The sequence below is a fragment of the Rathayibacter sp. AY1F2 genome (assembly GCF_002930885.1).
GTDB lineage: Bacteria > Actinomycetota > Actinomycetes > Actinomycetales > Microbacteriaceae > Rathayibacter.
The window spans coordinates 56225-110992 of sequence record NZ_PSVG01000005.1; the positions used below are offsets into that span (position 1 = coordinate 56225).

Below are 54768 nucleotides of genomic sequence, written 5' to 3' on the forward strand. Positions count from 1 at the left end.
GCCGGCGTTCGTCGGAGCAGCGGTCCGGTCAGGAATCGAGACGATCCCACGGCAGGGCTTCGCGCCGTGCCGTCGTGTGGAGGGCGTTCGTGCTGGCCACCAGTAGAAGAGCTCCGGGCTGTCGCGACCTGTGCCGCGAGCGGGACGTGCCGCCTGCGACTCGTGCCGCGGCGGCCCGTGCTCTGTCGCACGCTGCCGCTGTCCGGGACTCCACCACCGAGGACCAGCTTCCTGCCGGCCTGCTCCGTGGCTCGAATCCTGGGTCGACCGGCGGTCGCTTTCGGATTCGGAACCGGTTCATGCTATCAGCCGCGGTGCGGTTCCTCCATGGACCGCGCCGACCCGGCCGGCCCTCCGCCCGTCAGCCCCGCGTCTCGTGCATCAGCAGCTCGACGCGCAGCCCGCCCCTCACCGTCACGATGCGGGCCGGCACGCGGGGCGACCTCCCCGCCTCCGAGAGCCGGGCGAGGGCGGCCTCGACCACGTTCTCGAGACCGCGCGGCACCTGGCCGACGAGCCCCGAGGGGCGCTGGGCCGCGAACAGGCGGACCGGCATCGGAGCGTCCACGCGCTCCTCCTCCGCGGTGCGGCGCGGGATCACGGCCGTGACCTCGTCCTCGCCGAGGGCGAGCACCCGCGCGATCTCGTCCTGGTGCGGCCGGGAGTCGGCGAGGCGGAGGAGGGTGTCGCCGCGCCGCGACTTCGGGCGCAGCTCGTAGTCGTAGTCGTCGAGCTTGCCCGAGCCGCGGTCGTCGGAGGGGAGGGGGTTCGCGTCGCCGCGTCCGAACGGGAAGAGCTTCATGCCTCCATTGTCCAGCTCGCGGCCCCTCCCCCCGCTCGCGTCAGGCGGTGCGCCGCATCCGGGCGATCGCCGCGAGCACCAGGACGAGCACGACGGCGACGAAGCCGAGCAGGACCGGGACGGCCGGCAGGAGCGCGAGCGCGGCACCGATCGCCAGGACCGGCACCGCGAGGCCGAGGTAGGCGGCGAGGAACACGGCCGCGAGCACCTCGCCGCGGGTCTCGTCGGTGGCGAGCGAGCCGGCGACTCCGAGCGCCAGGCGGAAGAGCAGGCCCACGCCCGCTCCCGCGAGCACCCCGCCGATGATGAAGGCGGACACCGAGACGATCACGGCGCCGGTCGCGACCAGCAGCAGCCCGGCCGTCAGCGCCACGGCCGCGAGGCGGAGCGCCGTCCGCGAGGACAGCCGGATCGAGACCAGCTGCGCGACGGCTCCGGCGGCGAAGACCCCGAAGGAGATCGCGCCCGCCTCGAGGTGGGAGGTCTCGCCGAAGCGCCCGGCGAGGAAGGTCGGCGCCAGCGAGGTGAAGAGGCCGAATACGGCGAACCCGGCGAACGCGCCGACCGCGGCCGAGAGGAAGACGCCGCGGGAGGCGGCCGGCACGGCCAGGCGCTGCGGACGGTAGGCCGGGAGGACCTCGCGCCGCTCGACCGTCTCGGGGACGAGCGCGACACCGATCCCGAGGACGACCAGGAGGACGAGGAACACGGCGTACGGGACGACCAGAGGCTCGCGCACCGTCACGGCGAACACCCCGCCGACGAGCGGGCCGAGCGCCAGCCCGCCCATGTTCACGAGGGCGGAGACGGCGCGGGAGGTGCCGGGGCCCTCCTCCGGGCGGGCGACGGCGCGCAGCTCCGAGAGGTGGGCGGTGGCCGTCGCGGTGAGCGCGCCGACGCCGAGCCCGGTCAGCAGGCGGGCGAGGATCAGCCCGGGCACGTCCGGCCAGAGCAGGAACACGGCGGCCGCCAGGACCTCGACGAGGATCGACGCGAGCAGGATCCGGCGGCGGCCGAGCCAGTCGCTGACGTGCCCGGCGAGGAAGAGGCTCGCCACGACTCCGACCGCGTACGCGGCGAAGACCACGGTGACGACGAAGGCCGGGAACCCGTCGCGCTGCTGGTAGATCGCGTAGAGCGGTGTCGGCACGGTCGAGAACGCCATCACCGTGAGGAAGGCGACGGCGATCACCCAGAAGCCGTGACGGTGCGGGAGCTCGCGGCGATGGACGGACGGGAGGGAGCGCTCGGTGGTGGTCACAGTGTCCACAGTGCTCCGCCCCATCATCCGTGTCCAACGGAGGATCTCGGTTGGATTGATCGTCCCTGTTGGATAATGTGCGCATGGACGACCGCCAGCTCGCCGCCTTCGTCGCCGTCGCCGAGGAGCTCAGCTTCACCCGGGCGGCCGCGCGCCTGTTCGTCGTGCAGTCGACCCTCTCGGCGAGCATCCGCTCGCTCGAGCAGGAGCTCGGCTCGCCGCTGTTCGCCCGCTCGACCCGGCGGGTGGCGCTCACCGCGGTCGGCGAGGCGCTCCTGCCCTCGGCCCGATCGGCGATCGACAGCCTCGACCGGATGCGCTCGCTCGCGGCCGACGACGCGGCGGGGCTCCGCGGGCGGGTGCGGGTGGGCACCTTCTCCGCCCTCGACCTCGTCGACCTGCCCGGCGCGCTCGGCGTCTTCCGCACTCGGCACCCGCTGGTGGACCTGCTCCTGCGCACCTCGACCACCGGCTCCACCGGTCTCGCCGAGGACCTGCGCCGCGGCCTGCTCGACGCCGCTCTGCTGGCACTGCCGGCGACGCAGCTGCGGGGCCTGGCGGTGACGCGGCTGGTGCGCAGCGACTACGTCCTGCTGGTGGAGAGCGCGCATCCGCTCGCCGCGGCGGGACCGCCCTCCCCGCAGGACCTCGACGGGCTCACCTTCGTGGACACGCCCGCCGGCTTCGGCAACAGGGTCGCCGTCGACCTCGCCTTCCGCGAAGCCGGGGCGTCGCGCCGGGTGGCCACCGAGGTCGCCGATCTGCCGGGGATCCCCCGCTTCGTGCAGGCGGGGCTGGGGCCGGCGATCGTGCCGCGCGCGGGCGTCGAGCCGCTGGAGGGCGTCACGGCCCTCGCGCTCGACTGGCCGGGGCTGGTCTGGGAGCTCTCGGTCTGCACGGCGCCGCGCCCCTCCGCCGCGGTGCAGGCGCTCACGGCCGTGCTGGCGGAGCGGTCGGCCTAGGCCTCAGCCCTCGCGCAGGGGGCCGCGGACGATCGAGTCGCCGGAGTGCTCCGGGTCGTCGTCGAACGGCTCCTGGGAGACGTCCACGAGCGGGTACTCGGCGAGGTCGACGTCGTCGGGCACGGCGAAGACGCCGTCGGTCCCGTCGAGCACGCCGAGCCCGACCAGCCCGGAGGCGTCGGCGGCGAGGAGCCAGACCTCCCGGTACGAGTCGTCCGCGCTCTGCGCATCGAGGTGCACGTGCAGGCGGCGGGTGCCGTCGGCGTCCTCCAGCTCGGCGGTTCCGCTCGCTCCCTGCCAGTCGGGGAGAGCGGCGAGATCAGCGCGCGCCACGACGGCGGCGGTGTCGTCGCTCCGCGAGGCCTGCCACCAGGCTCCGCCCGCGACCCCGATGACGAGCGCGCCGAGAGCGGCCAGCACGGCGCTCAGAGCGCGGGGCCGGCGGCGGCGGGCGGGACGGTGCCGTCCCGGGGGAAGGGCGAGCGGAGGCGGCACGGCAGCGGCCGACGACGGCAGGGCGCCGGGCCCGAGGTCGCCGAGGGCGAGCTCCTCGCGGATGCGGTCCCAGACGATCGCGGGCGGCGCCTCCAGCTCGACAGCACGGCTCGCACGGCCCAGGCCCGCGGCGTGGCCGAGCTCGACCAGCTGCCGGGCGCAGTCGGGGCAGTCGCGCAGGTGGGCCTGCTCGGCGTCGCTCGAGTGCTCGCCGAGGGCGAGCAGGGCGAGCTCGTCGGGATCGAGGTGGGTCATGTGCTGCTCACCTCCAGGCGGGAGCGGAGCCGGTCGAGGCTGCGGCGGATGTGGCTCTTGACGGTACCGAGCGGCAGGCCGGTGCGCTCGGCGATCTCGGTGTGGGTGAGGTCCTCGTAGAAGGCGAGGCCGATCACCCGCCGGGGGACGGGATCCAGGCGGGCCAGCTCGTCGGCGATCAGGATCCGCGCCTCGATGTCGACGGGGGCCTCCCCCTCCTCGACCGGCGTGACGGCGACGAGGGCCTCGGTGAGCCTCCGCTCGCGCGCCCGCGCCTCGTGCGCGTCCGCGATCCTCCTCCGGGAGATCCCGACCAGCCAGGCTCCGAGAGCCGCCCGTCCGGGGTCGAAGCCCGAGCGCGAGGTCCAGGCCGAGACGAACACGCGCTGCACCACGTCCTCCGCGTCGCCGCGGTCGCCGAGCGAGCGCAGCGCCAGCGTGAAGACCAGCGGCGACCAGCGCGAGTACGCCTCGGCGAGCGCCGCCTCCTCCCCTGCGGCGAAGCGGCGGCCGAGCCGGGCCACGAGAGCGCTGTCGGCCTCGGCGCCGTCGGCGGGCTCGATGGTCTCGATCAGGGGGTCCCTCCAGGGCTGCGGGGAGCGCTGCTGCCCGGGGGCGTGCGGCGCTGCGAGGCTCATCGTACGTCGCTGAGGCTCGGGCGGGCGGGTCAGCCGGCCGGGACGGCCGTGACCACCACGTTGCTGAGGTAGTGGCGGGTGTCGTAGTCGAAGTCGCCGCCGCAGGTGATCAGGACCAGCCGCGGCGGTCCGTCGGCGGCGAACACGGCCGAGAGGTCGACCGTGGTCTTCTCCGTGGTCTCCACCGTCGAGACGGTGTACGCGCGCTCCGCGCCGTCCGCGCCGGTGAGGGTCACGGTCTGGCCCGGGACCGCCTTCTTCAGCTCGACGAACGGCCCGAGGCCGTAGGCGAGGGAGTCGACGTGCGCGGCGATCACGACCGTGCCCTCCGGCTCGTCGAGGCCGGCGCCGAAGCGGTACCAGCCGGCGACCTGCGTGTCGGGCACGAGCTCCATCGTGCCGTCGTCCGCGACTCCGACCGGCTCGACGGCCATGTCGACGGGGAGCCCGTTGACGACGAGCCGCTCGGGAGCGAGCGCGGTGGGGGCGGGGGTCGCGCCGAGCCGAGCATCCGCCACCGGGACGGACGGCACCGCTTCCGGCAGGGTCGCCGCGGGCGAGGAGGGGACCGTGGCCGGCACCGGCTGCTGGGGCGCCGAGGAGACGGCGGCGGGAGCGGGCTCCACCCGGGACTCCTGCGCCGCGCATCCGGCGAGACCGGCACCGGCCACGATCAGCCCGACCACGGCGAGGACGCGCAGAGGGAAGGGGCTCCGGCTCATGGCGTCCTCCTGGGTCGTGGTCGGGGGTGCCGGGACGGCCGCGCTCCAGCACGGCCGACCCGGCGGTCGGATCCTCGGGTCAGCGACGCGAGGCGGCGGTGCGGCGGCCGATCAGCACAGCGCCGGCAGCGGCGAGGGCGGCGAGCAGTGCTCCGCCCCACCAGCCCGCGGCGGCGTCGGGGCGGTTGTCCGCCGCGAGGCCGGCCTCACCGGCGGGGACGCCCGACGGCGAGGAGTGCAGTCCATCGATGGTCTGCGTCGCGAGAGCGAGGTTGCCCTTCTCCAGGCTGCCCCAGGCGTAGACGATCGTGTTCACGCCCTCCTGGACCTGCACGTCGGCCGGGCCGATGACCGGCGCGGTGGTCCCGGTCGCGGCGACCACGGTCGAGATAGTGGCCGGGGCGAGGTTCAGCACGCCCTCGTTCGGGTTCGTCACGTTCGTCAGGACGGGCGACCCTCCGGCGAGGATGTCCACGGCCGGAGCGGCGGCGATGTGGCGGACCGTGAGCCGGCCCTCGCCCGCGGCGGTCTTCGAGATGTCATTGGTGAAGAGGGTCGCGGTGGGGGTGTTGTCCGGCGTGAGGTGCGCCGCGACGGTGTAGCTCTTCCCCGCCTCGAGGCTGATGTCGATCGGGCCGATCACGGGGGCGCTGGCGTCCGCGGCGGTGGAGGCCGTGATGGCGACCTTGTAGGTGCCGGTGGGGAGGTCGAGCGGGCCGGCGAGCGAGCCGGGGGTGAAGTCGTCGAGCGTCAGCTTGCCGTCGACGTAGACGTCGACCGGGGTGTCGGGGACGGCGTGCAGGACCGAGAGGTCGGCCGAGTCGGCGTCGGCGGCGGCGGCGGGCGTGGCGGCGATGCCGACGACGGCCAGGGTTCCGATGCAGGCACCGGCGAGCAGGCTGCGGGAGAAGCGGGAGGTGGTCACGGTGTTCCTCTTTCACGATGGGACCCGCGTGGGGTCGGGGGGTGGTCGAGAAGGGCCTTCACCACTACTTCCGGCCGAGGCGCCTCCTCGGATGCACCCAGTCTGAGATTCTTCGAAAGAATTTCTGCCGGACACTTCGCGAGCCCCTCGCAGCGCTGGCCCGAGCGCCCGCGCCGGGCTAGCCTCCGACCAGGAGGTGCGGAGGATGGGCAGGCGCGGCGTGGTCCTCCTCCTCGCCGCCGCGGCGCTCACCACGGCGGCGGTCGCGGGCGTGCAGGGCTCCCTCGCCCCCCGGGCGCCGGTCGCCGACCAGGCCGCCGCCGCCTCCGACGCCCCCGCCCAGTGCGACGACGCCCGGGAGCTGCTGGCCGCCTCGTCCGCCTTCGAGGGCGGAGCGGGCGTGCCGGCCGGCCACCTCGTGGCCTGCCTCGACGAGGACCACCGGCGCCTCACGATCCACAACCGCACCCCCGTCGTCTGGAGTCTCGGCGACTCCTCGGTGCGGGGCGTGACGAGCGGGACGGACGGAGTGACGGGGCTGCTGAGCCTGCACGCGTCGCAGTCCTCCTCCGGGCTGCTCCTCGCACCCGGATCGGCGGCCTCGGTCTCGGCCGGCGACGGGAGGATCCGACCGCGGCCCGACGAGCCCTCGACCCGGCTGCAGCTCGCACTCACCGCGGTGGTCGCGGCTCAGGATCAGGCGATCGGCCCCTCCGCCGGTCCCGACAGCATCATCCGCGGCGCCGCGCTCACCTGCGCGGTCGTGGTCGCGGAGTCGGACACCGGCTGGCGGGTGACCTCGCCGCGGGCTCTCGCCGCGGCGGCCGAGGACCCGGTGTGCGCGCGCGACTGGGCCCGCGCCCAGCGGAGCGCGGCGGCCTGGCGGATCGCCCTGCCCGGGCTCGTCGACGCCGTGGAGGCTCCCGGCCGCCCCGAGGAGGACACGGCGCTCCAGCGGGCCGCGGCCGACTGGTTCTCGGCCTCGAGCGGCTACTCGTGGGGCGGAGTCGACCGCCCCGCTCCCCTGCCCTGACCGGCGCCGCGCGCCTCGTCCGCCCGGGAACGCGAACGGGCCGCCCTCCGCGAGGAGGACGGCCCGTTCGGCAAGAAGTTCGCGGTGTCATCGAGACCGCGCCCTGCTCCGGGAGGAGCTAGCGGCGCAGACCGAGACGCTCGATCAGCGAGCGGTAGCGGTTGATGTCCACATCCGACAGGTAGCCGAGGAGTCGACGACGCTGACCCACGAGCAGCAGCAGACCACGACGCGAGTGGTGGTCGTGCTTGTGCTCCTTGAGGTGCTCGGTGAGGTCCTTGATCCGCTTGGTCAGGACGGCCACCTGCACCTCGGGGGATCCGGTGTCACCGGGGTGGGTCGCGTACTCTTCGATGATCGCCTTCTTGACATCTGCTTCGAGTGCCATATATGGGATCCCCTCTCTCTCGTTGCGCGGTGCCCGGCGCCTGATGCGTGGGCTCTCTTGATCCGCGGCCGTCGAACGGCAACCGGACGACTCTACCAGAGGGAGGGCGGCATCAGGAGCCGGTGGCCCGGTTCCAGAGCACGACGAGCCACGGCGAGACCAGCAGCTGCCAGTAGACGAGCACGAGGACGTTGAGGACCACGCCGATCCAGCAGGCGATCGGCGGGCGCTTCTCGCGACGCCGGGCGCGGAGGGTGGAGACGGCGAGCAGGATCCCGGCGAGCAGGACCGCGTGCACGAGCGCGGTGTAGAGCACGCCGACCAGCAGGTCGCTGACGGCCTGGTCGCCCGGGTAGGCGCCGAGCGAGATCAGGGCGTACCAGACGAAGAACGACAGCGGGACGGCGAGGACGGCCAGGAGGACCGAGACGATCCCGGCTCCGTAGCGGCGGAGGAAACCGCGAGCTCCCGAGGCCGTGGCACCGGTCCGAGCGGCTCCGGCGCGGACGCCGCCCGTGGAGCTGCGCCGACCGCCCGTGGCGGCCGCCGCGCGACGCGCGCCCGCCTCGGCGGCGGTGCGGATCGAGCGTCGCGAGGGGGCGGCTCCGGCTGCTCGCGGGGCAGGAGGACCCTGACGCCCGGGCGCGCCGTCGGATGACGTGCTCATGCCTCTCACCCTAGGGGATGACCCCTGAGCCCCCGGATCGGCGCGGCCCGCCGGGGCGGCGGAGTCAGCAGAATGGAGCGAGTGAGCCAGACCCCCCGCGCCCCCCGGCGCAGCCACGTCCTCGACGTCTCCCCCCTCCGCGAGTCCCCGGCCTTCGCCCGGCTCTGGGCCGGCAACGTGATCTCGGGCATCGGCGGCCAGATGACGATCGTCGCGGTCGGCCTGCACATCTACGAGCTCACCGGATCGACCCTCGCGGTCGCGCTGGTCGGCGTGGTGGCGCTGGTCCCGACCGTGATCGCCGGCCTCTACGGCGGGATGCTCGCCGACGCGTTCGACCGCCGCCTGGTGCTCCTGCTCGCCGCGGTCGTGGCCTGGGGCTCGACCGCGGGGATCGCGGCCCTCGCCTGGCTCGGCGCCGAGACCCCGCTCTCCCTCTACGTGCTCACCGCCGTGAACGCGGTGGCGACGACGGTGATCGTGACCACCCGGATGACGCTGGCTCCGCGGCTGCTCCGCACCGAGCTGGTCCCCGCCGCCGCCGCGCTCGGCGGCATCGCGAGCGGAGTCGAGGTGACCGTGGGGCCCGCCCTCGCCGGCGTGCTGGTCGCCTCCTCCGGCTTCGCGATCACGTACACGATCGACGTCGTGCTGTTCCTCGCCGCGTTCCTCGGCATCGCGGGGCTGCCGGCGCTCGTGCCCGAGGGCGAGCGGCAGCGGCCGGGGCTGGAGTCCCTCCGCTACGGCCTGGGCTTCCTGAAGGGCGCCCCGAACATCCGGATGTCCTTCCTGGTCGACATCGTGGCCATGACCTTCGGACAGCCGCGCGTGGTCTTCCCGGCGGCCGCCGCGGTGCTGCTCGGCGGAGGCGCGGTGACGGTGGGCGCGCTCACCGCCGCTTTCGCGATCGGGGCGCTGATCAGCGGCGTCTTCTCCGGCCGGCTGACCGGGGTCCGCCGGCAGGGCCTCGCGATCGGCCGCTCGATCCAGGTGTACGGAGCGTTCGTGGTCGCGTTCGGCGCGGTCCTGCTCGGTGCCGCACTCGTGCAGCACGACGCGTCGGCGCCGAACGCGGTGCTCATCGCGCTGGCGGCGGTCGCCCTGGCCGGCGCGGGCGCCTCCGACAACGTCAGCTCGATCTTCCGGCAGACGATGCTGCAGACCGCGGTCCCCGACAACATGCGGGGTCGGCTCCAGGGCGTGTTCATCGTCGTGGTGACGGGCGGCCCGCGGGTCGGCGACCTCTACACGGGACTGCTCGCCTCGCTCGCGCTGCTCTGGCTGCCGCCGCTCGCGGGCGGGCTCGCGATCATCGCGATCCTCGCCGCGGTGCTGCGACTCCGACCGGGGTTCCGTGGGTACGACGCCCTGCACCCGACGGCCTGAGCGGAGGGGCGTCTCCCTCGAGCCGGATGGGACAGCGCGCCCGCCCGCTCGGCTCAGGCCGGCGGACGGGCGCGCCGGGGATCAGTCGCCGGAGGCCGCGTCGGCGCCGCCGCCGTCGGTCAGCCGGTCGTCCGAGACCAGTCCGCTGTCGTCGTCGCGGCCCTCGACCCGCACCGGGCGGTAGACGTGGAAGCCGTCGTCGTCGGGCTCCAGCTCCCAGACCACCTCGACCTCCTCGCCGTCGATGTCGGCCAGGCGGGTGAAGGAGCGCTGCGGGGAGCCGTCGATCATCTCGAGGCGGATGCTCTCCTGCTCCGCTCCGCTGTCGAGGATGGCGGTGTACGTCGATTCGGTGTCCATGCCTCGACGCTAGACACGCGCGGTGAGGCGTCGCCACCCCTTGCGGCGGCGCACGGTCCGCGTAGCGTCGGCACCATGACCGACACCGACATCACTCCCGCCGACTCCGACGACCGCGAGCAGATCACCGAGATGGTGAAGAGCGCCGGGATCGGGCTCCTCACCACCGTCAACGCCACCGGGCAGCTCGTCAGCCGTCCGCTCAAGGCCCAGGACATCGACTTCGACGGCGAACTGTGGTTCTTCACGCAGGACCCGTCGCCCAAGGTCGACGACATCCGCGCGAACCCGAGCGTCAACGTCGCGTTCGAGTCGAAGAAGGGCTACCTGTCGGTGGCCGGCTCGGCGACTGTCGTGCACGACCCGGCGAAGGTGGACGAGCTGTGGTCCCCGGCCGTCGCCGGCTGGTTCCCCGACGGCAAGGACGACCCGACCGTCGCGCTGATCCGCGTCGAGGCCGAGACCGTCGAGCTGTGGGCGACCGACGAGCCCCGTCCGGTCGTGCTGTTCAAGGTCCTCAAGGCCGCCGTCACCGGCGGACAGCCCGACATCGGCGAGAACCGCACCGTCTCCTTCGAGTGATCCCTCCCCCCGAGGCGCCGCCGGGGCGCGGCGCCTCGGGGGGACAGGCGTCAGGCGCCGCCGAAGCGCTCGGTGCGGACGCGCTCGGGCGCGTGGCCCTGCTCGACCAGGGCGGTGGCGACGGCCTCGACGAACGAGGACGGGCCGCACACGTAGACGGTCGGCTCGAGCGGGGCCGGCAGAGCCGCCTCGGCGAGCAGCTCCGGAGTGACGCGGCCGGCCGGACGCGCCGCTCCCGCCGGCGCCACCCGGGTGAAGACGTGGTCCACCGCGACTCCGCCCGTCGCGGCCGGCAGCTCGGCGAGCGCCGCCAGCTCCTCGCGGTAGTAGGCGAAGACGGGCGAGCGGACCGAGTAGAGCAGCTGCATCCGCGCCGCGCTCCCGGACCGGGCGTGCTCGCGCGCCATCGCCATCAGCGGCACCACGCCGCTCCCGCCCGCGATCAGCTGCACCGGCTCCGCCTGCTCCGGACGCCAGACGAACCAGCCGCCGATCGGACCGCGGATCTCGAGCCGGTCGCCCGCTTCGAGGCCGTCGACCAGGTACGGGGAGACCTCCCCGTCGTCCAGCCGCTCGACCGCGAGCTCGACCCGCTCCCCGTCGGCCGGGGCGCCTATCGAGTAGGAGCGGCTCGCCTGGTAGCCGTCGGGCGCGGTGAGGCGCACGTCGAGGTGCTGCCCCGCCAGGTGGCCCGGCCACCCGGGCACGCGGAGCACCAGGAGGCGCGACGTGGGCGTGAGCGGCGCGACCGACTCGGCCACCGCCTCCGTCCACATCACCAGTAGCGCTCCTCTTTCCAGGGGTCCCCGTGCATGTGGTAGCCGTTCTGCTCCCAGAAGCCGGGCTCGTCGCCGGGCATCAGGCGGAGCGTCCGCACCCACTTCGCGCTCTTCCAGAAGTAGAGGTGCGGCACCAGGAGCCGGGCGGGGCCGCCGTGCTCGGCCGCGAGGGGCTTCCCCTCGAACTCGGTGACGACCCAGGCCCTCCCGCCTCGGATCTCGGCGAGCGGGAGGTTCGTCGTGTAGCCGCCGAAGCTCTGCGCCATGACGAAGCCGGCGTCCGTCTCCAGGCCCTCCAGCAGAGTGTCGACCGAGACGCCGCGCCAGCTGGTGCCGAGCTTCGACCACCGGGTCACGCAGTGGATGTCGGTGTGCACGTCCTCGTGCGGGAGCGCGTCGAACTCCTCCCGGTTCCAGCGGCGCACGCCCGCGGGGCCGCCGTCGATGGAGAAGGCCCACTCATGGATGTTCGGGGTGGGCCCGATCGAGAGGACGGGGAAGCCGTTCTCGAGGTGCTGGCCCGGCGGGAGGTCCGGGTCCGCCTCCCTCTTGCCGAAGAAGCCCCGCGTGATGATGCCCATGTCCGCCCTCGTCGTCCTCGGGGCCTGGCCCCGGATCGCTGGAAACCGCTCGTCGCGCTCACGCTACCGCTCGGTGCTACCGCATGCGGGCCCGCCGGGCGAGCCCGGGACCGTGTCGGACGTCGGTGCCAGGATCGGGGCATGAGACGAACCGTCGTGCCGCCGTACCTCCTCGTCCGCATCGCCCGCCTCGACGATCCGGCCTTCGCCCGGGCCGCGCGGGCCGCGAGCCGCTCGCTCGAGCAGGACGTGCCGTTCCGGCGCGTCCGGCCCGGAGAGCCCGCGCCCGACCGCGGGGCGCCGACCGCCGCCGCGACGTCCTCGCCGCGCACCCGCGTGCAGTCCCTCCAGCGCACCATCGCGGACGCGCGGACCGAGGAGACGCTGCCCGGCACGGTCGTCCGCCGCGAGGGCGAGGCGGCCACGGGGGATGCGGCCGTCGACGAGGCGTACGACGGCCTCGGCGCGATGTCGGCCTTCCTGCAGGGTGCGTACGGCCGCGACTCGATCGACGACGCCTGGCTGCCGCTCGACGCGACCGTGCACTTCGGCGACGACTACGACAACGCCTTCTGGGACGGCTCGCGGATGGTCTTCGGCGACGGGGACGGCCAGGTGTTCCGCCGCTTCACCGTCTCGCAGAGCGTGATCGGCCACGAGCTCGCCCACGGCATCACCGAGTACACGGCGAACCTCGTCTACCGCGGCCAGTCCGGAGCGCTCAACGAGTCGGTCTCGGACGTGTTCGGAGCCCTGCTGGAGCAGTACGGCGCCGGCCAGAGCGCCGACGAGGCGAGCTGGCTGATCGGCGAGGGGCTCTTCACCGACGAGGTGCAGGGCACGGCCCTGCGGTCGATGATCGCCCCCGGCACCGCCTACGACGACGACGTCCTCGGCTCCGACCCGCAGCCGGGCTCGATGGCCGACTACGTCGAGACCGACGACGACAACGGCGGAGTGCACATCAACTCGGGGATCCCCAACCGCGCGTTCGCCGTGGCGGCGACGACCCTCGGCGGGAAGGCGTGGGAGCGCGCTGGGCAGGTCTGGTACGACGTGCTGACCGGGGGCGTCCTCACCGCGACGGCCGACTTCGAGGCGTTCGCGGCGCTCACCGTGCGGGCCGCCGCCGAGCGCTACGGATCCGGCTCCGAGGTCGAGGCCGCCGTGCGCACCGGCTGGACGACGGTCGGCGTGACGCTGTCCGCCTGAGCCGGTCCGCTCGAGGACGGAGGCGGGTAGCATCGCGCGCATGGACGTCATCGTGTCGCGCAGCGGCGGAGTCGCCGGCCTCCGCCGGGTGTGGCGGGTCGACGTCGAGCAGCAGCCCGACGAGCGCGCCTGGCGCGACCTGCTCGGCTCGCTCCCCTGGGACGCCGCCGACGGCGAGTCCCCCGGCCGGGCCGACCGCTTCGTCTACGAGATCCGCGTGCAGACGCACCACGTCCGCCTCGGCGAGACCGAGCTCGACGGAGCCTGGCGCGAGCTGGTCGACCGCGTGAAGAAGGCGCAGCCCCGCTAGGAGCTGCGCCTTCGTCGTGTGCTCGGAGCTACTTGGTGCCGAGCAGGTCGATCACGAAGATCAGGGTCTTGCCGGAGAGCGGGTGCCCTCCGCCGGCCGGGCCGTACGCCAGCGCGGGCGGGCAGATCAGCTTGCGGCGGCCGCCGACCTTCATCCCCGGGATGCCCTGCTGCCAGGCGCGGATGAGGTTGTTGAGGGGGAAGTTGATCGACTGGTCGCGGCTCCAGGAGGAGTCGAACTCCTCGCCGGTGTCGTACTCGACGCCGAGGTAGTGAACCTCGACGGTCGAGCCGGGCTGCGCCTCGGCGCCGTCGCCGACGACGATGTCCTCGACGACGAGGGTGTCGGGGGCCGGGCCCTCAGGGGCGTCGACCTCGGGCTTGGTCAGGTTCTCGCTGCTCATGCCTCGATCCTACGGCGCTCGGGAGCGGAGTCTGGGAGCGGGCTGCGAGCACTCACTCCACGAGCGTGAGGCGCTGCGTCGGCCGGGTCATCGCGACGTAGAGCGATGCGGCGCCGCGCTCGCCGGTCTGCGCGATGAGGCGAGGGCGGGCGATGATCACGGAGTCGAACTCGAGCCCCTTGGCGTCGTTCGTCGACAGCACGGCGATCGCGCGGTCGAGCCCGGTCGCTCCGCGGCCCACCTCCCGGCCGAACCGCTCCTCGAGGCGCTCGGCGATCGCGGCGAGGTCGTCGTCGGGCGCGATGACCGCGAGCGTCCCCTCCGCCTCGATCGCCCGGTCCTCGACGACGGCCGCCAGCACGCGCTCCGAGAGGCTCGCGTCGCCGCGATCGCGGATCGTCCGCACCGGCCACTCGGTGGAGCGCACGGCCTCCCCCGGCGTGATCTCCAGCCCGTTCTCGCGCGCCGTCCGCTCGGCGAAGGCGACGATCTGCGCGGGCGTGCGGTAGTTGACCGTCAGCTCCTCCAGGCGCCACGGCGCCGCCTCCACTCCCCGGCCCTGGCGGCCGAAGGTGTCGCGGAGCGCGGCGTCCCAGCTCGAGGCGGCGGAGGCGCCGGACGCCTGCGCGACGTCGCCCACGATCGTGAACGAGCGCATCGGGCAGCGGCGCAGCAGCACCCGCCACTGCATCGGCGAGAGCTCCTGCGCCTCGTCGACCACGACGTGCCCGTAGGTCCAGGTGCGGTCGGCCGCGGCCCGCTCGGCGGTGGTCCCGAGCACCGAGCGCTCGGCGAAGCCGGCCGCGAGGTCCTTGGCGTTGACGAGGCCGTCGACGCCCATGTTGCGGATGGCGGCCTCCGCGTTCTCGACGTCGCGCTTGCGCTGCTCCTTCTCGGCCTTCTTCGAGGCGTCGGCGTGGTCGTCGTAGGCGCCGAGCAGCTCCGCGGCCTCGTCGAGCAGCGGTACGTCGGAGACCGTGAACGGAGCGTCGCGGTCTCGGCGGAGGAGGGAGCGCTGCGCGGCGGTCCAGCGCGGCGTGAGGGTCGCGAACCAGTTCGGACGGGCGTAGAGGTCCTGCAGCAGCTTCTCGGGGGTCAGCGGGATCCACGCGGTGTTGAGAGCGACGCGGACGTCGTGGGCGGTCCGCACGTCCTCGCGCAGCACCGCCTCGTCGGCCTCGTCGACCGTGCTGCCGTGGCTCCGCAGCTGATCGGCGAGCTGGCGGGTGAGCTGCGAGAGCAGCGTCTTGACGAAGGAGACGCGCGCCTCGTTGTGCGGCTTGCGGGTGTCGCGCGCGCGGGTGATCGCGCGCTCCACGTCCTGCGGCTCCAGACGGAGCTTCTCGCCGTTGACGTCGAGCACCTGGGTCTCGGCCGGGACGGTCTGGCGGGAGCGGACCGCGCGCTTGAGCAGCTCCGCCATCCGCGCCGAGCCCTTCACGCGGGCGACCGCGGGCACGTCCTCCTCGACGAGGTCGAGGCCCGGGTAGAGCTGGCCGAGCGTCGAGAGGACGACACCCGTCTCGCCGAGCGAGGGCAGCACCGCCTCGATGTAGCGGAGGAAGGAGCGTGAGGGGCCGACCACGAGCACGCCGGAGGAGGCGATGCGGTCGCGGTAGGAGTAGAGGAGGTAGGCGGCCCGGTGCAGGGCGACCGCGGTCTTGCCGGTGCCCGGCCCGCCCTGCACGACGAGCACGCCGCGCAGCTCGGACCGGATGATGCGGTCCTGCTCGCTCTGGATGGTCGCGACGATGTCGTGCATCCGGCCGGTGCGCTGCGCACCGAGGGCCGCCATGAGCGCGCCCTCGCCCTGCAGCACGGTGCCCTCGCGCAGCAGCTCCTCGTCGAAGACCTCGTCCTCGAAGCGGAGGACCTCGCGGCCCCGAGTGGTGAGGTGGCGCCGGGCGCGCGTCCCCATCGGCCGGGCGGCGGTGGCCTGGTAGAACGCGGCCGACTGCGGGGCGCGCCAGTCGAGCAGCAGCGTGTCCTGCTCCTCGTCGCGCAGGCCGATCCGGCCGATGTAGCGGTGCTCGGCGTCGGCGTCCGCGAGCGTCAGCCGGCCGAAGGCGAGCCGGTCGTCGGCGCCGGTGAGCGAGCGGATGCGGTCCTCGTAGAGCCGCGCGTAGGCGTCGCGCTCGGAGCGGCTCTGGTGGTTGCCGCCGACGCTCTCGATGCGGACCGTGTCCAGAGCCTCGCGGGCCTGGGCGATCAGCTCGTCGAGGCGGGCGTAGAGCGCCGCCACGTAGTCGCGCTCCCGAGAGAGCTCGGTGGCCTGCACAGTGCTGCCGTCCGTCATCGTCCGCCTTCCGAGGGTCCGCCGCCGCGGGCCGGGAGGCGCGGGATGCGCTCCGGGGGCCGCGGGAAAACAGGCGGTCCAGTCTACCGAGCGATCCGAAGCGGGCCGTGCCGACAGCGGGATCCGGATGCCTCTTGCGCTCGGCGCCGCGGAGGAGCATCCTCTCTCTCACGAAGAGCTCGACGCCCCGTCCGAGCAGCCGGCCCTGCCGCTGCCGCAGGGCGTCGAGCTCTTTCTCGCGGGTGTCCGTCCTCCGTCCGGTCATCGACCGGGAAGAGAACCGGACGGCCCCGCGTTGCACGCCCCATGGCCACTCCGAGCAGCAGCGTCACCGCCCCCTCCCGCGCCTCGATCGACCTCACGGAGTCGGCACGCGCCGGCTGGGAGTCGTGGCTCGCCCGACGCGTCGAGCGCGTCACCGGACCCCGGGGCGATCTCGCCCTCGTCGAGACGCGCTGGCTCGAGCCCGGCGAGAGCGTCGACGACGAGCAGGCGCTGGCCGGCTACGGCCCCTCGGCGACCCTGACGCGGATGCGCCGCGAGAACCTCGACACCGGCGAGCCCGAGTACGGCTACCGCGTCTGGGACGCGGCCTCCGACGGCATCCGCTCCTTCGACGCCATCGAGACCTTCCCGTTCGACGCCGCCTGGGTGCTCGAGGCGTGGTTCGAGCCGGTCGCCGAGGACCGCACCGTCCCGTTCGAGCACCTGCGCGACAACGGCGCCACCCGCGAGCTCGTCGTGCCCGGCGACATCACCTTCTCGCTCGTGGACGACGGGCGCGCCCGCGAGCACACGGTCGCGGCGTTCGACGACGGCGGCACGCTCCTCGTCCCGTTCGGCGACCCGACCAACCGCAGCGACGACCCGGAGCTCGCGAGCTACCCCGTCGGCCGCTTCCTCGTCGTGCAGCGGATCGGCGGCGCGGCCGACGCGGGCACCCCCGGTCCGGTGCTCCTGGACTTCAACCGGGCCTACATCCCGCCGTGCGGCTTCTCGCCCCACTACAACTGCCCGCTGCCGCCCGCGCAGAACCGGCTCGGCGTGCCCGTGACGGCCGGCGAGCGCCGCGTGCGCAGCGCCTCCGCCTAGCGCGCCGGGGCTGAGCGGGGGCGGCCCCGGCTCAGCGGGTGAGCACCGCCCGGCGGGCGACGAGCTCGTCGAGCAGGACCTGCTCGTCGACCGCTCCGGTGCGTCCGCCGCGGCCGAGCAGGAGGTGCTGCCGGTGGTGCGCGAGCCGCGTCGCCGAGCGGAGGAAGTCCCGCATCGCCCGCGGCCGGTCCCCTCCCGCGCTCCGGGCCCAGCGGGCGGCGGTGCGGCGCCCCTCCGCGGTGCCGATCATCCGCACCTCGGCCGGCGAGAGCCAGCCGGCGACGGCGTAGTCGTCGAGCCGCTGGAGCGTCACGCGCCGCTCCTGCCGGCGCAGCAGCACCACCACGACCACGGCGACCGCGAACAGCGGCACCTGGACCACGCCGTAGAAGCCGAACCAGTCGGACACCAGGAACGACGAGCCGTTCCAGAGCGCGTGCAGGAACGCGGCGAGCGCCAGCCCGAGCAGGGCGATGGGCAGCCGCGCGACGGCGGGCCGGTTCGAGGCGAAGCCGAGGGCCGCGCCCGTGCAGGCGGTGAAGAGCACGTGCGCGAAGGGCGAGAGCACCCCGCGGAGGAAGAAGGTCACGGCGAGCGAGCCGAGACCGCCCTCCACCAGCGCGCTGCCGAAGTAGAGGATGTTCTCGACGAAGGCGAACCCGGAGGCGACGACGGCCGCGTAGACGATGCCGTCGACGGGTCCGTCGAAGGTCCGGCGCCAGATCAGCAGGACGAGGAGGACGCCGATCCCCTTGGCCGTCTCCTCGACCAGCGGCGCCTGGATCACGGCGCCGACGAAGTCGGATCCGCTCGGCTGCTGCCCGGACGCGTAGACGGCGATCTGCACGCCGAGGTCGACCAGGAGCGCGATCGCGACGGACCCGGCCGCGCCCCAGAGGAACGCGAACCACAGGCCCAGCGCTGGCTCCGGCTCCCACCGGTCGACCCAGCGGACGCCCAGCAGAACCACGGTCAGCGGGACGAGGGCGATGACCGCGCAGATCCCCGCGGCGCTGACGCCGAGTCCGAGAACCACGTAGGCGAGCACGAGCAGCAGCAGGATCCCGAGGAGCGCCACGCCGATCGAGCCGAGCACGGTCGGCACGACGGAGGGGCGGGCGGTGGCGGGCGGTGCGGGCGGCGGATAGGCGCTCATGGGGCCGACAGTAGGGCACGGGCGGGGTGCGCTGTCGGCGGTTGACACGCGCCGGGCGCGTGGAGGAGGGCCGGGGTGCGGACGCCCGTGTCCGATTCCCGCTCCTGCTCGACGTCGCCGCGTGCGAGGCTCGAGGCGTGCCCGACTCCGATCCGCTCTTCGAGGAGCGCTACCGCGCCGTCGCCTCCCGCGACTCCCGGTTCGACGGGCGGTTCCTGACCGGCGTGCACTCCACCGGCATCTACTGCCGTCCGAGCTGCCCCGCCATCACGCCGCGGCGCGCGAACGTGCGCTTCTACCCGACGGCCGCCGCAGCGCACGAGGCAGGGCTCCGCGCCTGCAAGCGCTGCCTGCCGGACGCTGTCCCCGGCTCCCCCGAGTGGAACCTGCGCGACGACACGGCGGCGCGCGCCATGCGTTTGATCGCCGACGGAGTGGTCGACCGCGAGGGGGTCGAGGGGCTGGCCGCCCGGCTCGGCTACGGCGCGCGCCACCTCGGCCGCATCCTGCGCGAGGAGCTGGGCGCGCCTCCGCTGGCCCTCGCTCGCGCCCAGCGCGCCCAGACCGCCCGGCTCCTGCTCACGAGCACCGACCTGCCCGTGTCCGACGTCGCCTTCGCCGCCGGCTTCACGAGCATCCGGCAGTTCAACGCGACCCTGGCGGAGGTGTACGAGCGGACCCCGACGGCCCTGCGCGCCTCGGCCCGCGGCACGCGCTCCGAGGCGAGCGTCCACGACGGCGCGACCACGCTGGAGCTCCGGCTGGCAGTGCGGGCTCCGTTCGATCCCGGGGTGCTCGACGTGCTCGGCGGCACCGCGCTCCCGGGCATCGAGGAGGCGTCCCCCGGCGGCTACGCGCGCTCGCTCGTCCTGCCCGGGGGCGCGGCGCTGATCCGGCTGGCGGCGGACGGGGAGAGCGTCCGCTGCAGCGCGACGCTCGTCTCCGTCGCCGACGTCGGGCCGCTGGTCGCCCGGGTGAGGCGGCTGCTCGACCTGGACGCGGACGCCCGCGCCGTGGACGAGGCCCTCGCGGCCGATCCCGCACTCGCTCCGAGCGTCGCCGCCCGCCCCGGTGTCCGCGTGCCCGGCTCCGTCGACCCGGCCGAGACGCTGGTGCGCGCGCTGCTCGGCCGGCGGGAGGCCGCACGGCTGGTCGCGGCGCTCGGCGCGACGCTCCCGGAGTCCGTGGCGAGCGGATCGATCGCACGCGCCTTCCCCTCCCCCGCGGTGATCGCCGAGCACGCCGCCGACGTGCTCCGCGGATCCGCCGACGTGCTGGTGCGGACCTGCACGCTGCTCGCCGAGGGAGCCCTGCGGCTCGACGCCGACCGGGAGGAGCTCGCCGAGCAGCTGCTGGCGGTCCCCGGGATCGACGCGGCCACGGCGGCCGAGGTGGCACAGCGGGCGACCGGAGATCCCGACGTCCTGCTCACCGGGGATCCCGTGCTCCGGCGGGGCGCGGCGGCGCGCGGCCTGCCCGCCGGCGAGCGCGGGCTGGCCGAGGCCGGGCGCCGCTGGGCGCCCTGGCGCAGCTACGCCGGGGCGCGCCTCGCGGCCGCGGTCACGCCTCCGGCGCGGGGTCGATGATCGGGAGCGCCGCGGTCATCGCCTCGATGCCCGAGAGCCGCGCCGGCGAGATCAGCCGCATGACCTCCTCGCGGGACATCAGCCCCGCCTCGACCACCAGGTCGGCGATGTTGCGGCCGGTCGCGAGGGCGGCCTTCGCGAGGGCGGCGGACGCGGTGTAGCCGATGCTCGGCGTGAGCGCCGTCACGACCCCGACCGAGGAGGCGACCATGGCCTCGAGCCGGTCGACGTTCGCGGTGATGCCGTCGATGCAGTTCTCGCGGAGCGTCCTGCAGGCCTGCGTCATCCAGGTGATGCTCTGCAGCAGCGAGTGCGCGATCACCGGCTCGAAGGCGTTGAGCTGGAGCTGACCCGCCTCGGCCGCCATCGTGACCGTGACGTCGGCCCCGGCCACCGAGTAGGCGACCTGGTTGACCACCTCGGGGATGACCGGGTTCACCTTGCCGGGCATGATGCTGGATCCCGCCTGGCGCGGAGGCAGGTTGATCTCGCCGAAGCCGGCCTGAGGGCCCGAGGAGAGGAGCCTCAGGTCGTTGCAGATCTTGGACAGCTTGATCGCGGAGCGCTTGAGCGCGCTCGAGAACGACATGAAGACGCCGGTGTCGCTCGTCGCCTCGACGAGGTCCTGCGCCATCTCGAGGTCGAGATCGGTGATCTCGTTGAGGTGGCGGACAGCAGCCGCGCCGTAGCGCGGATCGGCGGTGATGCCTGTGCCGATCGCGGTGGCTCCGATGTTGACCTCGGCGAGCAGCCAGATGGTCTCGGAGAGACGGGCGTGGTCCTCGCCGAGGGTCGTCGCGAAGCCGTGGAACTCCTGGCCGAGCGTCATCGGCACCGCGTCCTGCAGCTGCGTGCGGCCGACCTTCAGGACGCTGCCGAACTCGACCGCCTTGCGGGAGAACGACTCGCGCAGCAGCGCCAGCTCGTCGAGCAGGCGGCGCAGCGACCAGGTCATCGCGATCTTGATCGCGGTCGGGTAGACGTCGTTGGTGGACTGGCTGCGGTTGACGTCGTCGAGGGGGTGCAGGTGCGCGTAGTCGCCCCGCTCGAAGCCGCCGATCTCGAGTGCGACGTTGGCGACGACCTCGTTCGCGTTCATGTTCGTCGAGGTGCCGGCGCCGCCCTGGATCACCCCGACCACGAACTGGTCGTGGAACTCGCCGTCGATGATGCGGCGGCACGCGGCCTCGATCAGCTCGGCCTTGGCGGGGGCGAGGGTGCCGAGCTCGGTGTTGGCCCGGGCGGCCGCGAGCTTGACCGTCGCGAGGGACCGGACGAGATCGGGGTAGATCGAGATGGGGCGCTTCGAGATCGGGAAGTTGTCGAGGGCCCGCGCCGTGTGGATGCCCCAGTAGGCCTCGGCGGGGATCTCCATCGAGCCGAGGGAGTCGCTCTCGGTGCGCGTGGCGGGGGTCTCGGTGTCGTCCAGGGCTCTGCCTTCCGGGTCGCGGTCGGGGAGGGTGCTCGGTGCGAGGGTCACGTCCAGCTCCGTTGCTGTCGTCGTGCGGCCCCGGAGGGTGCAGGGGGCTCGCGAACTGCGCGGCCAGCCTATCGCCGGGGCACGGGGCGGCGGCGGACGCGGGCGCGGAGCGTCCTCTCGGCGGGCGCGGAACGACCGCGCCTCCCGCCGCCGGAGCGGACAGGAGGCGCGGGACGCGGGAAGCGGCGGATCAGCGGTAGTCGCTGCCCGACGCGAGGGCCGCGAGCGGAACGAGCACGACCACGACGAGCACGGCGATCGCGAAGAGCAGGACGAGGCCGAGCATGACGGAGTTGAGCACGATGCCCCAGATCGAGAGCGTGCGGCCGGTCGGCTCCCTCCGCAGGCCCAGGATGCCGAAGACGAGGCCCGCGGCCGGAGCGATCACGGTCAGTCCGAAGAAGACGGAGGTGACGCCGAGGATCAGGCTGGTGAGCGAGAACGGGGTCGAGGGCGCCGGGGCGAGGGCCGCGGGCGGGACGGCGGGGGTGCCGTAGGGGGCGCGGGCCTGCTGCGAGGAGGCGGGCTCCTCGGCGGCGGGGCGCTCCCCGGCGGACGGCCGCTCCTCGGTGAGGACGGCGGTCGCGCCCAGGTCCACGGTCGGCTGCTCGTCGGCGGGGGTGGAGAGGCGGGCGGTGCGGTCGTCGGTGGTCACGGTGTGCTCCTTCTCGGGTGCCGGTCGCCCGGCGGGATGCGGTCCCGCCGGGCGGGCCGGCGGTGCTGCCGGTGTGCTCCGGCGATGCCTCCACGCTACGGACGAGCCCGGACCCGCCCCATCCGGGGAACCCCCGGAACTCGGGGGCGATCCCCCGCCTCGAGGCGGGGGCGGGTGCGAGACTGGTCCCGGCGCGAGGAGGCAGCGACGATGGACGACGACGAGCTGCGGCACCGCACCCGGGACCGCAAGGGCGCCCGGGCCGTCTGGTTCGCCGGGCTCTCGGCGCTCGCCGGCTTCGTGGTGATCTCCCCCGTGATCTCCCTCACGGCGACCGTGATGGTGTGGGGGTCGCGGCGGCGGATCGGCACCCTCAGCGACCGGAACGGCCTGGTCGCCGTCAACTGGCAGCTCACCTACCTCGCACTCCAGCTGATGCTGGTCCCGCTGCACCTCGCCCTGGTGTCGGTGCGCGACTCGCTCGGCGCCGACTGGCCGCTCGCGACGATCTCGGCGATCCTCGCGCTGGCCGTGCTCAACCTCGTGCTGTGCGTCGTCCTCGGGATCCGGTCCGGCCAGGGACGCACCGTGCGCCTCTGGATCGCCGTGCCCTTCGCCCGCTCCACCCGTCCGCCGCGCTGACCGTCGGGGCACCCCGGTCCGCACGGCTCCCCGCTCCCGGGACTCCGCCCGGCGTGTCCGCGGCCCGGTGCCCCCTCCACGTCGCGGCGGCGGGCAGGGTGGTGGAGTGATCGCCTTCCCTCCGCCCGTGTACGTCGTGGCCGACGACGGAGTGCGGCTGGCCACCTACTCCGTCGGCGAGGAGAGCGCCCCGACCGTCCTCGCCGTGCACGGCTTCGCCTCCCACGCCGTTCTCAACTGGGAGACGTCGGGCTGGCTGCGGACGCTGCACCGGGCCGGGTACCGCGTCGTGGCGCTCGACCAGCGCGGGCACGGCGCGAGCGAGAAGCCGCACCACTCCGACTCCTACGGCGTGGACGCCATGGTGGCCGACCTGGTGCGGGTGCTCGACTCCTACGACCTCGACGCGCCCCACGTCCTCGGCTACTCCCTCGGCGCCCGGATGAGCTGGGTGCTGGGGCTCTCTCACCCGGAGCGGCTCGCATCGCTGAGCCTCGGCGGGCTGACGGTGGGCGAGCCCCTCCGCTCCTTCGACGCGGAGGCGGCCCGGGCCCGCGTCGCCTCCGGCGGCGAGATCGACGACGGCTTCACCCGCGCCTGCATCGGCATGGCGGAGGGCGTGCAGGGCAACGACCTCGCGGCACTGGTGGCGGTGGCCGACGGCGTCCGCGGCGGGGCGCACCCGGAGCACGGGCGGCACCCCGGCCTGCCGACGCTGCTCGTGACCGGCGGCGCGGATCCGATCGCTCCCGGCGGTGAGCTGCTGGCGGCGGAGGCGGGGGCGCGGTTCGTGAGCGTCCCCGGCCGCGACCACACCAGCACCGTGCCCGCGCGGGGCTTCAAGGACGCGGTGCTGGCGTTCCTGGCGGAGCAGCGCTGAGCCGGCCCCGCGCCGGACGGGAGCACCGCGAGCGCCGAGGCCCGCGGCGTAGCATCCCCCGCATGCAGGCGATCCGCATCGAGAACCCCGGCCCCGACTCCCGACTCGTGCTGGAGGAGGTGCCGACGCCCTCCCCCGGACCCGGCGAGGTCCTCGTCCGCGTCGCGGCCGCCGGCGTCAACCGCGCCGACCTCGGCCAGCGCGCAGGGGTCTACCCGCCGCCGCCCGGCGCCTCCGAGATCCTCGGGATGGAGGTGTCCGGCACGGTCGTCGCGCTCGGCGAGGACGCGACCGGGTTCGCGGAGGGCGACGAGGTCTGCGCGCTGCTCTCCGGCGGCGGCTACGCGGAGTACGTCGCGGTCGACGCGGGCCTGGTGCTGCCGGTGCCGGACGGCGTCGGCCTCGTCTCGGCCGCCGCCCTCCCGGAGACGACGTCCACCGTCTGGTCGAACCTCGTGATGGTGGCCGGGCTCGGATCCGGCGACACCGTCCTCCTCCACGGCGGCGGGAGCGGGATCGGGACCACGGGCATCCAGATCGCCGCCGCCCTCGGCGCCCGCGTCGCCGTCACGGCCGGCAGCCCCCGCAAGCTCGAGGCCTGCCGCGCGCTCGGCGCCGACGTCCTGATCGACTACCACGAGGAGGACTTCGTCGAGCGGATCCGCGAGGCGACCGGCGGGCGCGGCGTCGACGTGATCCTCGACCCGGTCGGCGGCGACTACCTGGCCCGAGACCTGGAGGCGCTGGCCGTGGGCGGGCGCGTGGTGTTCATCGGCAACCAGTCCGGTGCGCTGGGCTCGCTCGACCTCGGGGTGCTGATGCGCAAGCGCGGGGCGGTGCACGCCACGACCCTCCGCGCCCGGCCCCTCGAGGAGCGGCGCGCGATCGTCGCGCGGGTGCGCGCAGAGGTCTGGCCGCTGGTCGCCGCCGGGACGGTGCGCCCGGTGGTGGACGAGGTGGTCCCGCTCGCCGAGGCCGAGCGGGCGCACGACGTGATGCGCTCCTCCGGCCACATCGGCAAGCTGCTGCTCACCCCGTGACGCCCCGCACCGGAGGAGGCCCCCGCCTCCCGCGGTGAGCGGGAGCGGGGGCCTCCTCCGATGACGCCCTCCGGCGGGGCGTCAGACCGCGGAGCGCAGGAGACCGAGCGAGCGGTTGATGCCGTCGACGTCGACCGCGGCCGGATCGAACGAGGCTCCGGCGGCGAGGCCGAGAGCCTCGAGCGCCTCCGCGTGGTCGGCCGAGGACGGGTCCGTCGCCGCCCGCACCGTGTCGGCCCAGGCCGCGGGGCCTCCCGGCACGTCGAGCGGAGCCGCGCCGCGCGCGCCCGTGCAGCGCGGCAGAGCCGTCGACAGCGGCGCGATCGCCTCCAGGCGGATGACGTGGCGCCACTCGTCCTCGAGGTCGTAGACGTAGAAGAGTTCGTCCTGCTCCTGCTCGAGGACCTCGGCGAGCGCGACGCCCGCCTCGTCCACGAGGTCGGCGCCGAACTCCTCCGCGTCGGACGGTGAGCCGATCGGAGCCTGCTCCTCGTCGGGCACGCCCACGCTGAAGTAGTGCGGCTGCGCGTCGGTCCAGCCCAGCGAGAGCTGGAGCGCGAGGTGCAGATCGCGCAGCGACGACTCGGAGGAGAGCTCGAGGCGCCGCCAGACGACGGGCTTGGTCCCGAGCAGGGCGACGTGGAGCGCGTAGGCCGTCGCCGTGTCCTGGGTCGCCTCGTCGAGGATCTCGAGGCGGGTGGCCTCGCGCTCGCCGAGGAGGACGACCGTCGCGCGGACGACGGAGGCGAGGACGGGCGCGAGGCCCTCCGGCACCGCGTAGCCGAACTCGGGCGAGTGCAGCAGCAGCCCGAGCTCGGCGGTGTCGTCGAGCATCCGCTCGGCCGTGCCGACCATGCGCTCGCGCTCGTCGAGGGCCTCGTCGAGCGAGACTCCGGAGTCGGCGGCCAGCTCGTCGACCAGCTCACCGACGACCAGGCCCGGGTGGATCTCGGCCTGGCAGGCGACCGCGATGCGGACCAGCACGGCGTCGGTGGTGGTGACCGCGCGCTCCTCCGGGGAGAAGGCGCCGTCCTCGGTGTCGGCGGCCGCCAGCGCGGTCTGGGCGCTGAGGATCCACTGCTCGAGGAAGCGGGCGACGTAGGCGATGCGCTCGGCGGCGGCCTCGTGCGCGTCGGAGCTGCGCCAGAGCACGGCGGCCTCGCCGAGACCTGCGGCGGATCCCTCCTGCTCGAGCACGGCCGAGCCGACCAGCGCGTCCCACCAGGCCGAGACCGGGATGCGGACGGAGTCGTCGCTCGGGGTGGATCCCGCGGAGGAGATGCCCGCCTCGACCGCGATCTCGCGGGCGGCGCGCTCGGTGAGGGTCGCGCCGTCGTCGGCGGCGAGGTGCTCGACCACGACGTCGGCGGCGTGCACGAGAGCGGTGGCGCGCACGGCGGAGAGCTGCTCCTCGGCCGGGACCTCGTCGAGCTCGGCGAGGTCGTCGAGCACGGCCTCCACGAAGGAGCCGGCGAGGTCGAGGACCTCGTCGAGGACGGCCTGGCACTCGTCCAGCTCCTCGTCGGTGCCGGTCCAGAGGTCCTCGTCGGTGAGGAAGTCGAGGAAGTGCTCGACGACCTCGGCGACGGTGAAGAGGGTGTCGTCGAGGTCGGCCTCGCTCTCCTCCCCCGACAGGTCTGCCTCGATCTGGTCGAAGACGGCCTCGAGCAGCTCGGCGTCGGGCTGGGCGAAGGAGCCGCGCGGGCGCAGGTCGCGGGTCATCGCGAAGAGGTCGGTCAGCACCTCGACGGCCTCGTCGGCCTCGAGGTGCTCGTGCTGCATGCCCACCTCGGCGAGGTGCGAGCGGTACCAGCTGCGGAACCGCACCATCAGCGCGGTCTCGGCCGTGCGGCCGCCGCCCTGACCGCCGGACCCGCTCTGACCGCCTCCGGATCGTCCCTGGTTGCGCTTCTTGCCCATGATTCCTCCGCGACCGCTCCACTCACGACGAAGCGCTCCAGCCTACCCAGTGCGGGCGCGCGGCGGCACGCGCGGTCGCCCCCTGTTCACCCTGTGCGCACCGGGTCCGCTCCCTCTGATGCGGCCGATCGCCCGAGTCCCGGGATCCGCGCGCTGTGGGAGTCCTCGCCGCCCGGGCCCCTGCCACACGGGTCGCGATGATGAGAAATCTCGCAGCGATCGGGCGGCGAGGCTTGCGCTCGGACCCTCCGCTTCGGTGGAGTGTCCGGATGACCGACACGACGGACACCGCCGAGACCGCTCCCGGGAAGGCGTCGCTCAAGCGGGTGATCACCGGGCCGCTGCTGTTCGCCTTCATCGTGGGCGACACACTCGGCGCCGGCATCTACACCCTGGTCGGCACGATGGCCGAGGACGTGGGCGGCGTGATCTGGCTGCCGCTGCTGATCGCGCTGGTCGTCGCCCTGCTCACGGCGGGCACGTACGCCGAGCTGATCACCAAGTACCCGCACGCCGGAGGGGCGGCGCGCTACGTGGACCGCGCGTTCGGGAAGCCGTACCTCTCGTTCCTGATCGGCTTCCTGATGATGGCCTCCGGCATCACGACGGCCGCCTCCCTGGCGAACGCGTTCGCGGGCGACTACCTCGGGGCTCTGCTGGACGTGCCGCCGATCCCCACCGCGATCGTCTTCATCGCGATCCTCACCCTGGTGAACCTGCGCGGGGTGAAGGAGTCGCTGACCGCGAACCTGGTCGCCTCGGTGATCGAGGTGAGCGGACTGGTCATCGTCATCGTCTGCGCCGCGGTCTTCTTCGGCTCCGGTGACGGCGACGCCTCCCGCGTGCTCGAGTTCAACCCCGACGTCGCTCCGCTGCAGGGGGCGTTCGCCGCCTCGATCGTCGCCTTCTTCTCGTTCCTCGGCTTCGAGGCCGCGGCGAACATGGCCGAGGAGGTGCGGAACCCCTCGAAGGTCTACCCGCGGGCCCTCTTCGGTGCGCTGATCACCGCCGCCGTGGTCTACCTCCTGATCGCGCTCGGCGCCGTGATCGTGCTGCCGAACGACGAGCTCGCGGCCTCCAGCGGCCCCCTGCTGGACGTGGTCGCGGCGAGCGGAGTGGCGGTGCCGCCGTGGCTGTTCGGCCTGATCGCGCTCGTCGCCATCGCGAACGGCGCTCTGCTGTTCATGGTGATGGCGTCGCGGGTCGGCTTCGGGCTCGCCACCTCCGGGCTGCTGCCGAGCGCTTTCGGGAAGGTGCTGCCGGGCCGCCGCACGCCGTGGGTGTCGATCGTGGTCGTCGGCGGAGTGACGATGCTGCTCAGCCTGATCGGCGACGTCGGCACGCTCGCCGAGACGACGGTGCTGCTGCTCCTGCTGGTGTTCATCGCGGCGAACGTGTCGGTGCTGGTGCTGAAGAAGGACCGCGTCGACCACGCCCACTACTCCGTGCCGCGGGTGGTGCCGGTGCTCGCGACCATCGCGAGCGTGGTGCTGCTGACGCAGCAGACGGGCGTGGTCTGGCTGGCGACAGCGGGCTACGTGGTCGTGGGGACGCTGCTGTTCCTCGCCACCCGCCTGGGGAAGCGGAAGCACGCGGAGCGGACCCCGGACTGATCCGGGCCGGCGGCGATCCGTCGCGAGCGGCCCGTCCGCGGATCCCCTGCGGGCCGTCCGCGGCGGATCGATCGCGGGGGGGCGGTGAGGAGTGGGATCGTGAGGGGATGACCGTCACGCTCGAGCCGATGCCCGCCGCCGCTCTCGCCACCTGGATGCGGGTCCAGCGCTCGGCGTACATCGAGGACCGGATGCGGGCGGGCGACGACGAGGCCGCGGCGACGCGCAACGCCGACGCCTCGTACGAGAAGTACTTCCCGGGCGGCTCCCCCGCCGCCGGGCACGACGTGCTGCTCGTCTCCGAGGACGGCCGCGCGGTCGGGTCGCTCTGGCTCGGCCCGCACCCGAGCGGACTCGAGGGCGTCGGGTACGTCTGGGACGTGCAGATCGACGCCGCCGAGCGCGGCCTCGGCCTCGGCCGGGCGGCGATGCTGCTCGCGGAGTCGCACGTCCGCTCCCAGGGCGGCTCCGCCCTCGCGCTGAACGTGTTCGGCTTCAACACCGCCGCGCGGGCTCTGTACGAGTCGCTCGGCTACGAGACGACGTCCCTGCAGATGCGCAAGCCGCTGGTCTGAGCGGGGCCGCTCGACGCCGGGCAGGGGCACGACCCGGTCGCGCAGAACGCCGCACGCCGTGCTCGAGGGCGGACGCCGACGGGCGCCCACCGACGAGCACGGCGGCGGTGGTGGAACCGCCGGAAATCAGCGGGACCCTGCGGTCAGCTCGTGGAGGCCACGGCGGTCGGGTCGCCGGTGCCGGACGGACGCGGGGCGTCACCCGATCCGGTCGCCACCGACGCGCCGGTCGGAACGACGGTGCCGCCGGTCGCCATCCCCCGGCCGAAGGCCTGGCCCTGGAGGATCGCGCCGAGGTCGACGCCGGTCGCCGACCTGACGCTGTCGAACGTCGCGGCGAGACCCGCCGCCTGCTCGCGCGCGATGTGGGTGCCGGCGGTGTCGCCGCCGATCAGCGTCACCGAGCCGACGTTCTGGTAGCCCTTCGCGAACTCGGCCATGAGCGAGGGCAGCTGCCCGATGAGCTCGCGACCCAGGATCGCCTCCTGGTTCTCTCGGAGCGCCTCCGCCTCGGCCGCGATGGCGGCCGCGCTCGCCTCGCCCTTCGCGCGGATGGCCTCCGCCTCGGCGGTCGCGTTCGCGCGCAGCGCCTCGGCCTCGGCACCCGCCTTGGCCCGCAGTGCGTGGGCCTCGGCCTCGGCGCGGGCGCTCACGGCGGCGGCCTCGGCGGCGGCGGACGCCTGGCGCGCCTCCGCCTGGCGCTGGACGGCGTAGGCCTCGGCGTCGGAGACCTGCTGCGCGACCTGCCGGTCCGTCTCGGCCTTCTTCTCGCGTCCGTAGGCGTCGGCGTCGGCCTCGGTCTGACGGCGGTACTTCTCGGCGTCCGCGACGCGCTTGACGTCGGCGTCGAGCTCGGCCTGCCGGTTCTCGGCGCGCTGCACGAGGACGGCCTGCTCGCGCTCGGCGCGGGCCAGGTTCTCGGCCTGCTCGGCCTCGGCGTTGGCGCGGCCGACCTCGGACTTCGCGGCGGCGGTGTTCTTGTCGTAGGCGGTCTGCTCGATCAGGTTCGCCTCGTCCGTGGCCAGCTGACGAGCCTTGACCTCGCGGGCCGCGTTGATCCGCGCGACGTCGGCCTCGCGGCGGACGCGCTCGATCTCCTGCGCTCCGAGCGCCTCGATGTAGCCGTTGCGGTCGGTGACGCCCTGGATCGCGAAGGAGTCGAGCACGAGGCCCTGGGCGAGCAGGTCGCCCTTGATGCCCTCGGCGATCTCGTCTCCCAGCTTCTGCCGGTCCTGCATGACCTCCTCGACGCTGAGCTTCGCGACGACGCCGCGGAGGGCGCCCTCGAGCTGCTCGGTGGTGAAGACGTCGATCGACTGGTCCTGCGACGCGAAGCGCTCGGCGGCGGCGCGGACCTGGTCGGCCGTGGACCCGATCTTGACCAGGGCGACGCCCGCGAGGTGGATGGTCACGCCGTTCTTGGTCTGCGCGACCGGCTCCATCTTGATCTGGCGGGAGCGCAGCGAGATGCGGTCGGACCGCTGGGTCAGCTTGTTCACGAACGCGCCGCCGCCGGTGATGACGGTCATGTTCGAGGTGAGGCCGTCCTCGCCCTTCTGCTTCTTCCCGACGATCACGATCGCCTCGTCGGCCTGCGGCACCTGGTACCAGGCGCGGAAGAGGAAGAAGCCGATGAGGGCGATCAGCAGGAGTGCGCCGACGGCGACTCCGGCGAGGACGATCCAGAGGAGATCCGGTTCCATGGGCGGGCGACCTTTCGTCCGACCCGCGCGACGCGGGTACCTGAGAGACGTACAGGTTCCATCGTGTCACAGCGCCTCGGACGGCCGCGTCGGCCGGAGGGGGGATACTGCGGACGCCGCCGAGAGCGGTTCACGCGGGGGCGGGCCCGGAGGAGGACGCCACGAACGAGGGCGTCGCGCGGAATGCCGCGGAAGAGATCAGTGCTGGGGTACCTGGACTCGAACCAAGAACAACTGAACCAGAATCAGCCGTGTTGCCAATTACACCATACCCCAATGGTCATCCGGAGGTGATCCCGGGACCAGGCGGCGACCGGATCGAGACCCGAGCGCCGAGAGACGACAGTACCCTACGCGGGCATCCCGCTCAAATCGAGCCGCGGACGACGCTGCCCTCGGACTCCGGGGCGGCCTCGCCGAGGCGGGCGCGGACGAGGTCGCGGTTGATCGCGGAGGCGACCTGGGCGCCCGATCCGGCGGCGACGATCAGCTGCTGCGGGCCGGGAGGGGTGACCTCGCCGGCGGCGTAGAGGCCGGGGACGGACGTGCGGCCACCGGCGTCGACGCGGAGGAAGCCGTCGGCGTCGCGGTCGGGGCCGGCCGCGTCCAGGTAGTCCAGCGCGGGCGTCCAGACGGGGCGGACGAACGCGCCGGTGCGCGGGACGACGTCGCCGTCGACGAGGCGGACGCCGGTCATCTCGGCGCGCTCCCCGGCGAGGTCGGCGACCGGGCGCCGGTCGACCCGGATGCCGATGGAGGCGAGCAGCGACTCGTCGGCGTCGCTCACCGTCCCGACGCCGTTGGTGAAGACGATCAGGTCGGTCGACCACTGCGAGAGGAGCATGGCCCGCTCCGCGAGGTCGTCGGTCTCGCCGATCAGGGCGAGCGCCTCCCCCGCCTTCTCGTAGCCGTCGCACTCCATGCAGCTGTGCACGGCGGTGCCGTAGTAGGCGCGCAGGCTCGGGAGCGCGGGCGGCGTCTCGAGCAGTCCCGCGGCGACCACGACGGCGGTGGCGACGACGGAGCGGTCGGCGCTGCCGCGCACGCCCCGGGCGCCGACGACGAACTCGCCGCCGGAGCGCTCGACCGAGGTCACCAGGGCGTTGTGCACCTCGGCGGCCTCGTAGCGCTCGAACTCCTCGCGGCCGAGGCGGCGCAGCTCGAGCGGCGAGATGCCGTCGCGGGTGAGGAACCCGTGCGAGTGCAGGGTCGCGGCGTTCCGCGGGCGGTTGCTGTCGAGCAGCAGCACGCTGCGGCGCGCCCGGACGAGGTTGAGCGCGGTGGAGAGCCCGGCGGGGCCCCCGCCGATCACGACGACGTCGTAGCGTCCGCCGACCGTCTCCGCCACGGTCAGGCCTGCCGGGAGGCGCCGAGGTGAGCACCCAGGCGGTCGAGGCGGGCGATCGACTCCTGCTTGCCGAGGATCTCCATCGACTCGAACAGCGGCGGCGAGACGCGGCGCCCGGAGACCGCGGTGCGCAGCGGCCCGTAGGCGATGCGGGGCTTGAGGCCGAGGCCCTCGATCAGCGCGGAGGCGAGCGCCTCCTGGATCGAGGCCGTCAGCCACTCGGACGCGGGGACGAGCTCGAGAGCGCCGATCGAGGCGGCGAGCACCTCGCCGGCGTTCGCGGGCAGGCCCTTCAGCGCGTCCTCGTCGTACTCGAGCGCGTCGGAGGCGGTGAAGAGGAACCCGAGCATGCCGGGGGCCTCCCCGAGCAGGCCGATCCGCTCCTGCACGAGGGGCGCGGCGGCGTCGAGCACCGCGCGCTGCTCGGCGGTCGGCTCGCCCGCGAGCACTCCGGCCGCCACGAGGTACGGGATCGTCCGCTCGGTGAAGTCGTCGACGGCCAGGAGGCGGATGTGGTCGCCGTTGATCGACTCGGCCTTCTTGAGGTCGAAGCGGGCCGGATTGGGGTTCACGTCGGCGACGTCGAAGGCGGCGACCATCTCGTCGATCGAGAAGACGTCGCGGTCGTGCGTGAGCGACCAGCCGAGCAGGGCGAGGTAGTTGACCAGGCCCTCCGGGATGAAGCCGCGGTCGCGGTGGTGGAAGAGGTTCGAGGACGGATCGCGCTTGGAGAGCTTCTTGCTGCCGTCGCCCATCACGTAGGGGAGGTGCCCGAAGCGCGGGACGAAGGTCGTCACTCCGATGTCGATCAGCGCGTGGTACAGCGCGATCTGCCGGGCGGTCGAGGGGAGGATGTCCTCGCCGCGCAGCACGTGGGTGATCTGCATGATCGCGTCGTCGACCGGGTTCACCAGCGTGTAGAGCGGCTGGCCGTTGGGGCGCACCACGACGAAGTCGCTGAAGGAGCCGGCGGGGAACGTGATCGGGCCGCGGACCAGGTCGTCGAAGGACAGGTCGGCGTCCGGCACGCGCAGGCGCAGCGCCGGGGCGCGGCCCTCGGCGCGGAAGGCGGCGCGCTCCTCCTCGGTGAGATCGCGGTCGTGGTTGTCGTACCCGTGCTGCTTCGCGCGGCCGGCCGCCTCGTTGCGCGCGTCGATCTCCTCGGCCGTGGAGTAGCTCTCGTAGAGGTGCCCCGAGGCCGTCAGGCGCGCGATCACGTCGAGGTAGACATCGGTGCGCTCGGACTGCCGGTACGGGCCGTGCGGGCCGCCGACTCCGACGCCCTCGTCCCAGTCGAGCTTCAGCCAGCGCAGCGCGTCGAGGATCTGCTCCACGCTCTCCTCGCTGTCGCGGGCGGCGTCCGTGTCCTCGATGCGGAAGACGAACGTGCCGCCGGTGTGGCGCGCGTACGCCCAGTTGAACAGGGCGGTGCGGATGAGGCCGACGTGCGGGGTCCCGGTCGGCGAGGGGCAGAAGCGGACGCGGACGTCGCTCCCGGTCGCGGTCGTGAACGGGTGCGCGTCCGGCGCGCTTTCCTGGGGCGGGGTGAGCTCAGACATACGAGGCCGATCCTACCGGCGGGAGCCGGTGCGGCGCCCGGGATCGCGGGGGCCGTGGCGCCTCCGCCCCGGGCACGGTGCGCGCCTCGCGGCGACTGCTTCTACCGGACAGCACTGCTCCGAGTCAACGGACTCCCCGAGCGAGCAGGAGCAGTGGTGCGCTGACCCCGGGCCTCTCGTCGAGAGGGCCCGAGCGCCGCACCGCAGGCCGCGCCGGGCCTCCGCGCGAGCGTGCCCGGAAGGAGCACTGATGAGCACGATCGATCTCGACCCCCGCACCGACCGCCCGAGCGCCCTCACCGAGGCGGCACGGGAGGAGAAGGACGCCCGCACGCTCTCGCTCTTCCAGGCCGCGGTGAGCGCGGAGGCCGCCGAGGGCGCGCGCATCCGCGAGCGCATCGTGCTCGACCACCTGGGCCTGGCCGAGGCCATGGCCCGCCGGGTCTCCCGGAGCGGAGGCGACTGGGCGGATCTGCGCCAGGTCGCCTACGTGGGCCTCGTGAAGGCCGCCCGCCGCTTCACTCCCGAGCGCGGCGACAGCTTCGCCGCGTTCGCCGTCCCCACGATCACCGGCGAGCTCAAGCGCCACCTCCGCGACCTCGGCTGGATGATCCGGCCGCCGCGCGGCGTGCAGGAGCTGCACCGCCGCTCCGCCGTCGTCGCCGACGAGCTCGCGCAGGAGCTCGGCCGTCACCCCACCGACCAGGAGATCGCCCGCCGCCTCGGAGTGGACGCGACGGAGGTGGCCGACGCGCGCCTCGCGGGGCATCCGCTCTCCCTCGACGAGACCGTGGGCGAGGGCGGCGTCGGCCTGGGCGACACCCTCGGCGGCGAGGACGACCGGCTGCTGGAGATCGACCGGCGGCACGGGCTCGCCGAGGCCCTGGCCGAGCTCGAGGAGGGCCAGCGCGAGCTCCTGCGGATGCGCTTCGTCGAGGAGCGGACCCAGCAGCAGATCGCCGACGCGCTGGGGACGACGCAGATGCAGGTCTCGCGCCTGCAGCGGCGGATCCTCGCGCAGCTCGCCGACCGGCTCGGCGCCCCCTCGCGCAGCCATCAGCCGCGCGCTCCCCGGGCCCGCGTGGCCACGGTCACTCCGGTCCGACCGGCGACGCGGCTGAAGTCCGCCTGAGGTGGGCCTCGGCACGCGACGGGAGCGACGAGAGGGCGGCGAGGACGTCGTCGACCTGGACCGCGAGCAGCGCCGGGTCCGGCTCGGCGGAGAAGACATCGCCGCGGCGGAGGGAGGCGTCGGTCAGCACGACGTGCGGCCCCGAGGCCGGAGGACCCCAGGCCTCGGGCGGTGCCGGACCGAAGATCACGACCGAGGGGACGCCGTAGGCGGACGCGAGGTGCGCGGCCCCGGTGTCGACGGTCACCACGACCTCGGCGGCCGCGACGACCGCGGCGAACCCGCTGAGCGCGAGCTCCCCCGCCAGCACCTCGCCCGTGCCGGCGAGCTCGGCGACGCGGCGGGCGCGGTCGGCCTCGTTCGCGCCCCCGGTGTAGACGACGCGGTGCCCCTCGGCGGTGAGGGCGCGCGCCACCGCGGCGAAGCGCTCCTCCGGCCACTCGCGAGAGCCGTAGAAGGCCCCGATGTGCACGACGGCGGCTCCGGGGGCCGAGGCGGGCTCCTCGGGGACGGCGATCGCGACGTCCTCGGGGTCGGCGTCGAGACCGATCGAGTTCACCAGGCGGGCCCAGCGGGCGCGCTCGAGCTCGCCATCGATCCAGAGCGGGCGCGGGTCCTCCGGGCCCGCGCCCGGGTCCAGCGCCGGGACGCGGAACTCGAGCGTGCGCTCGGGCGCGATCTCGCGCAGCCGCAGCCGCGACTCCGGGCCGTTGCCGTGGAGGTTCATGCCGAGCTCGACGCGGCCGGCGGCCATCGGCAGTGGGTCGTCGAGTCCGTGAAGGGTGGGCACGAGCGCGTCCAAGCCCTCGACCAGGTCGACGATCGGCTCGAGCCAGGGCGTGGTCGCCATGATCAGCCGGTGGTCCGGGAAGCCGCGGCGCAGGGCCTTGAGCGCCGGGACGGCGACGAGCAGGTCGCCGAGCTTGAGGGCGCGCAGCGCGAGGATCTCCGGAGTCCCGTCCGGGGCGGTGAGAGCGCGCACGGCGCCTCCTTCCTGTCGGAGACCCCGTACCCCGCTGCGCGCACCTCAGACGCGCCGCCCACAGATGCGAGCGACGCGCCCGGACGGACCGACTTCTCCGGAAGGGGGTTTACATCCCCGGTCGAGGGGTACGAGGAGAAGGTGAACGACTCCTCCTCCCGGAGCGCCGACGAGCGCGCGAGGGCCCCGCGCCTGCGGGGGATCCTCTTCGACCGCGATGCGACGCTCGTGGTCGACGTGCCCTACAACGGCGACCCGGCGCAGGTCTCCCCGATGCCCACCGCCCTCGCCGCGGTCGAGCGCGCGCGCGAGGCGGGGCTGGCCGTGGGCGTGGTCACCAACCAGTCCGGGATCGCCCGCGGGATCATCGACCGCGGGCAGGCCGACGCGGTGAACCGGCGCGTGGACGAGCTCTTCGGCGGCTTCGACGTGTGGATGCTCTGCCCCCACGGCCCGGAGGACGGCTGCTCCTGCCGGAAGCCCCGGCCCGGCATGGTGCTCGGCGCCGCCGAGCAGCTGGGACTGCCGGCACGGTCCCTCGCCGTGATCGGCGACATCGGGGCCGACGTCGGCGCCGCCGCCGCGGCCGGCGCCCGTGGAGTGCTGGTGCCGACTCCGATCACCCGCGCCGAGGAGGTGGACGCCGCCCCGCTGCAGGCGGCGACGCTCCTCGAGGCGGTCGAGCTGCTGCTCGCGATGCAGCCCGACGAGGACGCCGAGTGAGGCGCCGCGTGCTCGTCGCCCGCCTGGACAGCGCAGGGGACGTCCTGCTGTGCGGACCCGCTGTCCGCGCGATCGCGGCCGACGCCGAGGTGCTGCTGCTGAGCGGTCCGCAGGGAGCGCCCGCGGCCGCGCTGCTGCCGGGTCCCTCCTCCGTCCGCACCTGGTGGTGCCCGTGGATCGGCGACGCCTCCCGCCCCGTCGACGCCGAGCTCGTCGACGAGCTGCGCGCGATCGCCGAGGAGTTCGCGCCGGACGAGGCCGTGATCCTCACCTCCTTCCACCAGTCGCCGCTTCCGCTGGCCCTGCTGCTCCGCCTCGCCGGTGTCGCCCGCATCACGGGCGCCTCGGTCGACTTCGCGGGCGCCCTGCTCGATGTGCGCCTCGTCCCGGGCGAGACACTCGAGGAGGACCAGCCGGAGCCGGAGCGCGCGCTCGCGATCGCGGCGGCGGCCGGCTTCGCGCTGCCCGCCGGCGACGACGGACGGCTCCGCGTGCGCCGCGAGGGCGTGCTGCCCGCCGCTCTCGAGGGGATCGGCCCCTACTCGGTCGTGCACCCCGGGGCAGCCGTCCCCGCCCGCGCCTGGCCCGCGGCGAACGCGGCCCGCGCCGTCGAGCTGCTGGCGGACGCGGGCCTCGCCGTCGTCGTCACCGGCGGCCCGGGCGAGCGCTCCCTCACGGCCGAGGTCGCGGGCTCCCGCGGCATCGACCTCGGCGGGGCGACGGACTTCGCCGGCGCCGCCGAGGTGCTGGCCGGCGCCGACGTCGTGATCTGCGGCAACACCGGCCCCGCGCACCTCGCCGCCGCGGTCGGCACCCCCGTGGTCAGCCTCTTCGCGCCGGTCGTCCCGGCCGTGCGCTGGGCGCCCTACGGCGTCCCGGTCGCGCTGCTCGGCGACCAGGAGGCGCCCTGCGCCGGCTCGCGCGCCCGCGTGTGCCCCGTCCCCGGCCATCCGTGCCTCGCGGGGGTGAGCGCCGAGGAGGCGGTCGCCGCCGCCCTCCGACTCCGACCCACGACTTCCCCGAGAGAGGCCATCGCATGAGGATCCTGCTCTGGCACGTGCACGGCGGCTGGGCGGACGCCTTCGTCCGCGGCGCCCACACCTACCTGCTCCCCACGACTCCGGCCCGCGACGGCTGGGGCCTGGGCACCGGCGGCCGCGACTGGCCGAGCGCCGTCGAGATCGCGCCCGAGGAGCTGCACGACGCCGACGTCGACGCGGTCCTCCTCCAGAGGCCCGAGGAGCTCGCCGAGGCCGAGCGCCTGCTCGGGCGACGCCTCGGCCGCGACGTGCCCGCCGTCTACGTGGAGCACAACACCCCCCGCGGGGACGTGCCGGACAACCGCCACCCGCTCGCCGACCGCGACGACCTGCTGATCGTCCACGTCACCCACTTCAACGCCCTGATGTGGGACACCGGATCGACGCGGACGACGGTGATCGAGCACGGGATCCACGACCCGGGCCCTCTCTACACCGGCGAGCTGCCGCACTTCGGCGTGGTCGTCAACGAGCCCGTCCGCCGGGGCCGGGTCGCGGGGACCGACCTGCTCCCCCGCTTCGGCGCCGTCGCTCCGCTGGACGTCTTCGGGATGAAGACCGACCGGCTCGCCGAGCTGCCGGGCCTGGAGGACGTGACGGTCCTCGGCGACGTCCGCACGCAGGCGATGCACGGGGCCCTGGCCCGCCGCCGGGTCTACCTGCACCCGTTCCGATGGACCTCCCTCGGCCTCGCACTGCTGGAGGCGATGCACCTCGGGATGCCCGTCGTCGCGCTCGACGTGACGGAGGCGGGGCGCGCCGTCCCGCCCGAGGCCGGAGCGATCTCGAACGACCTCGACGCCCTCGTCGCCTCGGCCCGGGCGCTCGTCGAGGACCCGGACCGGGCCGCCCGCGCCGGCGCCGTCGCCCGCGAGGCCGCGCTCGCGCGCTACGGCCTCGCCCGGTTCCACCGCGACTGGGACGAGGTCCTCGCCGACCTCCCCGGACGCCGGTCGCCGGAGCCCGCTCTGGAAGGGAGCACCCGATGAAGCAGCACCTCTCCGCCGCGCCCGCGCTGACGATCGCCATGGTCTCGGAGCACGCGAGCCCGCTGGCGACCCTCGGCGGCGTCGACGCCGGCGGTCAGAACGTCCACGTGGCGGCGCTCGCCGACGCGCTCGCCCGCCGCGGCCACCGCGTCGTCGTCTACACCCGCCGCGACGACCCCTCCCTCCCCCGGCGCGTGCCCTTCACCTCGGGAGTCGAGGTCGTGCACATCGACGCCGGACCGCCGCGCCGGGTGTCCAAGGACGAGCTGCTGCCCTTCATGGGCGACTTCGCCGTCGACCTCACCGAGGAGTGGCTGCAGGAGCGGCCGGACCTCGTGCACAGCCACTTCTGGATGTCCGGGGTCGCCGCGCTCGACGCCTCCGAGCGGGTGGAGCGCGCCACCGGGCGGCGCGTGCCCGTCCTCCACACCTTCCACGCGCTGGGCGTGGTCAAGCGCCGCCAGCAGGGTGCGCTCGACACCAGCCCCGAGGAGCGCGCCTGGCTCGAGCCCGGAGTGGGCCAGAAGGCCGACGGCGTCGTCGCCACCTGCTCGGACGAGGCCTTCGAGCTCAAGGGGCTCGGCGTGCCGACCTCGCGCATCTCGGTGGTGCCCTGCGGAGTCGACATCGACCGGTTCTCGGTCGAGGGCCCGGTCGCGCCCCGCGGCGAGCGCTCGCGGCTGATGACCATCGGACGCCTGGTGCCGCGCAAGGGCATGGGCATCGCGATCGAGGCGCTCGCGCACCTGGTCGCGGCCGGCCACGACGCCGAGCTCGTCGTGGTCGGGGGCTCCGGCTCCGGCGACGCGCTGACGGCGGACCCCGAGTACCAGCGGCTGCACGGCGTCGCCGAGAGCCTCGGCGTCGCGGACCGTGTCGACTTCGTCGGCCAGCTCTCGCAGACCGAGATGCCCGCGATGCTCCGCTCGGCCGACGTCGTGGTCTGCGCGCCCTGGTACGAGCCGTTCGGCATCACTCCGCTCGAGGCGATGGCCTGCGGCGTGCCGGTCGTCGCCTCCTCCGTGGGCGGCCTGATCGACACCGTGGTCGAGGACGTCACCGGGGTCCACGTGCCTCCGCGCGACCCGGTCGCCCTGGCCGCCGCCCTCGGCTCGCTGCTGGAGGACCCCGACCGCGCCCGCGCCTACGGGGCCGCCGGACGCGAGCGCGTCGAGTCCCGCTACTCCTGGGACCGCGTCGCCGCCGACACCGAGCGCGCCTACGTCACGACCCTCGCCGGCCTCGGCGACGAGTCGCTCCTCACCGGCGCCACGAGCGCACCCTCATCCCCCACCACCCGGAAGGCGGCTCCGCGACGATGACCATCGACACCGCGACCATCGACACCGTTCTGGACACCCCGGCCGACGCCGCCCGGCGCCTCGTCGACGACCACGTGGCGCGCGCGCTCGACGCGGTCGCGCAGCTGGAGCGCCACTCCGACAGGATCGCCGCCTGGGGCGTCGAGCTCGCCGACCGCCTGCACTCCGGCGCGCGCCTGCTCGCCGCGGGCAACGGCGGCTCCGCGGCCGAGGCGCAGCACCTCACCGCCGAGCTCGTCGGCCGCTTCGACGGCGACCGCGTCCCCTTCTCCGCCATCTCGCTGCACGCCGAGACGTCGAGCCTGACCGCGATCGGCAACGACTACGGCTTCGACCACGTGTTCTCGCGCCAGGTCACCGCGCACGCCCGGGCGGGGGACGTCGTGGTGCTGCTCTCCACCAGCGGACGCAGCGCGAACCTCCTCCACGCCGCGGAGGCCGCCCGTGCGGCGGGCGCCCGGTCGTGGGCGCTGACCGGCGAGGGGCCGAACCCGCTCACCGAGCTCTGCGACGAGGCGATCGCCCTCGAGGGCCACGGCTCCAATGTGCAGGAGGCGCAGCTGGTGCTCGTGCACGCGCTCTGCCGGGCCTTCGAGCACCGGATCCGCGCACGGACGGCGGCCGCCGCGTGAGCCGCCTGCGCCTCGTCGTCGTCGGCGACGTGATGCTCGACGTCGACCTCTCCGGACCCGCCGAGCGGCTGAGCCCGGACGCCCCCGTCCCCGTGGTCGACGTGTCGGCCCGCAGCGCCCGCGCCGGCGGTGCCGGGCTCGTCGCCCGGATGCTCGCCCGCGACGGGCACGAGGTGACGCTGGTGACCGCGCTCGCCGAGGACTCGGATCCGGACGTGGCGGAGCTGCGCGCCGAGCTGTCCGGCGTCCGCCTGGTCGCCGGGCCCTCGGGAGCGCCGACGCCGGTGAAGACCCGCGTCGCCGCCTCCGGCCAGGCCGTGGTGCGGATCGACCGCGGCTGCGAGACGCCGCCCGTCCCCGGCGTCACCGACGCGATGCTCGCCGCGCTCGCCGACGCCGACGCCGTGATCGTCGCCGACTACGGCCGCCGCCTGACCGAGGAGCCGTCGCTCCGCACGGCGCTCGACGCGCTCACCGTGCCGCTGGTGTGGGATCCGCACCCGCGGGGCTCGCAGCCGGTCGCCGCCACCTCCCTCGCCACCCCGAACCTGGCCGAGGCCACCGCCTTCTCGGGAGCCGTCGGCCGCGGAGTGACGCGCGCCGAGTCCGCCGCGACCACCCTCCTCGAGCGCTGGGGCTGCGGTGCGGTCACCGTGACGATGGGATCCTCCGGCGCCCTGCTGCGCTCCCGCGGCGCCGGCGTCCCGGTCGTCGCACCGGCCGTCGCCGTGCCGCCCACCGACCCGTGCGGCGCGGGCGACCGGTTCGCCGCCTCCGCCGCCGTCGCCCTCGCCGAGGGTGCGAGCACGTCGGAGGCGGTGCAGGCGGCGGTCGCCGCAGCCGGCGCCTACCTCCTCGCGGGAGGGGTCGCCTCACTGTCCGCTCCCGCCGACCCCGCACCCCTCCACGGCGGCGGGGTGGACGCCCTGCGCGTCGCCGAGTCCGTCCGCGCGGCAGGAGGAACGGTGGTCGCGACGGGCGGCTGCTTCGACCTGCTCCACGCCGGCCACGCCCGCACCCTCTCCGCCGCACGCGCTCTCGGCGACTGCCTGATCGTCTGCCTCAACTCGGACGACTCCGTCCGGCGCCTCAAGGGCGCGGCGCGGCCGATCATCCCCGAGGACGACCGCGTCGACCTGCTGCTCGCGCTCGAGTGCGTCGACGCCGTGCTGGTCTTCGGCGAGGACACGCCGGACGAGGCGCTGCGCCGCATCCGCCCCGACGTCTGGGTGAAGGGCGGCGACTACTCCGCCGAGTCCCTCCCCGAGACGGCGACGGTGGCGGACTGGGGCGGCCGGGTCCTGACCGTGCCGTACCACCCGGGCCGCTCGACCACCCATCTCGCCGCCGCGCTCGCGCGCGTCGGCTGACCCGCGGCCCACGAGGCCCGCAGACCACCCCCGGAAGGAAACCATGAGCACCACTCCCACCCCCATCGGCCGCGTCCTGATCACCGGAGGAGCCTCCGGGCTCGGTGCGGCCGTCGCCGCCGCGGTCGCCGCCGCCGGCGGCACCCCGATCGTGCTCGACCGCGACGTCTCGTCGGTGAAGGAGGGCGTCGCCGCCTACCAGGTCGACGTCGCGAAGACCCGCGAGGCCGAGAAGGCGGTCGTCGAGATCGCCCGCGAGCACGGCGGGCTCGACGCCGTCGTGACCGCGGCCGGCATCGACCGCTGCGGCCGCCTCGTCGACGTGGAGCCGGAGGAGTGGGAGCGCGTCATCTCCGTCAACCTCCTCGGCACCGCGGCCGTCGTCCGGGCGGCGCTGCCCTTCCTCACCGAGACCCACGGCCGCGTCGTCACCGTCGCCTCCTCGCTCGCGATCAAGGCCGTCTCGGACGCGACCGCGTACTGCGCCTCGAAGTTCGGCGTGCTCGGCTTCACCCGCGCGCTCGCGGCCGAGACCAAGGGCGAGATCGGAGTGACCACGCTGATCCCGTCGGGCATGAAGACGCGCTTCTTCGACGACCGCGACGAGCAGTACAAGCCGGGCCCGGACGCGCTGCTGAACGACCCGGAGAACGTGGCGAACGCCGTCATGTTCGTCCTCGGCCAGCCGCGCGGCTGCGAGGTCCGCGAGCTCGTCATCACGCACGAGGAGGAGCCGTCCTGGCCGTGATCCGCTGATCCGGGCGCGCCCCGGATCCCCCTCCGCGAGACGCCGCCTCGGTTCGCACGCCCCGGCGCGTCGCGTACCGAGGTGGCGTCTCGCGGTTCAGCGGGTGGAGGCGAGCACCCCGCGGACGTCCTCGAGCACGGCCTCGACGCGCACGTCGCCGACGAACGTGACGTCGTGCTCGCAGCGCGGAGCGGTCCAACCGACCTGCGTGGCGTCGCGCCCGCAGACCGGGCAGTGCGTGGTCCAGCTCAGCTGCACCCGGTGGCGCTGCCGCCCGAGGGCCGCGGCGTTGATCGCGTTGCCCACCCAGAAGATCCCGACCGTCGGAGCGCCGACCGCGGCGGCGAGATGGCGGGGTCCGGAGTCGTTGCCGAGCACGAGGTCGGCGAGCGAGAGCAGCGGAGCGAGGTCCGGGAGGTCCACGACGCCCGCCCAGGAGACCGCTCCCGGCGCTCCGGCGACGATCTCGTCGGCGGCGGGCACGTCCGAGGCGTCGCCCACCACCAGCACGCGCGCGCCGTCCGCCAGCAGCTCCGTCGCCACGGCGGCGAAGGAGGCGGCGGGCCAGCGGCGGCGGGGATCGGTCGCGCCGGGGTGGATCAGCACCAGCGGTCCGCCCGCGGGCAGCGCCGCGGCGAGGCGGTCCCGCCGCTCCGGATCCACGGCGAGCGCCGGCTCGAGGCGTGTCGCGGGCGCTCCTGCCAGCCCGACGATCTCGAGCGCCCGCAGCATCTCGTGCTGGTAGTAGACGTAGGGGATCGTGCGCTCGAGCTCCGCGGCGTCGTCGGTGCGCGACCCGACCGTGTGGCGCGCGCCGAGGCGCTGGAGGAACGGGTTGGAGTAGCGCCCGCCGCCGTGCAGCTGCACGGCCAGGTCGAAGCGGCGCGCGCGCATCCGCTCGGTGAAGTCCTCGACGACCCGGGGGTCCTCCCCCTCTCCGTCGCGGACGCCCTGCGCCACCGGCAGGATCTCGACGTCGGCGATCGGCGACTCGACGCCCGTCAGCAGGACCCGGTGCGCGGGCGTCCCGAGCAGGGTGATATCGGCTCCCGGGTAGGCGGCCGCGAGGGCGTCGACGGCGGGCAGCGCGAACAGCAGGTCGCCGAGTCCGCCGCCGCGCAGGACGGCGATCCTCTCGACTCCGGCGAAGGGCTCTCGGAGGGGGGCGATGGCGACCACGACGGGTTCCTCTCAGGTGCGGAGGGCGCGCGGGCGCCGCTCCGGGGACGGTGCACTCCTCCACTTCCCCGCCGGGACCGATCCGAAACCGGATCGGCGGCGAGCCCTCGTCGCCGATCCGGGGGCGGATTCCCGAGGCGGCGTGTCTAGGCGCGCACCACCCGGGTACCGGACGGATGCGTCCGCCACTCCGCGGGCGCCCCCGACCGAGAGGTGACCGTGACCATCGACATCACGACCCCCGCCACGACCGCCGCCGACGCCGTCCGCCGCGCGCGGACCGCGTTCCCCGCGTGGGCCGCCACCGCGCCCGCCGAGCGCGGCGCCCTGCTCCGTGCCGCCGCCCACCGCGTGGCCGAGCGCGAGCAGGAGCTCGCCGACCTCAACACGCAGGAGACGGGCAAGCCCGCCGGCGACGCCCTGGGCGGCGTCCGCGCCGGTGTCGACACGCTGCTCCAGTACGCCGAGCTCGGCCCGCTGCACCGCGGGAGGAGCCTGCGCGGAGGGGCGCTCAACGTCGATCTCGCCCTGCCGCACCCGCGCGGTGTCGTGCTCGCCCTCACTCCGTGGAACGACCCGGTCGCCGTCGCTGCGGGCCTCCTGGGCGCCGCGATCGTCTCCGGTGACGTCGTCGTGCACAAGCCGAGCGAGCGCAGTCCGGGCACGGGCGCCCTCTTCACGAGCATCCTCGCCGAGGCGCTGCCCGAGGGCGTGCTGACCCTGGTCGAGGGCGACGGGGCGGTCGGCGACGAGCTGGCGCGCACCGAGGGCGTCGACGTCCTCGCCCACGTCGGCTCGACCGCCACCGGCCGCGCGCTCGCCCGGGTCGCCGCCGTCACCGGCGCGCACGTGATCCTCGAGAACGGCGGCAACGACGCGCTCGTCGTCGACCGCGACGTCGATCCGGTCTGGGCCGCCGAGCAGGCCGCGCTGGGCGCCTTCGCCAACGCCGGCCAGATCTGCACCTCCGTCGAGCGGATCTACGTGCACCGCGACATCGCCGAGGCGTTCACGGCGGCGCTGGTCGCCGAGGCCGACCGCTGGAGCGCGGGCCCGCTCCCCCGCCTCGTCGACGCCCGCATGCGCGACGCCGTCCACGAGCACGTCACGGAGGCGCTCGGCAGCGGCGCGCGCGCCCTCACCGGCGGCACTCCCGGGGACGGCACCTTCTACCCCGCGACCGTCCTGGCCGACTGCACCGAGTCGATGCTGGTGATGACGGAGGAGACCTTCGGGCCCGTCGCGCCGATCCGCGTCGTCGACTCCTTCGACGAGGGCCTGGACCTGGCCGCCGCGAGCCCCTACGGCCTGGCCGCCTCGATCCTCACCGCCGACATGGAGCACGCTCACCGCGCCGCGGCGACGCTGCCGGTCGGCACAGTCAAGGTCAACGGCGTCTTCGGAGGAGCGCCGGGCGGCAGCGCCCAGCCCCGCGGAGCATCCGGCTCCGGCTTCGGCTACGGCCCGGAGCTGCTCGACGAGATGACCACCACCACGGTCGTGCACTTCGGCCTGCCCGTCCTGCCGGGAGGCGCGCGATGAGCCTCGAGGGCTCGGCGCTCCAGCGGGCGAGCGCCCTCCTGGCGCACGTCCACGAGCGCCCACCGGTCGTCGCCGTGATCGGGGACCTCATCCTCGACTCCTGGTGGCTCGGCGAGGCGGAGCGCGTCACGCGGGAGGCGCCCGCGCCGGTCCTGCGGCTCGAGGACGTCGTCGACGTCGCGGGCGGGGCCGCCAACACCGCCGCCAACCTGCGCGCGCTGGGCGCCGTCGTCCGCACGGTCGGTGTGGCCGGACGCGACTCCGAGGGCGACCGGCTCGTGCGCGCCCTCGACCGGGCCGGCCTGGACACCTCCCGGGTCGTCCGCACCGGCGCCGCGACGACGATCAAGACCCGCGTGGTCGGCGGCGACAGCGTGATGCTGCGCGTCGACTCCGGCCCGCACCGCCCGGCCGACGACGAGCTGGCCCTGCTCGCCGGTGCCGCCGCCGAGGCCGCCGCGGGCGCCGACGCCGTCCTGGTCTGCGACTACGGCTCGGGGATCCTCCGCGAGGCCGTCGAGCGCCTGCTCGCCGTCGAGCGCCCCGGCCTCCTCGTGGTCGACGCGCACGAGCTCTCCGACTGGGCCTTCGCCCGGCCGGACCTCGTCACTCCGAACGCCAAGGAGGCGGAGCGGCTGCTCGGCGGCTCCCTCGGCCGCGGGACGGAGCGGGCTGCCGCCGTGCGCGACGCGGCGGACGACCTGCGCGCCCGCTCGGGCGCCCGGCACGTCGTGGTCACCCTCGACCGGGACGGCTCCACCGCGCTCGACGCCGACGGCACGGTCAGCCGCACCTTCGCTCAGCCCGCGGAGGAGAAGCAGGCGTCCGGCGCCGGAGACACCTTCGCCGCGACCGCCACCCTCGCCCTCGCCGCCGGCCGCTCCCTCGCCACCGCCGTCGATCTGGCGCAGGCCGCCGCCGACGTGGTCGTGCAGCGCCCCGGCACCTCCGTCTGCTCGGGCGACGACCTGCTCGCCTCCCTCGCCGCTCCCGGCGCCGTCGTGCTCGGCGAGGACGCCCTCGTCGAGGTCCTCGCGGAGCAGTCGCACCGCGGTCGCCGCGTGGTGTTCACCAACGGCTGCTTCGACGTCCTGCACCGCGGCCACACGGCGTATCTCCGCCAGGCCCGCGAGCTCGGCGACGTGCTCGTGGTCGCGGTGAACGACGACGACTCCGTCCGGCGGCTGAAGGGCGAAGGACGGCCGATCAACCCGGAGGGCGACCGCGCGGGCGTGATCGCCGAGCTGGGCTGCGTCGACTACGTGACTCTCTTCGGCGGAGACACCCCCATCCCGCTGCTCGAGCGCGTGCAGCCCGACGTCTACGTGAAGGGCGGGGACTACAACCCCGACATGCTCGCGGAGGCGGCCGTCGTCCGCTCCTACGGGGGCGTCGTCACCACGGTCGGCTACGTCTCGGAGCACTCCACGACCGAGATGGTCCAGCGCATCCGATCGGCCGCGCCGTGACCAGCCGCCGGTGGTCCGGGCGCTGGGGGGTCCCGGAGGCTCCCCGGCAGCCGCTGATCGACGTACTGGTGCCGACGGTCGGCCGCCGTGCCGAGCTCGCCGCCACGCTCGCCGGACTCGCCGCCCAGGACGACCCGCCCTTCCGCGTGATCGTGAGCGACCAGTCCGACGACGCGGTCGCCGAGAGCGACCCGACGATCCTCGCGATGCTGCGCGTGCTGGAGGCGCAGGGCCGGGCTCCGGTGGTGCGCCGGCACCTGCCCCGGCGCGGGCTCGCGGAGCAGAGGCACTACCTCCTCTCCCTCGCCACCGCCCCGGCCGTCCTCTTCCTCGACGACGACGTGTGGCTCGAGCCGGGCACGCTCTCGCGGCTGCACGAGGCCCTCGAGCGCCTCGACTGCGGCTTCGTCGGCTCCGCGGTGCAGGGCCTGTCCTACCTCGAGGACGTGCGCCCGCACGAGACCGAGTCGTTCGAGACCTGGGAGGAGCGCGTGGAGCCCGAGCGGGTGCGGCGCGGAACCCCGGAGTTCGAGCGCTGGCCGCTGCACAACGCGGCGAATCTCACGCACGTCGCCGCCCGCCTCGACGTCCCGGAGGGCGCCTGGCGCGCGTACCGGGTCGCCTGGCTGGGCGCGTGCGTCCTCTACCGCCGCGACGCCCTCCTGGCCGTCGGCGGCTTCGACTTCTGGGAGCAGCTGCCCCCGGAGCACAGCGGTGAGGACGTCGCCGCGCAGTGGCGCGTCATGGAGCGCTTCGGCGGCGCGGGCCTCGTGCCCAGCGGCGCCGTGCACCTCGAGACGCCCACGACGGTCACCGACCGGCGCGTCGACGCCTTCGACCGGCTCTTCGCCGAAGAGCACTCGTAACACTCAGCAAGGCGACGAAAGGACAGCACGATGGACGCACCCAACCCGATCCAGATCCAGAAGTACCTCTCGGGCATCGACTACCCCGCCTCGAAGGACACGATCGTCGAGACCGCGGAGAAGGAGGGCGCGGACGGCGACGTCCTCGAGGCCCTCCGTGCGATCCCGGACGGCGACTACGAGAAGCCCACCGACGTGAGCTCGGCCGTCTCGAAGGTCTGACCCCTCCGCGGGACGCCGCTCCGGTGCACGGCACGCCGTGCCTGCCGTACCGGAGCGGCGTCCCGCGAGCGGCGATCGGCCGGCGCGGAGAGCCGGGGTCAGGCGGAGGCGTGCTCGTGCTCGCGCAGGACGCCGGACTCGAGCGCCTGGAACGACAGCACCTTGTAGCCCTCGGACTCGAAGAAGATCGTCGCCCGGTCGGCCTCCACGCTCATCACGGTGCCGGCGCCCCACTCGCGGTGCTCCACCGACTCGTCGACGCTCAGAGGGGCGTCCACGGGCGCCTCGACGGTCTCTCCGCTCGCCTCGTGCCGCTCGCAGCCGTCGCAGTTGCCGCACCACTCGGCCGACTCCACGCCGAAGTAGTCCAGCAGGACTCGGCGGCGGCACTGGCTGGTCTCCGCGTACGCGCGCATCATCGACAGGCGCGACTCCGCGATCCGCTCGCGGGAGGCCAGAGCCTCCTTCACCGCGTGCACGGCCTCGTCGCCGGAGGCCTCGCGCGTCCCGCGCAGACCGGAGCCGGTCTCCACCAGCCCCGCGTCCGCGAGATCGTTGACGATCCGGGCGATCGTGCGGGCCGGCTTCCCCAGCTCCTTCGCGAGAGCCGCGGAGTCGAGCCCCGGCTGCTCCGAGACGGCCGCCCAGATCACGCGCAGCGCGGCCTTGTCGACCGAGCGCTTGGCGAAGAAGCGGCGGAGACCCAGATCCTCGGCGCGGTAGTGCAGCGCGCCCGTCGCCGGCTCGCCGTCGCGGCCCGCGCGGCCGATCTCCTGGTAGTACGCGTCGAGCGACTCGGTGGTCGTCGCGTGCAGCACGAAGCGGACGTCGGCCCGGTCGATGCCCATCCCGAAGGCCGAGGTCGCGACGACGACGTCGAGCTCGCCAGCGCGCCACTGCTCGTGCACGACCTTGCGCTCGGACACCTTGAGTCCGGCGTGGTACGCCGCGACCCGGCGCCCCTCCGCCGCGATGTCGGCCGCGTAGGCCTCCGTCTCCTTGCGGGTGGCGACGTAGACCAGGCCCGGAGCCGTCCAGCTGCGGGCCTCCTCGACCACGGCGGCGCGCTTCTCGTTCTCGCTCTCGTGGCGGTGCACCACCAGCCGGATCTCCGGACGGTCGACGCCGTGCACCTGGATCTCGGGGTCGGTCATCCGGAGGCGCTCGATGATCTCGTCGCGCACCGGCCCGGAGGCGGTGGCGGTCATCGCGAGCACCGGCGGGTCTCCGAGCTCGCCGCGCACATCGGCCAGGCGGAGGTAGTCGGGGCGGAAGTCGTGGCCCCAGGAGGAGACGCAGTGCGCCTCGTCGACGACCAGGAGCGACACTCCCGCGGCCGCCAGACGCGCCACGTTCTCGGGCTTGGCGAGCTGCTCGGGCGCCAGGAGCACGTAGAGCGGGCCGCCCTCGTCGATCCGGTCCCAGGCGCGGGCGACGGCCGCGGCGCCCTGGGAGGAGTTGATCGCGACGGCGGGCGGGGCCGCCGGAGCCGCCTCGATCGCGGCGAGCTGGTCGGCCTGCAGGGCGACGAGCGGGGAGACGACCAGGACGACGCCGCCGCGCTCGGCTCCGGCGATCTGGTAGACCGCGGACTTGCCGCCGCCCGTCGCCAGCACCAGCAGCGTGTCGCGCCCGGAGGCGGCCGACTCGATCGCCTCGCGCTGACCGGGGAGCAGCGACGACCAGCCGAAGTCCTCCCGGGCGATGCGGCTGACGGAGTCGGTGCGGGAGGAGTTCATAGCTCGACGCTACGACCAGACGGCCCCGGAGGCAGTCCGCTTGACAGCGCCGGGGAGCACGGTGAAGGCGCGTCGCCCGGCCTCACGGCCCGCCTCTGCCCCCTCGCCCCCGCGCTGTCAACGTCCTGCGGAGGGGCCCGTCGCGTGCTGGGCTGGAGCCCCGACGAGAGGAGCCGACATGGCCGACCAGAACGTGAACGAGGACCTTCCCGGATCCGGCGGCGACGCCGCCCCGAACACCGGCGGCGCGCAGACGGTGCTGCCCGGCGAGGACGCGGCCGACGCCTCCGCCGCGGGGGCCGCTCCCGGGGGCACCGCGATCGACCGCGGTGTCACGGACGCCGTGACCGACGGCGACAGCGGAGGGGACACCGTCTCCGGCGACGCCGACCTGCCGGACGAGACCGAGGGCGCGGTCGGCAGCGACCCGGCGAGCGCCGACTGACGTCCCGCTCGGACGCGTCCGGCCCGCCGGATCCGAGGATCCTTGCGGGCCGGAGGCGCTCGTCCCTCCGCGCAGGAGGGCCCGGGCTCAGCGCCGGACGACCACCGGGTTGAACAGCGTGCCGATGCCCTCGACGTCCACCGCGACGGTGTCCCCGTTCGCGATCGGCCCGACGCCGGCAGGCGTCCCGGTGAGGATCACGTCCCCGGGGAGCAGCGTGAAGATGCGCGAGACGTAGGCCACGAGCTCGGGCACCCCGTGGATCATGTCGCCGGTGCTGCCCGACTGCTGCACGCGCCCGTTGACGCGGGTCTCGATCGCGCTCTCGTTCCAGACGAACTCGGTCTCGATGACCGGTCCGAGCGGGCAGAAGGTGTCGTAGCCCTTCGCCCGCGCCCACTGGCCGTCGGAGCGCTGGAGGTCGCGTGCGGTGACGTCGTTGGCGATCGTGTACCCGAAGACCACGTCCTCGTAGTCCTCCGCGCGGACGTTGCGGGCCACGGCGCCGATCACGATCGCCAGCTCGCCCTCGAACTCCACCTGCTGGCTGTCCTCGGGGAGGACGATCGCCTCGTCCGGGCCGATGACCGACGTGTTCGGCTTGAGGAACACCAGCGGCTCCGCCGGGGCGTCGCCGCCCATCTCGGCCGCGTGGTCGGCGTAGTTCTTCCCGATGCCGACGATCTTGGAGCGCGGGATCACCGGCGCGAGGAGCTTCGCCTCCGCGATCGGGATGCGCTCCCCCGTGGTGTCGAACCCGGCGAACATCGGGTCGCCGGCGAGCACGACCAGGTCGTCCTCGTCCACGATCCCGAAGTGGATCGCTCCCCCGTTGTCCCCGTCGCGCTGCGTGGCGAATCGTGCGATCTTCATGCGTCCAGCCTCGTCATCCATCCGTGCGTGTCCTCGCGGCGTCCGTACTGGATGCCGGTCAGCTCCTCGCGGAGCGACATCGTGAGCTCCCCGGCGGGCGCGCTCTCGCGGCCGACGGAGAAGCCCTCGCCCTTGAGCTCGGCGATCGGGGTGATCACGGCGGCGGTCCCGCAGGCGAACACCTCGACCACGTCGCCGGAGGCCACTCCGTCGCGCCATTCGTCGATGCTCACGCGGCGCCGCTCGACGCGGTGGCCGCGGTCCTCGGCGAGCTGCAGGACGCTGTCGCGCGTGATGCCCTCGAGGATCGAGTCCGATTCCGGGGTGACCAGCGTGCCGTCCTTCTTCACCAGCACCACGTTCATGCCGCCGAGCTCCTCGATCCACTGCGACTCCTGCGAGTCGAGGAAGAGGACCTGCGCGCAGCCGTGGCTGTAGGCCTCCTGCTGCGGGAGGAGGGAGGAGGCGTAGTTGCCACCCGTCTTCGCCGCTCCCGTGCCGCCCTTGCCCGCCCGGGCGTAGGAGGTGGAGAGCCAGATCGACACGGGGGCGACGCCGCCCGAGAAGTAGGCGCCGGCGGGGCTGGCGATCACGTAGTAGCCGACGTCCTCGGCCGCGCGCACGCCGAGGAACGCCTCCTGCGCGAACATGAACGGGCGCAGGTAGAGGCTGGTCTCCGGCTCCGAGGGGACCCAGTCGCCGTCGACCGCGATCAGCTGCCGCAGCGACTCGACGAAGAGGTCCGTCGGGAGCTCCGGCAGCGCGAGACGGCGGGCCGAGCGCTGCAGGCGGCGCGCGTTCGCCTCCGGGCGGAAGGTCCAGACGGAGCCGTCCTCGTGGCGGTAGGCCTTCATCCCCTCGAAGATCTCCTGCGCGTAGTGCAGGACGGCGGCGGCGGGGTCGAGCGCGAGCGGGCCGTAGGGCTCGACGCGGGCGCTGTGCCAGCCGTCCGCGCGGGTCCAGCGGAGGCCGACCATGTGGTCGGTGAAGTGCATGCCGAAGCCGGGGTTCGCGAGGATCCGGGCGCGCTCCTCGGCGGAGCGGGGCGCGGGGGCGGCGGTCACCTCGAACGCGAGGTCGGCGGGGGCGGAGTCGGTGCTCATCGTGGTGGTGTCCTTCTGCGGGGGATCAGCGGAGGCGGGCGACGACGGAGTCGCCGATCGCGGCCGTGGAGCGCGGGGTGCCGTCGCGCGACTCGATGTCGGCGGTCACGGCCGCGGTGACGCGGGCGGCCTCGTCGCTCCGGCCGAGGTGGTCCAGCAGCATCGCGGCCGAGAGGATCGCGGCGGTCGGGTCGGCGAGCTGCCGTCCTGCGATGTCGGGCGCGGATCCGTGGACCGGCTCGAACATGCTGGGGAACGCGCCGTCGGGGTTGATGTTGCCCGAGGCCGCGAGTCCGATGCCGCCGCTGATCGCGCCGGCCAGATCGGTCAGGATGTCGCCGAAGAGGTTGTCGGTGACGATGACGTCGAACCTAGCAGGGTCGGTCACGAGGAAGATCGTGGCGGCGTCCACGTGGAGGTAGTCGACGGCCACGTCCTCGAAGGCGGCCCCCACCTCGTCGACGATCCGCTTCCAGAGCGAGCCGGAGAAGACGAGGACGTTCGTCTTGTGGACGAGCGTCAGCCGGGAGCGGCGCGTGCGGGCGAGCTCGAACGCGTGTCGGACGACGCGCTCGACCCCGTAGGCGGTGTTGACCGACACCTCGTTGGCGACCTCGTGCGGGGTGCCCTGCCGGATCGAGCCGCCGGTACCGACGTAGGGCCCCTCCGTGCCCTCGCGGACGACCACGAAGTCGACCTCGCCGGGAGCCGCGAGCGGCGAGGGGACGCCCGCGTAGAGACGGGTCGGCCGCAGGTTGACGTAGTGGTCGAGCTCGAAGCGCAGCCGCAGGAGCAGCCCGCGCTCGATGTTCGCGTCCCGGAGGCGCGGGTCCCCCGGTGCTCCGCCGACGGCGCCCAGGAGGATCGCGTCGTGCCCCGCGATCGCCGCGAGGTCCTCGTCGGTGAGGACGTCGCCGGTCTCGAGGTAGCGGGCGGCGCCGAGCGAGAAGGTGGTCGTCTCGAGCACCAGGTCGGAGTCGGCGGTGACGGCGTCGAGGACCTTGACGGCCTCGGCGGTCACCTCGGGCCCGATCCCGTCTCCGGGGATGACGGCGAGCTTCACGGTGCGGGGCATGGCGGTCCTCAGGCGTACGGGGTCGGAGTCCCCCCAGCGTACTCGCGGCCCGCCCGCGCCGCGGTCCGGGGCACGCGCCCCCCGTCGGGCTGGCGAGGGCCGTCCGGGAGGCGCTGCGCGTCCCGGGCGGCCTCCCTCGGGAGGAGAGGAGGAGCGTCAGCTCCGGCGGAGGCGCCAGGCGCCGACCGCGGCGGCGGCCAGCACGAGGACGACACCGAGCCAGGCCGACCAGCCGACGCCCGAGTCGAACGCCGCGCTCGCCGACGCGACGAGGCTCGCGGCGGAGTCGGCGGGCAGCTCGCCGGCGACCGAGACGGCGCCGCCGAGGGTCTCCCCGGCCCGCTGCGCCTGCGCGGCGTCGAGGCCCTCGGGCAGCACGACTCCCCCGCGGTACACGGCGGTGAGGACCGTGCCGAGCGTCGCGGTGCCGAGGACGGCACCGAGCTCGTAGGCGGTCTCGGAGACGGCGGAGGCCGCACCGGCCTTGTCGGCGGGCGCGTTGGCCAGGATCAGCTCGTTCGACACCGTCTCGGCCGCACCGATGCCCAGGCCGAGGAACGCGAAGGCGACGGCGACGGTGAGCGCGGACGCTCCTCCGGGCGCCCCGCTGCCGAGGGCCAGCAGGATGTACCCGACGGCCGAGACCAGCAGTCCGGCCGGGACGACGAGGCGCGGAGCGACGCGGCGCGCGATCGGCACCACGCCGAGCCCGGCCAGGATCATCACGGCGAGGCCCGGCACGAGCACGAGGCCCGCCTCCAGGGGCGAGAGCCCGACCACGAGCTGCAGGTGCTGCGAGAGGAAGAAGAGCCCGCCGACCAGCGCGGTGACGCTGAGGAGGTTGACCACGATCGCCGCACTGAACGAGCCGCGGCGGAAGAGCGAGAGATCGAGCATCGGCGAGGCCCGGCGCTGCTGGCGGCGGACGAACAGAACTCCCGAGACGACGCCCACGACGAGCGCCGCGACGCCGACCGCGTCGATCCCGTGCTCGGCGAAGGACTTCACCGCGTAGACGACCGGCGCCATGGTCGCCAGCGACAGCAGGATGCTGACCACGTCGACCGGGCCGGGCTGCGGGTCGCGCGACTCCGGCACCAGGATCGGCACCAGGACGACCAGCGGGAGCAGCACGGGCACCGCGAGCAGGAACACCGACCCCCAGGGGAAGTGCTCGAGCAGCACGCCGCCGACCAGCGGGCCGATGCCCGAGCCCACGGCGAAGCCGGTCGCCCAGATCGCGATCGCGAGGCGGCGCTGGTCGCGGTCGGGGAAGACGCTGCGCAGGAGCGAGAGCGTCGAGGGCATCAGCATCGCGCCGAAGAAGCCCAGTGCCGCGCGGGCGCCGATGAGCGCCGCGGCGGTGGGAGCGAACGCGGCCACGACCGAGACGGCGGCGAAGCCGACCGCGCCGACCAGCAGGAGGCGCCGCCGCCCGACGCGGTCGCCGAGACTGCCCATCGCCACCAGCAGGCCCGCGAGCACCAGCGGGTAGGCGTCGACGATCCACAGCAGCTCGGTGCCGGAGGGGCCCAGATCCTCGGCGATCGAGGGGAGCGCGAAGTTCAGCACCGTGTTGTCGACCGAGACCAGCAGCACCGGGAGCATCAGCACCGCGAGCGCCACCCAGGCGCGTCGCCCGACCCGGTCGGCGGCGCCGGCGGTGTCGTGGGTGGAGACGGGAGCGGTGCGCGCGGACACGGGGACGACCTTTCAGAGGAGAACGGAGAGAGTATACCGTCCAGCCGGTACAGTCGCCACTGATCCGCCGTAGGATGGTCGCCGTGCCTCCTGCCCCCGCCCGCGACCGCGTCCTCGACGCGTTCGAGCAGCTCCTCATCGAGCAGGGCGAGCGCGCCGCGACCCTCGACGCCGTCGCCCGCGAGGCCGGAGTCTCCAAGGGCGGGCTGCTCTACCACTTCCCCTCGAAGGACGCCCTCGTCGACGGGCTCCTGCAGCGCCTCGACGCGCGGCGGGAGGCGGACGTCGCGCAGAGCCTCGCCGCTCCCGA

General features: G+C 74.4%; 54 protein-coding genes and 1 tRNA gene (1 of these 55 running past the window's edge). 27 read left to right on the plus strand and 28 right to left on the minus strand.

Annotation, left to right across the window (positions count from 1 at the left end):
- Window positions 1-361: 361 nt before the first annotated feature.
- Window positions 362-802, minus strand: a complete 441-nt coding sequence (locus tag C5C54_RS05780) for a hypothetical protein (protein WP_104226292.1) — start codon at window positions 800-802, stop codon at window positions 362-364.
- A gap of 40 nt (window positions 803-842) precedes the next feature.
- Window positions 843-2063 carry an MFS transporter gene (locus C5C54_RS05785; RefSeq protein ID WP_258063234.1) on the minus strand — a complete coding sequence of 407 codons (1221 nt, stop codon included), beginning with the start codon at window positions 2061-2063 and terminating at the stop codon, window positions 843-845.
- An 83-nt stretch (window positions 2064-2146) separates the two neighbouring features.
- On the opposite strand from C5C54_RS05785, the gene C5C54_RS05790 reads away from it, so the two are divergent.
- A complete protein-coding gene (locus tag C5C54_RS05790; protein WP_104233255.1) occupies window positions 2147-3025 on the plus strand; it encodes a LysR family transcriptional regulator in 879 nt (292 codons plus the stop codon).
- Window positions 3026-3028: 3 nt separating this feature from the next.
- Here C5C54_RS05790 and C5C54_RS05795 read toward each other — a convergent pair whose 3' ends face one another.
- The 4 genes from C5C54_RS05795 to C5C54_RS05810 all read right to left on the minus strand — a co-directional run bounded on the left by C5C54_RS05795 (window position 3029) and on the right by C5C54_RS05810 (window position 6060).
- Window positions 3029-3775 (minus strand): anti-sigma factor, encoded by a 747-nt coding sequence (locus C5C54_RS05795; protein WP_104239041.1) that lies wholly within the window; start codon window positions 3773-3775, stop codon window positions 3029-3031.
- Entirely contained in the window at window positions 3772-4413 is a 642-nt protein-coding gene (locus C5C54_RS05800; RefSeq protein WP_104260618.1) for an RNA polymerase sigma factor, read from the minus strand. The genes C5C54_RS05795 and C5C54_RS05800 overlap by 4 nt, the downstream gene beginning before the upstream one ends.
- A gap of 29 nt (window positions 4414-4442) precedes the next feature.
- Window positions 4443-5135, minus strand: coding sequence for a class F sortase (locus C5C54_RS05805; protein ID WP_104268742.1), 693 nt, complete (start codon window positions 5133-5135; stop codon window positions 4443-4445).
- A gap of 79 nt (window positions 5136-5214) precedes the next feature.
- Window positions 5215-6060 carry a DUF4397 domain-containing protein gene (locus C5C54_RS05810; RefSeq protein ID WP_104239038.1) on the minus strand — a complete coding sequence of 282 codons (846 nt, stop codon included), beginning with the start codon at window positions 6058-6060 and terminating at the stop codon, window positions 5215-5217.
- Between the two features lie 205 nt (window positions 6061-6265).
- On the opposite strand from C5C54_RS05810, the gene C5C54_RS05815 reads away from it, so the two are divergent.
- Window positions 6266-7093 carry a hypothetical protein gene (locus C5C54_RS05815; RefSeq protein WP_104283796.1) on the plus strand — a complete coding sequence of 276 codons (828 nt, stop codon included), beginning with the start codon at window positions 6266-6268 and terminating at the stop codon, window positions 7091-7093.
- Between the two features lie 118 nt (window positions 7094-7211).
- On the opposite strand, the gene rpsO is transcribed toward C5C54_RS05815, so the two are convergent.
- Complete coding sequence (gene rpsO / locus C5C54_RS05820; RefSeq protein WP_068252328.1) at window positions 7212-7481, minus strand: 30S ribosomal protein S15; 270 nt, start codon at window positions 7479-7481, stop codon at window positions 7212-7214.
- Between the two features lie 112 nt (window positions 7482-7593).
- The gene (locus C5C54_RS05825) at window positions 7594-8148 is read right to left on the minus strand and encodes a hypothetical protein (protein WP_104287954.1); all 555 of its coding nucleotides are present in this window, start codon (window positions 8146-8148) and stop codon (window positions 7594-7596) included.
- 81 nt (window positions 8149-8229) lie between these two features.
- Here C5C54_RS05825 and C5C54_RS05830 point away from each other — a divergent pair, with 81 nt between their 5' ends.
- A complete protein-coding gene (locus C5C54_RS05830) occupies window positions 8230-9534 on the plus strand; it encodes an MFS transporter (protein WP_258062855.1) in 1305 nt (434 codons plus the stop codon).
- Window positions 9535-9615: 81 nt separating this feature from the next.
- Here C5C54_RS05830 and C5C54_RS05835 read toward each other — a convergent pair whose 3' ends face one another.
- Entirely contained in the window at window positions 9616-9894 is a 279-nt protein-coding gene (locus C5C54_RS05835) for a hypothetical protein (RefSeq protein ID WP_104224817.1), read from the minus strand.
- Window positions 9895-9969: 75 nt separating this feature from the next.
- Between C5C54_RS05835 and C5C54_RS05840 the strand changes: the two genes are divergently transcribed.
- On the plus strand, window positions 9970-10476 hold the full coding sequence (locus C5C54_RS05840) for a pyridoxamine 5'-phosphate oxidase family protein (protein ID WP_104224818.1): 507 nt from the start codon (window positions 9970-9972) through the stop codon (window positions 10474-10476).
- A gap of 50 nt (window positions 10477-10526) precedes the next feature.
- Here C5C54_RS05840 and C5C54_RS05845 read toward each other — a convergent pair whose 3' ends face one another.
- Both C5C54_RS05845 and C5C54_RS05850 read right to left on the minus strand, forming a co-directional pair.
- Window positions 10527-11252: an FAD-binding oxidoreductase gene (locus C5C54_RS05845; RefSeq protein WP_104233248.1), complete on the minus strand. Its 726-nt coding sequence runs from the start codon at window positions 11250-11252 to the stop codon at window positions 10527-10529.
- A complete protein-coding gene (locus C5C54_RS05850) occupies window positions 11252-11836 on the minus strand; it encodes a molybdopterin-dependent oxidoreductase (protein WP_104224820.1) in 585 nt (194 codons plus the stop codon). Before C5C54_RS05850 ends, C5C54_RS05845 begins: the two co-directional genes overlap by 1 nt.
- Window positions 11837-11977: 141 nt before the next feature.
- On the opposite strand from C5C54_RS05850, the gene C5C54_RS05855 reads away from it, so the two are divergent.
- Together C5C54_RS05855 and C5C54_RS05860 are read left to right on the plus strand one after the other, a co-directional pair.
- Entirely contained in the window at window positions 11978-13048 is a 1071-nt protein-coding gene (locus tag C5C54_RS05855) for a M4 family metallopeptidase (RefSeq protein ID WP_104260613.1), read from the plus strand.
- 40 nt (window positions 13049-13088) lie between these two features.
- Window positions 13089-13358 carry a protealysin inhibitor emfourin gene (locus C5C54_RS05860; RefSeq protein WP_104233246.1) on the plus strand — a complete coding sequence of 90 codons (270 nt, stop codon included), beginning with the start codon at window positions 13089-13091 and terminating at the stop codon, window positions 13356-13358.
- A 28-nt stretch (window positions 13359-13386) separates the two neighbouring features.
- Here the strand turns inward: C5C54_RS05860 and C5C54_RS05865 are convergent, their stop codons facing one another.
- Both C5C54_RS05865 and C5C54_RS05870 read right to left on the minus strand, forming a co-directional pair.
- A complete protein-coding gene (locus C5C54_RS05865; protein ID WP_104226280.1) occupies window positions 13387-13761 on the minus strand; it encodes an FKBP-type peptidyl-prolyl cis-trans isomerase in 375 nt (124 codons plus the stop codon).
- 52 nt (window positions 13762-13813) lie between these two features.
- On the minus strand, window positions 13814-16057 hold the full coding sequence (locus C5C54_RS05870) for a UvrD-helicase domain-containing protein (RefSeq protein WP_104233245.1): 2244 nt from the start codon (window positions 16055-16057) through the stop codon (window positions 13814-13816).
- A 306-nt stretch (window positions 16058-16363) separates the two neighbouring features.
- On the opposite strand from C5C54_RS05870, the gene C5C54_RS05875 reads away from it, so the two are divergent.
- Window positions 16364-17149, plus strand: coding sequence for a DUF1684 domain-containing protein (locus C5C54_RS05875; RefSeq protein ID WP_104250161.1), 786 nt, complete (start codon window positions 16364-16366; stop codon window positions 17147-17149).
- Window positions 17150-17180: 31 nt separating this feature from the next.
- Here C5C54_RS05875 and C5C54_RS05880 read toward each other — a convergent pair whose 3' ends face one another.
- The gene (locus tag C5C54_RS05880; RefSeq protein WP_104233243.1) at window positions 17181-18305 is read right to left on the minus strand and encodes a PrsW family intramembrane metalloprotease; all 1125 of its coding nucleotides are present in this window, start codon (window positions 18303-18305) and stop codon (window positions 17181-17183) included.
- Window positions 18306-18442: 137 nt separating this feature from the next.
- Between C5C54_RS05880 and C5C54_RS05885 the strand changes: the two genes are divergently transcribed.
- Window positions 18443-19891 (plus strand): DNA-3-methyladenine glycosylase 2 family protein, encoded by a 1449-nt coding sequence (locus C5C54_RS05885; protein WP_167299023.1) that lies wholly within the window; start codon window positions 18443-18445, stop codon window positions 19889-19891.
- Here C5C54_RS05885 and C5C54_RS05890 read toward each other — a convergent pair.
- Window positions 19866-21320 carry an aspartate ammonia-lyase gene (locus C5C54_RS05890; RefSeq protein WP_258064082.1) on the minus strand — a complete coding sequence of 485 codons (1455 nt, stop codon included), beginning with the start codon at window positions 21318-21320 and terminating at the stop codon, window positions 19866-19868. The two genes, C5C54_RS05885 and C5C54_RS05890, sit on opposite strands and share 26 nt — an antisense overlap.
- A 241-nt stretch (window positions 21321-21561) precedes the next feature.
- Window positions 21562-22026: a DUF4190 domain-containing protein gene (locus C5C54_RS05895; protein WP_104250160.1), complete on the minus strand. Its 465-nt coding sequence runs from the start codon at window positions 22024-22026 to the stop codon at window positions 21562-21564.
- A 174-nt stretch (window positions 22027-22200) separates the two neighbouring features.
- Here C5C54_RS05895 and C5C54_RS05900 point away from each other — a divergent pair, with 174 nt between their 5' ends.
- The 3 genes from C5C54_RS05900 (at window position 22201) to C5C54_RS05910 (ending at window position 24588) form a co-directional block, all read left to right on the plus strand.
- Window positions 22201-22668 (plus strand): DUF4870 domain-containing protein, encoded by a 468-nt coding sequence (locus C5C54_RS05900; RefSeq protein ID WP_181127854.1) that lies wholly within the window; start codon window positions 22201-22203, stop codon window positions 22666-22668.
- A gap of 106 nt (window positions 22669-22774) precedes the next feature.
- Entirely contained in the window at window positions 22775-23548 is a 774-nt protein-coding gene (locus tag C5C54_RS05905) for an alpha/beta fold hydrolase (protein WP_181127855.1), read from the plus strand.
- Window positions 23549-23610: 62 nt separating this feature from the next.
- Window positions 23611-24588 (plus strand): NAD(P)H-quinone oxidoreductase, encoded by a 978-nt coding sequence (locus tag C5C54_RS05910; protein ID WP_104287956.1) that lies wholly within the window; start codon window positions 23611-23613, stop codon window positions 24586-24588.
- A gap of 81 nt (window positions 24589-24669) precedes the next feature.
- On the opposite strand, the gene C5C54_RS05915 is transcribed toward C5C54_RS05910, so the two are convergent.
- Window positions 24670-26508 (minus strand): plasmid pRiA4b ORF-3 family protein, encoded by a 1839-nt coding sequence (locus C5C54_RS05915; RefSeq protein ID WP_104287957.1) that lies wholly within the window; start codon window positions 26506-26508, stop codon window positions 24670-24672.
- A gap of 269 nt (window positions 26509-26777) precedes the next feature.
- On the opposite strand from C5C54_RS05915, the gene C5C54_RS05920 reads away from it, so the two are divergent.
- Together C5C54_RS05920 and C5C54_RS05925 are read left to right on the plus strand one after the other, a co-directional pair.
- Window positions 26778-28121 (plus strand): APC family permease, encoded by a 1344-nt coding sequence (locus tag C5C54_RS05920; RefSeq protein WP_104226270.1) that lies wholly within the window; start codon window positions 26778-26780, stop codon window positions 28119-28121.
- Between the two features lie 107 nt (window positions 28122-28228).
- Complete coding sequence (locus C5C54_RS05925) at window positions 28229-28696, plus strand: N-acetyltransferase (protein WP_104287958.1); 468 nt, start codon at window positions 28229-28231, stop codon at window positions 28694-28696.
- A 143-nt stretch (window positions 28697-28839) separates the two neighbouring features.
- Here the strand turns inward: C5C54_RS05925 and C5C54_RS05930 are convergent, their stop codons facing one another.
- The 4 genes from C5C54_RS05930 to gltX form a co-directional block, all read right to left on the minus strand.
- A complete protein-coding gene (locus C5C54_RS05930; protein ID WP_104226268.1) occupies window positions 28840-30399 on the minus strand; it encodes an SPFH domain-containing protein in 1560 nt (519 codons plus the stop codon).
- 204 nt (window positions 30400-30603) lie between these two features.
- A tRNA-Gln gene (locus C5C54_RS05935) sits at window positions 30604-30675 on the minus strand.
- Window positions 30676-30766: 91 nt separating this feature from the next.
- On the minus strand, window positions 30767-31747 hold the full coding sequence (locus tag C5C54_RS05940; protein ID WP_104276156.1) for an NAD(P)/FAD-dependent oxidoreductase: 981 nt from the start codon (window positions 31745-31747) through the stop codon (window positions 30767-30769).
- Between the two features lie 2 nt (window positions 31748-31749).
- The gene (gene gltX, locus C5C54_RS05945) at window positions 31750-33306 is read right to left on the minus strand and encodes a glutamate--tRNA ligase (protein ID WP_104287959.1); all 1557 of its coding nucleotides are present in this window, start codon (window positions 33304-33306) and stop codon (window positions 31750-31752) included.
- A 250-nt stretch (window positions 33307-33556) separates the two neighbouring features.
- On the opposite strand from gltX, the gene C5C54_RS05950 reads away from it, so the two are divergent.
- Complete coding sequence (locus C5C54_RS05950) at window positions 33557-34438, plus strand: sigma-70 family RNA polymerase sigma factor (protein WP_104223520.1); 882 nt, start codon at window positions 33557-33559, stop codon at window positions 34436-34438.
- Here C5C54_RS05950 and C5C54_RS05955 read toward each other — a convergent pair.
- The gene (locus C5C54_RS05955; protein ID WP_104287960.1) at window positions 34398-35420 is read right to left on the minus strand and encodes a glycosyltransferase family 9 protein; all 1023 of its coding nucleotides are present in this window, start codon (window positions 35418-35420) and stop codon (window positions 34398-34400) included. The two genes, C5C54_RS05950 and C5C54_RS05955, sit on opposite strands and share 41 nt — an antisense overlap.
- 141 nt (window positions 35421-35561) lie before the next feature.
- On the opposite strand from C5C54_RS05955, the gene C5C54_RS17895 reads away from it, so the two are divergent.
- From C5C54_RS17895 to C5C54_RS05985, 7 genes are read left to right on the plus strand one after another with little or no spacing between them, the layout of a single operon-like run.
- Window positions 35562-36143, plus strand: a complete 582-nt coding sequence (locus C5C54_RS17895; protein WP_104226264.1) for an HAD-IIIA family hydrolase — start codon at window positions 35562-35564, stop codon at window positions 36141-36143.
- Complete coding sequence (locus C5C54_RS05960) at window positions 36140-37183, plus strand: glycosyltransferase family 9 protein (RefSeq protein WP_219812156.1); 1044 nt, start codon at window positions 36140-36142, stop codon at window positions 37181-37183. Before C5C54_RS17895 ends, C5C54_RS05960 begins: the two co-directional genes overlap by 4 nt.
- On the plus strand, window positions 37180-38172 hold the full coding sequence (locus C5C54_RS05965) for a glycosyltransferase (protein WP_104287961.1): 993 nt from the start codon (window positions 37180-37182) through the stop codon (window positions 38170-38172). Before C5C54_RS05960 ends, C5C54_RS05965 begins: the two co-directional genes overlap by 4 nt.
- A 26-nt stretch (window positions 38173-38198) precedes the next feature.
- Window positions 38199-39494, plus strand: coding sequence for a glycosyltransferase (locus C5C54_RS05970; RefSeq protein ID WP_104287981.1), 1296 nt, complete (start codon window positions 38199-38201; stop codon window positions 39492-39494).
- Complete coding sequence (locus C5C54_RS05975; RefSeq protein ID WP_104247441.1) at window positions 39491-40126, plus strand: SIS domain-containing protein; 636 nt, start codon at window positions 39491-39493, stop codon at window positions 40124-40126. The genes C5C54_RS05970 and C5C54_RS05975 overlap by 4 nt, the downstream gene beginning before the upstream one ends.
- A gap of 5 nt (window positions 40127-40131) precedes the next feature.
- A complete protein-coding gene (locus C5C54_RS05980) occupies window positions 40132-41496 on the plus strand; it encodes a PfkB family carbohydrate kinase (RefSeq protein ID WP_104287982.1) in 1365 nt (454 codons plus the stop codon).
- Window positions 41497-41539: 43 nt separating this feature from the next.
- A complete protein-coding gene (locus C5C54_RS05985) occupies window positions 41540-42244 on the plus strand; it encodes an SDR family oxidoreductase (RefSeq protein WP_104233229.1) in 705 nt (234 codons plus the stop codon).
- 96 nt (window positions 42245-42340) lie between these two features.
- Here the strand turns inward: C5C54_RS05985 and C5C54_RS05990 are convergent, their stop codons facing one another.
- Window positions 42341-43423, minus strand: coding sequence for a glycosyltransferase family 9 protein (locus C5C54_RS05990; RefSeq protein ID WP_104287962.1), 1083 nt, complete (start codon window positions 43421-43423; stop codon window positions 42341-42343).
- Window positions 43424-43642: 219 nt separating this feature from the next.
- On the opposite strand from C5C54_RS05990, the gene C5C54_RS05995 reads away from it, so the two are divergent.
- From C5C54_RS05995 to C5C54_RS06010, 4 genes are read left to right on the plus strand one after another with little or no spacing between them, the layout of a single operon-like run.
- On the plus strand, window positions 43643-44965 hold the full coding sequence (locus C5C54_RS05995; RefSeq protein ID WP_258063235.1) for an aldehyde dehydrogenase: 1323 nt from the start codon (window positions 43643-43645) through the stop codon (window positions 44963-44965).
- Window positions 44962-46434 (plus strand): D-glycero-beta-D-manno-heptose 1-phosphate adenylyltransferase, encoded by a 1473-nt coding sequence (gene rfaE2, locus C5C54_RS06000; protein ID WP_104272735.1) that lies wholly within the window; start codon window positions 44962-44964, stop codon window positions 46432-46434. The genes C5C54_RS05995 and rfaE2 overlap by 4 nt, the downstream gene beginning before the upstream one ends.
- Entirely contained in the window at window positions 46431-47300 is an 870-nt protein-coding gene (locus C5C54_RS06005; protein WP_219812158.1) for a glycosyltransferase family A protein, read from the plus strand. The genes rfaE2 and C5C54_RS06005 overlap by 4 nt, the downstream gene beginning before the upstream one ends.
- A gap of 30 nt (window positions 47301-47330) precedes the next feature.
- Window positions 47331-47522, plus strand: coding sequence for a DUF2795 domain-containing protein (locus C5C54_RS06010; RefSeq protein WP_104223528.1), 192 nt, complete (start codon window positions 47331-47333; stop codon window positions 47520-47522).
- Between the two features lie 98 nt (window positions 47523-47620).
- On the opposite strand, the gene C5C54_RS06015 is transcribed toward C5C54_RS06010, so the two are convergent.
- Window positions 47621-49261, minus strand: a complete 1641-nt coding sequence (locus tag C5C54_RS06015; RefSeq protein ID WP_104247444.1) for a RecQ family ATP-dependent DNA helicase — start codon at window positions 49259-49261, stop codon at window positions 47621-47623.
- A 178-nt stretch (window positions 49262-49439) separates the two neighbouring features.
- Between C5C54_RS06015 and C5C54_RS06020 the strand changes: the two genes are divergently transcribed.
- The gene (locus C5C54_RS06020) at window positions 49440-49706 is read left to right on the plus strand and encodes a hypothetical protein (RefSeq protein ID WP_104247445.1); all 267 of its coding nucleotides are present in this window, start codon (window positions 49440-49442) and stop codon (window positions 49704-49706) included.
- Between the two features lie 87 nt (window positions 49707-49793).
- Here C5C54_RS06020 and C5C54_RS06025 read toward each other — a convergent pair whose 3' ends face one another.
- The 4 genes from C5C54_RS06025 to C5C54_RS06040 form a co-directional block, all read right to left on the minus strand.
- Complete coding sequence (locus tag C5C54_RS06025; RefSeq protein WP_104247446.1) at window positions 49794-50579, minus strand: fumarylacetoacetate hydrolase family protein; 786 nt, start codon at window positions 50577-50579, stop codon at window positions 49794-49796.
- On the minus strand, window positions 50576-51682 hold the full coding sequence (locus C5C54_RS06030; protein ID WP_104247447.1) for a branched-chain amino acid aminotransferase: 1107 nt from the start codon (window positions 51680-51682) through the stop codon (window positions 50576-50578). Before C5C54_RS06030 ends, C5C54_RS06025 begins: the two co-directional genes overlap by 4 nt.
- 25 nt (window positions 51683-51707) lie before the next feature.
- On the minus strand, window positions 51708-52757 hold the full coding sequence (locus tag C5C54_RS06035) for a 3-isopropylmalate dehydrogenase (protein WP_104223533.1): 1050 nt from the start codon (window positions 52755-52757) through the stop codon (window positions 51708-51710).
- A gap of 156 nt (window positions 52758-52913) precedes the next feature.
- Window positions 52914-54458, minus strand: a complete 1545-nt coding sequence (locus tag C5C54_RS06040; RefSeq protein ID WP_258059394.1) for an MFS transporter — start codon at window positions 54456-54458, stop codon at window positions 52914-52916.
- A gap of 74 nt (window positions 54459-54532) precedes the next feature.
- On the opposite strand from C5C54_RS06040, the gene C5C54_RS06045 reads away from it, so the two are divergent.
- On the plus strand, window positions 54533-54768 hold the beginning of the coding sequence (locus C5C54_RS06045) for a TetR/AcrR family transcriptional regulator (RefSeq protein WP_104239274.1). Its footprint extends 304 nt past the window's final position; the window shows 236 of its 540 coding nt (coding positions 1-236); its start codon is at window positions 54533-54535; its stop codon lies off the right edge, out of view.

Excerpts from the sequence above, each read along its gene's own strand:
- C5C54_RS05965 (WP_104287961.1), top strand. The coding sequence starts at position 37,180 with ATGAGGATCCTGCTCTGGCACGTGCACGGCGGCTGGGCGGACGCCTTC.
- C5C54_RS05815 (WP_104283796.1), top strand. The coding sequence starts at position 6,266 with ATGGGCAGGCGCGGCGTGGTCCTCCTCCTCGCCGCCGCGGCGCTCACC.
- C5C54_RS06035 (WP_104223533.1), bottom strand. The coding sequence starts at position 52,757 with ATGCCCCGCACCGTGAAGCTCGCCGTCATCCCCGGAGACGGGATCGGG.
- C5C54_RS05915 (WP_104287957.1), bottom strand. The coding sequence starts at position 26,508 with ATGGGCAAGAAGCGCAACCAGGGACGATCCGGAGGCGGTCAGAGCGGG.
- C5C54_RS05800 (WP_104260618.1), bottom strand. The coding sequence starts at position 4,413 with ATGAGCCTCGCAGCGCCGCACGCCCCCGGGCAGCAGCGCTCCCCGCAG.
- C5C54_RS05790 (WP_104233255.1), top strand. The coding sequence starts at position 2,147 with ATGGACGACCGCCAGCTCGCCGCCTTCGTCGCCGTCGCCGAGGAGCTC.
- C5C54_RS05930 (WP_104226268.1), bottom strand. The coding sequence starts at position 30,399 with ATGGAACCGGATCTCCTCTGGATCGTCCTCGCCGGAGTCGCCGTCGGC.
- C5C54_RS05845 (WP_104233248.1), bottom strand. The coding sequence starts at position 11,252 with ATGTGGACGGAGGCGGTGGCCGAGTCGGTCGCGCCGCTCACGCCCACG.
- C5C54_RS05865 (WP_104226280.1), bottom strand. The coding sequence starts at position 13,761 with ATGAGCAGCGAGAACCTGACCAAGCCCGAGGTCGACGCCCCTGAGGGC.
- C5C54_RS06020 (WP_104247445.1), top strand. The coding sequence starts at position 49,440 with ATGGCCGACCAGAACGTGAACGAGGACCTTCCCGGATCCGGCGGCGAC.
- C5C54_RS05880 (WP_104233243.1), bottom strand. The coding sequence starts at position 18,305 with ATGAGCGCCTATCCGCCGCCCGCACCGCCCGCCACCGCCCGCCCCTCC.
- C5C54_RS05870 (WP_104233245.1), bottom strand. The coding sequence starts at position 16,057 with ATGACGGACGGCAGCACTGTGCAGGCCACCGAGCTCTCTCGGGAGCGC.
- C5C54_RS05855 (WP_104260613.1), top strand. The coding sequence starts at position 11,978 with ATGAGACGAACCGTCGTGCCGCCGTACCTCCTCGTCCGCATCGCCCGC.
- C5C54_RS05875 (WP_104250161.1), top strand. The coding sequence starts at position 16,364 with ATGGCCACTCCGAGCAGCAGCGTCACCGCCCCCTCCCGCGCCTCGATC.
- rfaE2 (WP_104272735.1), top strand. The coding sequence starts at position 44,962 with ATGAGCCTCGAGGGCTCGGCGCTCCAGCGGGCGAGCGCCCTCCTGGCG.
- C5C54_RS06030 (WP_104247447.1), bottom strand. The coding sequence starts at position 51,682 with ATGAGCACCGACTCCGCCCCCGCCGACCTCGCGTTCGAGGTGACCGCC.
- C5C54_RS05780 (WP_104226292.1), bottom strand. The coding sequence starts at position 802 with ATGAAGCTCTTCCCGTTCGGACGCGGCGACGCGAACCCCCTCCCCTCC.
- C5C54_RS05860 (WP_104233246.1), top strand. The coding sequence starts at position 13,089 with ATGGACGTCATCGTGTCGCGCAGCGGCGGAGTCGCCGGCCTCCGCCGG.
- rpsO (WP_068252328.1), bottom strand. The coding sequence starts at position 7,481 with ATGGCACTCGAAGCAGATGTCAAGAAGGCGATCATCGAAGAGTACGCG.
- C5C54_RS05975 (WP_104247441.1), top strand. The coding sequence starts at position 39,491 with ATGACCATCGACACCGCGACCATCGACACCGTTCTGGACACCCCGGCC.
- C5C54_RS05795 (WP_104239041.1), bottom strand. The coding sequence starts at position 3,775 with ATGACCCACCTCGATCCCGACGAGCTCGCCCTGCTCGCCCTCGGCGAG.
- C5C54_RS05920 (WP_104226270.1), top strand. The coding sequence starts at position 26,778 with ATGACCGACACGACGGACACCGCCGAGACCGCTCCCGGGAAGGCGTCG.
- C5C54_RS05840 (WP_104224818.1), top strand. The coding sequence starts at position 9,970 with ATGACCGACACCGACATCACTCCCGCCGACTCCGACGACCGCGAGCAG.
- C5C54_RS05835 (WP_104224817.1), bottom strand. The coding sequence starts at position 9,894 with ATGGACACCGAATCGACGTACACCGCCATCCTCGACAGCGGAGCGGAG.
- C5C54_RS05950 (WP_104223520.1), top strand. The coding sequence starts at position 33,557 with ATGAGCACGATCGATCTCGACCCCCGCACCGACCGCCCGAGCGCCCTC.
- C5C54_RS06010 (WP_104223528.1), top strand. The coding sequence starts at position 47,331 with ATGGACGCACCCAACCCGATCCAGATCCAGAAGTACCTCTCGGGCATC.
- C5C54_RS05910 (WP_104287956.1), top strand. The coding sequence starts at position 23,611 with ATGCAGGCGATCCGCATCGAGAACCCCGGCCCCGACTCCCGACTCGTG.
- C5C54_RS06015 (WP_104247444.1), bottom strand. The coding sequence starts at position 49,261 with ATGAACTCCTCCCGCACCGACTCCGTCAGCCGCATCGCCCGGGAGGAC.
- C5C54_RS05805 (WP_104268742.1), bottom strand. The coding sequence starts at position 5,135 with ATGAGCCGGAGCCCCTTCCCTCTGCGCGTCCTCGCCGTGGTCGGGCTG.
- C5C54_RS05850 (WP_104224820.1), bottom strand. The coding sequence starts at position 11,836 with ATGGGCATCATCACGCGGGGCTTCTTCGGCAAGAGGGAGGCGGACCCG.
- gltX (WP_104287959.1), bottom strand. The coding sequence starts at position 33,306 with ATGTCTGAGCTCACCCCGCCCCAGGAAAGCGCGCCGGACGCGCACCCG.
- C5C54_RS05985 (WP_104233229.1), top strand. The coding sequence starts at position 41,540 with ATGAGCACCACTCCCACCCCCATCGGCCGCGTCCTGATCACCGGAGGA.
- C5C54_RS05925 (WP_104287958.1), top strand. The coding sequence starts at position 28,229 with ATGACCGTCACGCTCGAGCCGATGCCCGCCGCCGCTCTCGCCACCTGG.
- C5C54_RS06025 (WP_104247446.1), bottom strand. The coding sequence starts at position 50,579 with ATGAAGATCGCACGATTCGCCACGCAGCGCGACGGGGACAACGGGGGA.
- C5C54_RS05825 (WP_104287954.1), bottom strand. The coding sequence starts at position 8,148 with ATGAGCACGTCATCCGACGGCGCGCCCGGGCGTCAGGGTCCTCCTGCC.